51 protein-coding genes and 1 tRNA gene (1 of these 52 running past the window's edge) are annotated in these 57671 nt (G+C 71.4%); 34 read left to right on the top strand and 18 right to left on the bottom strand.

Translation table 11 applies throughout. The annotated features are described in order from the left end of the window. Nucleotides 1–493, bottom strand: partial view of a type VII secretion protein EccE gene (eccE, locus tag V6U90_RS04335; protein ID WP_334431236.1) — the 5' end (the start) only. It extends 1451 nt beyond the left edge of the window; only the first 493 of its 1944 coding nucleotides appear in the window; it begins with the start codon at nt 491–493; the stop codon falls past the left edge of the window. Between the two features lie 89 nt (nt 494–582). On the opposite strand from eccE, the gene eccB reads away from it, so the two are divergent. The 3 genes from eccB (at nt 583) to V6U90_RS04320 (ending at nt 2844) form a co-directional block, all read left to right on the top strand. Next, nucleotides 583–1974 (top strand): type VII secretion protein EccB, encoded by a 1392-nt coding sequence (gene eccB / locus V6U90_RS04330; protein WP_334431235.1) that lies wholly within the window; start codon nt 583–585, stop codon nt 1972–1974. Between the two features lie 228 nt (nt 1975–2202). Further along, nucleotides 2203–2523: a WXG100 family type VII secretion target gene (locus V6U90_RS04325; RefSeq protein ID WP_334431530.1), complete on the top strand. Its 321-nt coding sequence runs from the start codon at nt 2203–2205 to the stop codon at nt 2521–2523. Between the two features lie 27 nt (nt 2524–2550). Beyond that, entirely contained in the window at nt 2551–2844 is a 294-nt protein-coding gene (locus V6U90_RS04320; protein ID WP_334431234.1) for a WXG100 family type VII secretion target, read from the top strand. A 138-nt stretch (nt 2845–2982) separates the two neighbouring features. Here the strand turns inward: V6U90_RS04320 and mycP are convergent, their stop codons facing one another. Then, on the bottom strand, nt 2983–4224 hold the full coding sequence (gene mycP / locus V6U90_RS04315) for a type VII secretion-associated serine protease mycosin (RefSeq protein WP_334431233.1): 1242 nt from the start codon (nt 4222–4224) through the stop codon (nt 2983–2985). Between the two features lie 151 nt (nt 4225–4375). Between mycP and V6U90_RS04310 the strand changes: the two genes are divergently transcribed. Both V6U90_RS04310 and V6U90_RS04305 read left to right on the top strand, forming a co-directional pair. After that, complete coding sequence (locus V6U90_RS04310; protein WP_334431232.1) at nt 4376–6439, top strand: SseB family protein; 2064 nt, start codon at nt 4376–4378, stop codon at nt 6437–6439. Further along, nucleotides 6436–6801 (top strand): hypothetical protein, encoded by a 366-nt coding sequence (locus V6U90_RS04305; protein ID WP_334431231.1) that lies wholly within the window; start codon nt 6436–6438, stop codon nt 6799–6801. The genes V6U90_RS04310 and V6U90_RS04305 overlap by 4 nt, the downstream gene beginning before the upstream one ends. A gap of 42 nt (nt 6802–6843) precedes the next feature. On the opposite strand, the gene V6U90_RS04300 is transcribed toward V6U90_RS04305, so the two are convergent. The 5 genes from V6U90_RS04300 to acs all read right to left on the bottom strand — a co-directional run bounded on the left by V6U90_RS04300 (nt 6844) and on the right by acs (nt 16520). Continuing rightward, nucleotides 6844–7776, bottom strand: coding sequence for an alpha/beta fold hydrolase (locus V6U90_RS04300; RefSeq protein WP_334431230.1), 933 nt, complete (start codon nt 7774–7776; stop codon nt 6844–6846). Between the two features lie 96 nt (nt 7777–7872). Then, a complete protein-coding gene (locus V6U90_RS04295) occupies nt 7873–8355 on the bottom strand; it encodes a hypothetical protein (RefSeq protein WP_334431229.1) in 483 nt (160 codons plus the stop codon). Nucleotides 8356–8590: 235 nt separating this feature from the next. Beyond that, the gene (locus V6U90_RS04290) at nt 8591–10984 is read right to left on the bottom strand and encodes an immune inhibitor A domain-containing protein (protein WP_334431528.1); all 2394 of its coding nucleotides are present in this window, start codon (nt 10982–10984) and stop codon (nt 8591–8593) included. Between the two features lie 438 nt (nt 10985–11422). After that, the gene (locus V6U90_RS04285; protein WP_334431228.1) at nt 11423–14212 is read right to left on the bottom strand and encodes an immune inhibitor A domain-containing protein; all 2790 of its coding nucleotides are present in this window, start codon (nt 14210–14212) and stop codon (nt 11423–11425) included. 343 nt (nt 14213–14555) lie between these two features. Continuing rightward, nucleotides 14556–16520, bottom strand: coding sequence for an acetate--CoA ligase (acs, locus tag V6U90_RS04280; protein ID WP_334431227.1), 1965 nt, complete (start codon nt 16518–16520; stop codon nt 14556–14558). Between the two features lie 384 nt (nt 16521–16904). Here acs and V6U90_RS04275 point away from each other — a divergent pair, with 384 nt between their 5' ends. Further along, entirely contained in the window at nt 16905–17642 is a 738-nt protein-coding gene (locus tag V6U90_RS04275) for an oxidoreductase (RefSeq protein WP_334431226.1), read from the top strand. Nucleotides 17643–17706: 64 nt separating this feature from the next. Here V6U90_RS04275 and V6U90_RS04270 read toward each other — a convergent pair whose 3' ends face one another. The 3 genes from V6U90_RS04270 to V6U90_RS04260 all read right to left on the bottom strand — a co-directional run bounded on the left by V6U90_RS04270 (nt 17707) and on the right by V6U90_RS04260 (nt 19630). Next, entirely contained in the window at nt 17707–18507 is an 801-nt protein-coding gene (locus V6U90_RS04270) for an HAD family hydrolase (RefSeq protein ID WP_334431225.1), read from the bottom strand. 549 nt (nt 18508–19056) lie between these two features. Continuing rightward, nucleotides 19057–19302: a hypothetical protein gene (locus tag V6U90_RS04265; RefSeq protein WP_334431224.1), complete on the bottom strand. Its 246-nt coding sequence runs from the start codon at nt 19300–19302 to the stop codon at nt 19057–19059. After that, complete coding sequence (locus V6U90_RS04260; RefSeq protein ID WP_334431223.1) at nt 19292–19630, bottom strand: hypothetical protein; 339 nt, start codon at nt 19628–19630, stop codon at nt 19292–19294. The genes V6U90_RS04265 and V6U90_RS04260 overlap by 11 nt, the downstream gene beginning before the upstream one ends. A 416-nt stretch (nt 19631–20046) precedes the next feature. Between V6U90_RS04260 and V6U90_RS04255 the strand changes: the two genes are divergently transcribed. Together V6U90_RS04255 and V6U90_RS04250 are read left to right on the top strand one after the other, a co-directional pair. Then, a complete protein-coding gene (locus tag V6U90_RS04255; protein WP_334431222.1) occupies nt 20047–20820 on the top strand; it encodes a GntR family transcriptional regulator in 774 nt (257 codons plus the stop codon). A 34-nt stretch (nt 20821–20854) separates the two neighbouring features. Then, nucleotides 20855–21718 carry a DMT family transporter gene (locus V6U90_RS04250; protein ID WP_334431221.1) on the top strand — a complete coding sequence of 288 codons (864 nt, stop codon included), beginning with the start codon at nt 20855–20857 and terminating at the stop codon, nt 21716–21718. Nucleotides 21719–21760: 42 nt separating this feature from the next. Here V6U90_RS04250 and V6U90_RS04245 read toward each other — a convergent pair whose 3' ends face one another. Next, entirely contained in the window at nt 21761–21955 is a 195-nt protein-coding gene (locus V6U90_RS04245) for a hypothetical protein (RefSeq protein WP_334431220.1), read from the bottom strand. Nucleotides 21956–22121: 166 nt separating this feature from the next. Here V6U90_RS04245 and V6U90_RS04240 point away from each other — a divergent pair, with 166 nt between their 5' ends. After that, nucleotides 22122–22526: a hypothetical protein gene (locus V6U90_RS04240; protein WP_334431219.1), complete on the top strand. Its 405-nt coding sequence runs from the start codon at nt 22122–22124 to the stop codon at nt 22524–22526. Between the two features lie 282 nt (nt 22527–22808). Here V6U90_RS04240 and V6U90_RS04235 read toward each other — a convergent pair whose 3' ends face one another. Next, nucleotides 22809–25058 carry an Ig-like domain-containing protein gene (locus V6U90_RS04235; RefSeq protein WP_334431218.1) on the bottom strand — a complete coding sequence of 750 codons (2250 nt, stop codon included), beginning with the start codon at nt 25056–25058 and terminating at the stop codon, nt 22809–22811. A gap of 371 nt (nt 25059–25429) precedes the next feature. Here V6U90_RS04235 and ssd point away from each other — a divergent pair, with 371 nt between their 5' ends. The 8 genes from ssd (at nt 25430) to V6U90_RS04195 (ending at nt 31296) form a co-directional block, all read left to right on the top strand. Then, nucleotides 25430–26533: a septum site-determining protein Ssd gene (ssd, locus tag V6U90_RS04230; protein WP_334431217.1), complete on the top strand. Its 1104-nt coding sequence runs from the start codon at nt 25430–25432 to the stop codon at nt 26531–26533. Continuing rightward, on the top strand, nt 26530–27747 hold the full coding sequence (locus V6U90_RS04225; RefSeq protein ID WP_334431216.1) for a TadA family conjugal transfer-associated ATPase: 1218 nt from the start codon (nt 26530–26532) through the stop codon (nt 27745–27747). Before ssd ends, V6U90_RS04225 begins: the two co-directional genes overlap by 4 nt. Continuing rightward, entirely contained in the window at nt 27744–28520 is a 777-nt protein-coding gene (locus V6U90_RS04220) for a type II secretion system F family protein (RefSeq protein ID WP_442933523.1), read from the top strand. Before V6U90_RS04225 ends, V6U90_RS04220 begins: the two co-directional genes overlap by 4 nt. 170 nt (nt 28521–28690) lie before the next feature. Beyond that, a complete protein-coding gene (locus tag V6U90_RS04215) occupies nt 28691–29344 on the top strand; it encodes a type II secretion system F family protein (protein ID WP_442933526.1) in 654 nt (217 codons plus the stop codon). Between the two features lie 25 nt (nt 29345–29369). Further along, on the top strand, nt 29370–29537 hold the full coding sequence (locus tag V6U90_RS04210; protein WP_216931686.1) for a DUF4244 domain-containing protein: 168 nt from the start codon (nt 29370–29372) through the stop codon (nt 29535–29537). An 83-nt stretch (nt 29538–29620) separates the two neighbouring features. Continuing rightward, nucleotides 29621–30010 carry a TadE family type IV pilus minor pilin gene (locus tag V6U90_RS04205; RefSeq protein WP_334431524.1) on the top strand — a complete coding sequence of 130 codons (390 nt, stop codon included), beginning with the start codon at nt 29621–29623 and terminating at the stop codon, nt 30008–30010. A gap of 50 nt (nt 30011–30060) precedes the next feature. Then, nucleotides 30061–30456 (top strand): Rv3654c family TadE-like protein, encoded by a 396-nt coding sequence (locus tag V6U90_RS04200; protein ID WP_334431215.1) that lies wholly within the window; start codon nt 30061–30063, stop codon nt 30454–30456. Between the two features lie 264 nt (nt 30457–30720). Beyond that, nucleotides 30721–31296, top strand: coding sequence for an AAA family ATPase (locus V6U90_RS04195; protein ID WP_334431214.1), 576 nt, complete (start codon nt 30721–30723; stop codon nt 31294–31296). A 219-nt stretch (nt 31297–31515) separates the two neighbouring features. On the opposite strand, the gene V6U90_RS04190 is transcribed toward V6U90_RS04195, so the two are convergent. Both V6U90_RS04190 and V6U90_RS04185 read right to left on the bottom strand, forming a co-directional pair. Continuing rightward, nucleotides 31516–31680 (bottom strand): hypothetical protein, encoded by a 165-nt coding sequence (locus V6U90_RS04190; RefSeq protein ID WP_334431213.1) that lies wholly within the window; start codon nt 31678–31680, stop codon nt 31516–31518. Between the two features lie 75 nt (nt 31681–31755). After that, nucleotides 31756–34122, bottom strand: a complete 2367-nt coding sequence (locus V6U90_RS04185; protein WP_442933522.1) for a DEAD/DEAH box helicase — start codon at nt 34120–34122, stop codon at nt 31756–31758. Between the two features lie 137 nt (nt 34123–34259). Here V6U90_RS04185 and V6U90_RS04180 point away from each other — a divergent pair, with 137 nt between their 5' ends. The 6 genes from V6U90_RS04180 to topA all read left to right on the top strand — a co-directional run bounded on the left by V6U90_RS04180 (nt 34260) and on the right by topA (nt 42497). Further along, nucleotides 34260–34616 carry an STAS domain-containing protein gene (locus tag V6U90_RS04180; protein WP_334431212.1) on the top strand — a complete coding sequence of 119 codons (357 nt, stop codon included), beginning with the start codon at nt 34260–34262 and terminating at the stop codon, nt 34614–34616. After that, nucleotides 34613–35050 carry an ATP-binding protein gene (locus tag V6U90_RS04175; protein ID WP_334431211.1) on the top strand — a complete coding sequence of 146 codons (438 nt, stop codon included), beginning with the start codon at nt 34613–34615 and terminating at the stop codon, nt 35048–35050. Before V6U90_RS04180 ends, V6U90_RS04175 begins: the two co-directional genes overlap by 4 nt. Nucleotides 35051–35490: 440 nt before the next feature. Further along, nucleotides 35491–37860 (top strand): sodium-translocating pyrophosphatase, encoded by a 2370-nt coding sequence (locus V6U90_RS04170; RefSeq protein WP_334431210.1) that lies wholly within the window; start codon nt 35491–35493, stop codon nt 37858–37860. 166 nt (nt 37861–38026) lie between these two features. Then, nucleotides 38027–38569 carry a hypothetical protein gene (locus V6U90_RS04165; RefSeq protein WP_334431209.1) on the top strand — a complete coding sequence of 181 codons (543 nt, stop codon included), beginning with the start codon at nt 38027–38029 and terminating at the stop codon, nt 38567–38569. Then, nucleotides 38560–39195 carry a hypothetical protein gene (locus tag V6U90_RS04160; protein WP_334431208.1) on the top strand — a complete coding sequence of 212 codons (636 nt, stop codon included), beginning with the start codon at nt 38560–38562 and terminating at the stop codon, nt 39193–39195. The genes V6U90_RS04165 and V6U90_RS04160 overlap by 10 nt, the downstream gene beginning before the upstream one ends. A 467-nt stretch (nt 39196–39662) precedes the next feature. Then, nucleotides 39663–42497, top strand: a complete 2835-nt coding sequence (topA, locus tag V6U90_RS04155) for a type I DNA topoisomerase (protein WP_334431207.1) — start codon at nt 39663–39665, stop codon at nt 42495–42497. 69 nt (nt 42498–42566) lie between these two features. Here topA and V6U90_RS04150 read toward each other — a convergent pair whose 3' ends face one another. Both V6U90_RS04150 and V6U90_RS04145 read right to left on the bottom strand, forming a co-directional pair. After that, entirely contained in the window at nt 42567–43556 is a 990-nt protein-coding gene (locus tag V6U90_RS04150) for a DUF559 domain-containing protein (RefSeq protein ID WP_334431206.1), read from the bottom strand. A gap of 156 nt (nt 43557–43712) precedes the next feature. After that, a complete protein-coding gene (locus tag V6U90_RS04145; protein WP_334431205.1) occupies nt 43713–45032 on the bottom strand; it encodes a D-arabinono-1,4-lactone oxidase in 1320 nt (439 codons plus the stop codon). A 149-nt stretch (nt 45033–45181) separates the two neighbouring features. Here V6U90_RS04145 and V6U90_RS04140 point away from each other — a divergent pair, with 149 nt between their 5' ends. Further along, nucleotides 45182–45826, top strand: coding sequence for a TetR/AcrR family transcriptional regulator (locus V6U90_RS04140; RefSeq protein ID WP_334431204.1), 645 nt, complete (start codon nt 45182–45184; stop codon nt 45824–45826). Between the two features lie 182 nt (nt 45827–46008). Here V6U90_RS04140 and V6U90_RS04135 read toward each other — a convergent pair whose 3' ends face one another. Beyond that, nucleotides 46009–47220, bottom strand: coding sequence for an amino acid deaminase/aldolase (locus tag V6U90_RS04135; RefSeq protein ID WP_334431203.1), 1212 nt, complete (start codon nt 47218–47220; stop codon nt 46009–46011). A gap of 389 nt (nt 47221–47609) precedes the next feature. On the opposite strand from V6U90_RS04135, the gene tmk reads away from it, so the two are divergent. The 6 genes from tmk to V6U90_RS04105 all read left to right on the top strand — a co-directional run bounded on the left by tmk (nt 47610) and on the right by V6U90_RS04105 (nt 53349). Further along, nucleotides 47610–49688 (top strand): dTMP kinase, encoded by a 2079-nt coding sequence (gene tmk, locus V6U90_RS04130; RefSeq protein ID WP_442933525.1) that lies wholly within the window; start codon nt 47610–47612, stop codon nt 49686–49688. Nucleotides 49689–49748: 60 nt separating this feature from the next. Next, entirely contained in the window at nt 49749–50966 is a 1218-nt protein-coding gene (locus V6U90_RS04125; protein WP_334431202.1) for a DNA polymerase III subunit delta', read from the top strand. A gap of 178 nt (nt 50967–51144) precedes the next feature. After that, nucleotides 51145–51474, top strand: a complete 330-nt coding sequence (locus tag V6U90_RS04120; protein WP_334431201.1) for a YbaB/EbfC family nucleoid-associated protein — start codon at nt 51145–51147, stop codon at nt 51472–51474. Further along, on the top strand, nt 51475–51780 hold the full coding sequence (locus tag V6U90_RS04115; protein ID WP_334431200.1) for a hypothetical protein: 306 nt from the start codon (nt 51475–51477) through the stop codon (nt 51778–51780). Next, the gene (locus V6U90_RS04110) at nt 51780–52466 is read left to right on the top strand and encodes a hypothetical protein (protein WP_334431199.1); all 687 of its coding nucleotides are present in this window, start codon (nt 51780–51782) and stop codon (nt 52464–52466) included. The genes V6U90_RS04115 and V6U90_RS04110 overlap by 1 nt, the downstream gene beginning before the upstream one ends. 40 nt (nt 52467–52506) lie before the next feature. Beyond that, nucleotides 52507–53349, top strand: a complete 843-nt coding sequence (locus V6U90_RS04105) for a PSP1 domain-containing protein (protein WP_334431198.1) — start codon at nt 52507–52509, stop codon at nt 53347–53349. A 32-nt stretch (nt 53350–53381) separates the two neighbouring features. Here V6U90_RS04105 and V6U90_RS04100 read toward each other — a convergent pair whose 3' ends face one another. Next, nucleotides 53382–55106 (bottom strand): metallophosphoesterase family protein, encoded by a 1725-nt coding sequence (locus tag V6U90_RS04100; RefSeq protein ID WP_334431197.1) that lies wholly within the window; start codon nt 55104–55106, stop codon nt 53382–53384. A gap of 173 nt (nt 55107–55279) precedes the next feature. Between V6U90_RS04100 and V6U90_RS04095 the strand changes: the two genes are divergently transcribed. The 4 genes from V6U90_RS04095 (at nt 55280) to V6U90_RS04080 (ending at nt 57506) form a co-directional block, all read left to right on the top strand. Further along, nucleotides 55280–55353 (top strand) — tRNA-Thr (locus tag V6U90_RS04095). 255 nt (nt 55354–55608) lie between these two features. Continuing rightward, nucleotides 55609–56088 (top strand): GNAT family N-acetyltransferase, encoded by a 480-nt coding sequence (locus V6U90_RS04090; protein ID WP_334431196.1) that lies wholly within the window; start codon nt 55609–55611, stop codon nt 56086–56088. 349 nt (nt 56089–56437) lie between these two features. Further along, complete coding sequence (locus V6U90_RS04085; RefSeq protein WP_334431195.1) at nt 56438–57322, top strand: helix-turn-helix domain-containing protein; 885 nt, start codon at nt 56438–56440, stop codon at nt 57320–57322. Beyond that, nucleotides 57315–57506 (top strand): DUF397 domain-containing protein, encoded by a 192-nt coding sequence (locus tag V6U90_RS04080; RefSeq protein WP_334431194.1) that lies wholly within the window; start codon nt 57315–57317, stop codon nt 57504–57506. The genes V6U90_RS04085 and V6U90_RS04080 overlap by 8 nt, the downstream gene beginning before the upstream one ends. The last annotated feature ends 165 nt before the right edge of the window (nt 57507–57671 follow it).

The following is a 57671-nucleotide window of genomic DNA, read 5'->3' as shown; positions in this document are numbered from 1 at the left end:
GCAGTGTCCCGGAACCGATGATCCCGGCCGGGTCACCCAGCTCCAGGAGTGTGGTCAGTCCGTGGCCGTCGCCGATCACCGCAGCCGGTTCGCCGGCCAGCTCGGCGGGTGCCACCACGGCGCCGGGGGCGACCAGGTCGAGCAGCGCGGCGGGCGAGGCCGCCGGGGAGAGCGTCCGCTGTCGCCCGGCCCGGCGCAGCCAGATGCCCAGCCACTCGTACAACCACCGGCCGCCTACCGGTGCCCAGGTGACCACCAGGAGAACGGCGGCGGTGACCGCAGCGCCGGCCACCAGGAGAGCGCTGCGGCCCGCTGCGACTCCCGATCCGGCCACCGCCACCTGGGTCACCACGATCTGTCCGGCGTGGACCCGGAGCCGGGGGCCGGCGCGGCGGGCCGGGCGGACCGGCGCCGCGATCCGTGGCCCGTCATCCGGCGGCGCATCGAACCCGGGTCCGGTCCGGTCCGTCGGCCCGCCCACCGTCGCTGTCACCGTGCCGGCCCCCCTTCGCCGTCGGGTCCCCGTGGATCGTCACGCGCGGCCTATCGTATGTGGCCGGAACGTAACTCCGGAGGGGCCGAATGCCGTCGCGACAGGACCAGCTGCACTCGTACCAGTTCATGGTGCAGCGGGTGGTGGCGGCGCTGGTGCTGCGGGAAACCGACCCGGCGCAGTCGCCGTTCCGCCGGGCGGCGGGTACCGCCCTGGCCAGCGTGCTGATCGCGGCGATCGCGCTCGGCGCGGTGGTGGTCTACGGGGTCCTCGTCGGTGGCGGTGCCACCGGGTGGCGCGACGCGCAGGCGGTGATCGTCGAGAAGGAGTCGGGCGCCCGGTACGTCTACCGGGACGGTCGGCTGCACCCGGTGCTCAACTACGCCTCGGCGCTGCTCATCGTGGGTGGCTCGGAGCAGCGCAGCGTGCTGGTGTCCCGGGCGTCGCTGGCCGGGGTGGCCCGGGGCGCGCCGCTCGGTATCCCGGACGCCCCGGACTCGCTGCCCGCGCCGGACCGGCTCTCCCGGGCGCCGTGGACGGTCTGCTCGGTGACGCCTGACGGTGGACGGGCCGGGCCGCGTTCCGTGCTGCTGGTCGGCAGGCCGGTCCAGGACGGGCGGGTCCTGGCCGACGACGCGGTACTGGGCCGGCACCCGGACGGCAACCTGTACCTGGTCTGGCGCCAGCAGCGTCACCTGCTCCGGGATCCGGACCTGGTGCTGGCCGCACTGGCGTGGACCAGTGAGCGGCCGGTCCCGTTGGCCCCCGCGCTGCTCAACTCGTTGCCGGCCGGCGCGGATCTGGGTCCGGTACGCATTCCCGAGCAGGGTCGGCCCTCGGTGCGGGTACCGGGTGCCCGGATCGGTGAGGTGTTCGTCGTGACCGGGCAGGGCGGGGGCCGGCAGTACGCCGTGGCGTTGCGGAACGGACTCGCCGGAATCACGCAGGTGCAGGCCGATCTGCTGCTCACCGGGGGCGCCGGGCGGGACCGGCCGACACCGATGACCCAGCGCACCTTCGCCGCCCTGCCGAAGCTCCCCGATCTGGTGCCGGTCGATGCGGCGGCTCCGCCGGCGACCCGGCCGTCGCTGGTGGCGCCGGGTGCGGCGGTCTGCGCTTCGGTCGCCGACGACGGCGGGGTGCGCGAGGTGCGGGTGGCTGCGGTCGTGCCGGAGGCCGAGGGGGCGGGGCGGGTCGCGGTCGGATCCCCGGCCGGTCCGGTACGCGCCGACCAGGTGCTGGTCGAGCCCGGACGCGGAGCGGTGGTGGAGGCGGTGGCGGCACCGGGTGCGACCGGGGGCGCGGTTTTCGTGGTCACCGATCTGGGCCGGCGGTACGCGGTGACCGACCCGGCGGTGCTCGGCATGCTCGGCTACGGGGCGGTCCGCCCGATGCGGCTGCCGGCCGGGGTGGTGGCCCTGGTACCGGCCGGCGGGGCGCTCGACCCGGCGGTGGCGCGCGAACCGGTGCGACCCGCCTGAGCGGGGCGGGGCCGAGGTGCGGGCGGGCACCCCGACCCGTCCGGAGCCGGTGACGGTTATCCACAGGGGGACACGAGGGGGTAGCACCAGCGCGACAACCCGGCTACCGTCAGCGATCGAGTTGATCGTGTGTCGTGGTGTGCTGGCGGATCCGGTTCCGTCCCGGTTGGACGGTGCATGGTGGACGGCGGGGCCCGGCACGACCGAGGAGACGAGGTGACCTCCGGGGTGTCCCAGACGCAGGCAGAAGCTGCGGTGATGCAGCAGACCGCAGCGCGGTTCGAGCAGGTCGACGAGGCGTTGCAGAGCATGCTCAGCAGCCTCATGGCCGAGTTGGAGGTGCTCCAGCAGGCCTGGCGGGGCGCCGGTGGCCGGTCGTTCGAGCAGGTCAAGCAGCAGTGGTCGCAGGACCAGGCGGCGATCCAGCGGGCGCTGCGGGAGACGGGCGGTGCGATCCGGACCGCCGGCCAGCAGTACACGGCGTCCGACGCCGAGGCGGCCAGCCGGGTCGCGCACACCAACCGTGGCGGCATCCAACTGCCGCTCTGACTCGGGTACGGACAGGAGGAGGTTCGGATGCACGACGGGATGCTGGTCGTCAGTTTCTCCGCGTTGCAGCAGGCCAGCGCGGACATCCAGAAGGCGTTGAACAGCCTGCAGACCCAGCTCGGGCAGCTTGAGCGGGATGCCGCGCCGCTCGTGGCCAGTTGGGAGGGGGAGGCCCGGCAGGCGTACGAGCAGCGGCAGGCGAAGTGGCGGTCGGCCTCGCAGGACCTACAGGCCATGCTGCGCGACATCAAGCTCGCGGTCGACGAGTCGGCGGCCGACTACCTGCACACCGAGAAGCGGAACGTCAACCTGTTCCAGTGAGGGCTGCCCGGGCCCCGCGTGGCGGGTTGACCTGGCCGGGCGGGGCCCGGACATGGCGGGTTGACCTGGCCGGAACGGGCCCCGCGTGGCGGGTTGACCTGGCTGGGCGGGGCCCGGTGGGCGGTGGGTCGGTGGTGGTCAGACCGGGTCGGCCGGGCGCCAGCCACGGCGCGCTCCCCGGGGCAGCACCAGCGCCAGCAGCACGGCCAGCACAACCACGGCGGATGCCGTCCCGGCGACCAGCAGCGCCCGGTCCCGGGCCGCCAACCGGCGCAGGTCCCGGGCCACCAGTGCGGGATCGGCCGGGTCGTCTCGGTGTTCCGCCGCCGGGGTGACCGGCCGGACCGGTGGCGTCTCGGTGACCGCCCGGTACGGGTTCAGCACACCGGCGCCGTAACCGGATCCCCGCCCGGCACCACGGGCCGGATCGGCGGTGGCGACGATCCGGTCCGCCACCTGGCCGGCGGTCAGTTCCGGTCGGTACTGCCGGAGCAGGGCCGCCGTGGCGGCGACGAAGGGTGCGGCGTAACTGGTGCCGGCGGTGCGCCGATGGCCCCGGCCGGGCACTGCGGCGATCACGTCCGAGCCCGGGGCGACCACGTCGACATAGGGCCCGACCTGGGAGAAGTCGGCGAGACTGCCGTCGGCGGCGATCGCCCCGACCCCGATCACCCCGTCGTAGGCGGCGGGATACGGGCGGGGATCCCCTTCGCCGTGCAGGTTCCCGGCGGCGGCCACCACCACCACGTCCCGGTCGACGGCGTGGCGGATCGCGGCCCGGACGGCGGGTACGTCCGCGTAGAGCACCACCGAGAGGTTGAGCACATCCGCGTCATGGTCCACCGCCCACCGGATGGCCTGCGCGAACTCGTCCGGGTGGACCGTACGCCCGGACTCCCGCCCCTCGATCACCTGCTGCTCGCTGACCCGTACCGGCAGGATCCGGGCTTCCGGGGCGAGACCGGTGAAGGCGGTGCCGGACCGGCGGGCCGCAGCGATGATGCTCGCCACGGCGGTGCCGTGCCCGGCGCAGTCGTCGGTGCCGTCACCACCCCGGTCGAGCAGGTCCACCCCGTCGAGTACCCGCCCCCGCAACTGCGGGTGGCGCGGATCCACCCCGGAGTCGACCACCGCGACGGTCACCCCGGCGCCGGTGGCCAGGGCGCTGAGGCGGTCCGGGGCGTACCGGGTCTGCGCCCAGGGGACGCCGGCCACCGGCTCGGCGGTCACAGGTGCCGCAGGGCAGGCCGGGGCGCGGCCGGCGGCCGGTGTCACGAGTGGCCCGGGGGCGACGGTGCTGACGAACAGGACTCCTGCGGCCAGGGCGGTTGCGAGGCCGTTCCGGGGCGCCATGGGGCCGGTTCGGGTGCGGCGGGGCATCCATCGCCTCCGTATCGTGTCGGCTCCGGAACCGCATGTTATCGCCGGTCGTGCGTACCGGAGGCCCGGCGTCGGCCTCCCATTGTGATCTTGTTACAACCTTGTAGGTTGTACGCGACAGCTATGGCCTGTGCGCGGGAGGGGAGTGGCCGTGACCGAATGGGAGCCGGCCACCGAGGTCGAGGCGGCGATGCGGGACGCCCTGCGCGCCAGCGATCAGGAGCTCTACTTCCGCATCCTGTCCCGCATCGACCTGCTGCTGCCGGTCTCCGCGGAGGCGCTGGCCGGGCACGCCCCGATCGGCTGGGGGACCTGGACCACGGCGGGGCGTACCCATGTGCTCGCCTTCACCTCACCGGCGGCGGTGCAGGCCTGCCTCGCCCAGAACGCCGGCCCCACCCGCCGCGTGCCGTACACCGATCTCGCCCACGACTGGCCGAACCCGGAGTGGTGGCTGGCGGTCAACCCGAGTCTGCCGATCGAGGGCTACCTGCCCGCCTGGTTCGTCACCCAGCTCGCCAAGGGCGACGTGCGGCTGCCCGGCCGGACGATGGGGGCCCGGGCCCGACTGGAGCGGGTCGAGAACGCGGCCCGCGCCCGGGCCACCGCGGTCGTACCCGGACCGGCCGAATCCGCACCGCCGACCCCGCCGGGCGACCGGCAACCGGCCGGGTACCCGCCGGTCATGGCGCCCCGGCAGCCGGTCCCGCCGCCGGAGAGCCCGCCGCCGTCCCCGGGGCCGGCGGACCCGCTGACGTCGGGCCGGCAGGACGACAGCTCCGGCTCGGAAACCTCGGCCTGGCTCGCCGCCGCCTACCGCAGATCGGCTCCCCCGACGGAGAGCGCAGACCGGGACGCTCCGGCAGCGCCGGTCAATCTCTTCGACGGCTACGAACCCCCGGTACGCGCCACCCCGGCGGCCCCCGGCGGCCCGGTGCCGCCGGTGGACCCCGCCGGGGAGATGCCGTCGTACCGGTCGACCGAGCCGGTGGGCCAGGGCTTCCGCCCCATCGTCATCGAGGGAACCGTCGTCGAGTCCCGCAGTGCGGAGCCGGGGACCGACGTGCCACCGGCGCCCGAGCCGGACCGGTCGGGTGGGTTGTGGGCCGCCTCAACTCCGGTGGTCGACCCGCCGGAGCCGGCTGCGAGCGAACCCCTCAGTGAGGTGTTCCCGGGTGGACCGTCCCCGGCGGAACCGCTGCCCGATGAGCAGCCGGTGCCGCCCGGCACACCAGGAGCAGCGGATTTCCAACCGGCCAACGAGGTCGAGGAGAACCTGCTCGCGGCGGCCGGCGGGGGTAGCACCGACACGTTTCTCTCCACCCTCCTGCTGGCCCGGGTGCTGCTGCCGGTGGCAGTCGACTCGGCCCCGGGCACCCTGCCCGGTCAGGACGGTTTCGTCTGGGCCACCGAGCAGCTCGACGGTGAGCCGTACGTGGTGGTCTACACCTCGCCGGAACGGCTCGCCGACCGGGACTGTCCGCCGGTGGAGACGGTGCAGGTCAAGTTCGTCCAGTTGATCCGCCGGTGGCCGGACGAGAACTGGTCGTTCGCCGTCAACCCGGGCACGCCGGTCGGGGCGAAGCTGCCCGGCGGGCAGATCGTCGCGCTGGCCAACTGGGCCGCCGAGGTGGGCCTGGGTGACGACGTGGGCGAACCCGTCGAGACGCCGGCACCGGCGGAGGTACCGGCACCACGGACGCCGTACGCGCCAGCGGCCACCGATCCCGGCCGGCCGCCCATGATGCAGAAGACGGTCGCACCGAGCCAGCTCGCCTACTACCTGGAGCGGGGGTACGACCGGATCTCCGGTTTCGTGCACCGGGCCAACGAGGTGGCCCACCTGAACACCCCGGCCCGCCTGCACTCCGCGCTCGGCCTGGCCTATCCCGGGTCGCCGTTCTCACCGGACGACGGGGAGGTCTACGTCCTCCGCTGGCCGGCGCACCGGCCGAGCCTCTACCGGATCCCGTACGGCGGGCAGACCGAGGTCGCGATGCGGGCGATGGAGGGGTGGGTCATCGAGCGCCCGCCGTTCCGGGGCAACGGCTTCGCACCCGGGGAGAGCAGCGACGTGATCGCGGAGTTCAAGGTGGACAGTGCCCGGTTGCCGCACGGCGCCCAGCTGTGGCGGATCGGCGCGGACGGGTCCGAGCGGGTGGTGGCCACCCTGGACAGTGACTCCTCGACCTGGCGGCGGGTGGACGACAAGTGATCCGCGACGGTTACCTGGCCCGCTGGCGGGGGCGGGAGTACCCGGCCAGCCCGGATGTCAACGAGGTCCGGCTCTACCGGACCGACCCGGATGACGGCTTCACCGAGGTCCGGCCCGGCCGGTACGTCCGGGTCGTGCCGGTGGCCGAGGTCGAGGACCTGGTGTACGTCCGGACCACGTGCCTGTGGCAGGGGGAGCCGTTCATCGTGCTTGCCCAGCACGAGAACTGGCTGCGGGTGGAGTACACCGGCGGACGTTGGCCGGTCGCCCAGGCGATGGGGCTGGAGGTCTTCGAATTCGGCGTCTACCAGGGCTGGGCGCCGGCTGCCGAGGTCTCCGAGTTGCGCGAGCACCGGGTCTGACCGGCGGAACGGCCCACCGGTCCGGCGACGGCAATGCCGGCGCTAGGACTTCGCCCAGCGCAGGATCTCGCCGAGGACCAGGTCTGGTGCCTCGACATGCGGGAAGTGACCGACCGAGTCCAGCAACCGCCACTCGTACGGGGCGATCACGTAGCGGCCCGAGCCCTGCGCGGTGCGGGGCAGCGAAGCGGCGTCCTCCGCGCCGTGCAGTTGCAGGGTCGGCGTGACCAGTGGCTTCTGCATCAGCTTGACGAACCGGTAGCCGTGCAGGCGGAGCACCGAGCGGAACGCCCAGCGGTATCCCTCCAGCGCGCAGAACGCGGCCTGCGGGATGCGCATCGCCTCCCGGCACCGGGCCGCGTACGGCTCGAAGGCGTCGCTGGCCACCCACTGTTGGCCGCCCCACCGGCGTAGCACCTGACCGACCAGTGCGGCGTTGTCCCTGGTCAGGACGTGCTCGTAGCGGGGAAGCTGGAATTTCAGGGTGGGCGTGGCCGCAGCGAACTGGCCACGCGGGTCGGCGAAGATCGCCGCCCGCAGCCGCAGCGGGTGCGGCGCGCCGAGCACCACGAGCCGGCGTACCAGCGACGGATGGAACGAGGCCACCGTCCAGCCGATCAGGCCACCGGCCCCGGTGCCCACCACGGTCGCGGAGCGTTCACCCAGCCCTCGGATCAGGCCGGCGATGTCGGCGGCGAGGGTGTACCCGTCGTACCCCCGGGGTGGTTTGTCGCTGGCACCGTAGCCGCGCAGGTCGACCGCGACGGCGCGGAAACCGGCGTCGGCGACCGCCGGCAACATCTCGTGCCAGGCCCACCAGAACTCCGGAAAACCGTGCAGGAACAGCACCATCGGGCCGGTGCCCGCCTCGACGACGTGGAAGCGGCTGCCGTTCGCCCCGACGAACCGGTGGGTCCACGGCCCGTCCACGAGGACGCACGACTCGTCGACGGCACCACTGTGCTGCTCGGTCATGTGCCACAGCCTAGGGCCCGGGCGCCTCCCGGTCGCGCACGCGATGGCCGTGATCAGGGATCCGGCGTCGCCGTACGGGCCGAGGGCGCCGCCCGGTCAGCCGACCGGATCAATCTTCACGATGGCGGCGTGGGTACCGCTGCCGCAGCTGATCCGGACCAGCAGCGGTGCCGTGGTCACCCGGACCCGGGTACCGGTCGCGAACGTGCCGGCATTCGGCCCGTACAGGGCGTACTCCCGTCCCTCGTCGGTGACCACCCCGTAGCAGGGACCGGAGCCGCCCCGGGTGACGTGGCCGACGACGATTCCGGTCGGTTGGGCGTCGGTGGGGTTCTTCGGCGGCGCGGTCGGCGGGCGGCGGCCCGGCGGGTCGGTCGGGACCGACGGCGGGGTGACCCGCCCGGAGGGGGCGACCGGGGCGGCGGTCGGCATGTCCGCCGGGCCGGAGGCCACGGCCGACGGGGTCGGGTCGGGTTCGGGCATGCCGGTCGCCTCTCGGTCGGCGCAGCCGGTCGCCAGCATGGTCGCGACGACCAGGATGAGCAGGGGCGGGGCGGCCCGCCGGGGGGTCAGCTGCATACCGGTTGGACGTGTGTGGGGTGCCGTCCGTTCCGTCCGCGTCCCGCGCCCGATGGTCGCCGTCGGTTCCGGCGGTGGCCTGCCTGCGCTCGACGGCCGCAGTCCGGTCCCGGCCCGTCCGGTCCCCGCCTGTCCGGTCCCCGCCTGTCCGGTCCCCGCCCGTCCGGTGCCGGCCTGGAACGGGCGACGCCCGGGGAGCAACCGCTCCCCGGGCGTCGTGCGTGCGGGTTGTCGATCAGGAAACGCGGATCTTGATCGAGGTACCGTTCTGCTCCAGCACCTTGATCTTGGTGCCGGTCACCGGGACCTTCACGCCGTGGTTCGGCAGCTCCGGGTACCAGTACTGCTTGGTGTCGTCGAACACCGGAGCAGGACCCTGGCCACGGATGTACTGCGGCTGGCTGTTGACGTGCAGGGTGAACGAGTCGGCCTTGGTGAGGCTGAACGGTGCGTCGTACACCTGGACCCGGGACCGCCACGGGTTACCGGTCAGGTTGTACATCGGCTTCGGGCGCGAGTCGATGATCAGGTTCAGGCCCTCACCCGGGTGCACGTTCGTGTTGTTGTCGACCTGCGAGGTGTCCCAGTAGGAGATGAGCAGACCCTGCTGGTACGAGTAGTGGTCGACGTAGTCCGGCCGGCTGTTCTGGTAGCCGAAGAAGTACGGACCGGTCTTGAGGTACTTGTCGTACGAGACGTAGGTCCGGTTACCGGCGATGTAGAAGTGGTCGTACAGGTTGGTCTCGCTGGCACCCTTGACGGTGAAGCCGTCCAGGGTCCAGCCGCCGTCGGCCTCGGCACCGTCGCTGAGCACGGTGGCGCCGTCCGCCGTCACGGTGATCTCGTCGGCGAAGAAGCCGCCCTCGCTGACCCCACCGTCGGTGCGGTAGTGGAAGCGGAAGAGCACCTTCTGACCGGCGACCGCGTTCATCGGAACGTTGAGGTCGACCCACTCGCCGTTGGTGTAGCCCTCGATGGCCGGGGTGCCGCTGGCGTCCCGGCTGAACGGGGCGCCGTTGACGGTGCCGTCCAGGGCGGTCCAGCTCGTGCCACCGTTGGTGGACGCCTCCAGGTAGAGGTAGTCGTACCCCTCCTCGATGCCGTAGCGGACCTTGGCCGACAGCGACGCGGAGGTCTTGCCGGTGAAGTCCAGCTCACGGGTCATCGTGTTGTCGAGGTCGTCCGCGTTGCCGGAGAAGTACTGCTTCTCCCCGGCGAACGGCGCACCGAGTTCGCTGGTGACCTCCTTCTTCGGGAGCACCACCACCGCGGCCTGCGCCTTGTTGGAGTTGTACTCCTGCGGGCCGAGGTCCAGCGTGACCGGGTCCTGCTTGGCAGGCACGACGACCTCGTAGTCCAGCCAACCGAGCTGGAGCTTCTGCCAGGCGCCGATGTCACCCGGGCGGGTGCCGATGCCCTGGTCGTCCTTGGCGCTGAGCCGGCTCTGCGCCATCAGACTCCAGTGCTCGACGCTGTTGTCGCCGCCACCGGAGGTGTCGTAGTCGTCCGGCAGGCCCAGGTCGTGGCCGTACTCGTGGACGAAGACGCTGAGACCGCCGTTCTCCGGCTGGACGGTGTAGTCACCGATCCAGATGCCGGTGTTGCCGATCTGGGTACCACCCAGCGGGTTCCCCGCCGGGCCGGTGTGGCCGATGTCGGTGCCGAAGGCGTACCACCGGTGGCTCCAGATGGCGTCCTCACCCTGCCACGGGTCACCGTCGGCCTGGTCGCCGCCGGAGTGGACGATCTGGAAGTGGTCGATGTAGCCGTCCGACTCGTTGAAGTTGCCGTCGCCGTCGTGGTCGTACCGGTCCCACTGGTCGAACGACCTCATGTCGGCGGCGATCTGCTCGTCGGTCCGGCCCTGCGCCTGCTGGTCGGCGACCCACTGGTTCGCCGCGTCCCGGACCAGCTGCCAGACGTTGTTGCAGGTGCTGGAGCCGCACGGGTAGCCGTTGGAACGGCCGTAGCGCGCCTCGTTGTAACGGACCTTCACCCAGTCGGTGACCTTGCCGTCGACGCTGTACCGACCGGAGGACTGTGCCTCGTAGTAGGTCTTGACCGACTCGACGCCCGCCCCCTCGCCGAAGTACAGGTTCTGGAAGTACTCCGCCGAGTAGTCCGGCTGCCACACCGTCGAGTTGTCCACCGCGCGGTTGGGCTCGGGGATCTCGTTACGCAGCGGGCCGTCGAACCGGGCCGGACCCGGGGTGTTCGGGTCGGTGTCCTGGTCCGGGTAGCTCGCGTGCCGCTCGTTGCCGAACTCGGTCAGGATGACGAAGATCCGGTCGGTCGTCTCGCGGCCGAGCTCGACGTACTGGTCCTCGGTGGCGACGCCGGCCCGCTGTGTGGCCGAACGCTGGCCGTTCACCCCGGTACCGGTGGTTTCGCCGACCTTCGCCACGGTGCTGACGCCGCGCTTGGTCGGCTTGACCCGGCCGCTGACGACATCGCTGACCGCCTTCTGACGCAGCTCGCGCCGCTTGTCCTCAAGCGGGTTGGGCAGGTCGTCAGAGGGGACCGGCTTGCTGGCGGCGGCCGCCGGCGCGTCCGCCGGTGGTGCCGCGTTGACGGGGGAGGCGAGCGACACGCCCATTCCCGACGCCAGCGACACGGTGAGCAGGCCCACCATGAGTTTACGCACTAAGAACCTCCGGTTCGAGAGGCGCCGAAGCCACCACGATCAAGCGGTGGTCGGCCGTCCGGATAAGAGGCCCAGGTTGTTTCTGGGGCCAATGGTGAACCTAGACACTGCCGGGACCGGTGGGAAGACGGCTACGTCGATTTGTTGCAGAATTTTTTGGGAGACGCTTTCGCGCGTCACACCGGGGGGTCTACATAGGCGCCCTGACCAGGTCTGATACTGATCAACGCATACGCGATGTATCGGCTACGCAACGCCTGTCGCTGACATTCGTCGATCAGTTGTCAGGGCGTTGCCGATGACGGGCCCCGGGCCGCTATGACGCGGCAGGCCCGCCGGGAGGGGTACCCCCGGCGGGCCTGCGCGGTTTGTCACCCGGGTGACCGTGGACCGTACCGGTCCACGGTCACCCGGGCGTTCGGATCAGTTGGTGGCCGGCGTGACGTACACCAGGGCGTACGAGTTGTCCGAGGCCGTCCGCTTGATGGTGATGCTGACGCCGTAGCTCACGCCCTGGTCACCGGGGTTACCGGTGCCCAGGACGGTGAAGCCCAGGTTGGTGCCGTACACATTGGTGGCCGGGGAGCCGTCCGGGTTCACCGCCCGCGTGGTGTACGGCGTGCCGTCCTGGGACGGGACGACCACCGAGGCGTCGTTGTCCCGGGCGAAGAGCTGGCCATTGCGGATCTCGATACCCGGGTACCAGCCCTTGGCGTCGGTGAACACCGGGACCGCCGGCTGGGCAGCGAAGTCCGTGCAGTACTCGCTGTTCGGCTCACCGGCCGCCTCCAGGCACTCCCGGAAGGGGTAGGTGGGCTTCAGCGAGAACGCCGCGTTCGACGACTGCGGCCGGCTCGGCAGGTTGTCCAGCGTGGACGGGTCCTTGACCGCGGCGTCGCCGGTACGGCGCAGCGGGTCGAAGTGCGAGTCCACGATGAGCAGACCGCCCTTGGCGCCGTAGCTGGGCAGCGAGGTCAGACCGGCGGTGACGTGGTTGACGTCGCCGAGGGTGGTGTCCCGGTACCAGACCAGCATGCCCGGGGCGTTGTACGAGATCCGGTCGACCTTCCACGCCTCGTTCGAGTAGATGGTGTCGTAGGCGTACTTCAGGCCCTTGTCGAAGCCGTCGAAGTTACGCCACTCGGCGAGGTAGTAGTGCGCCTTGACCTGGCGTCCCGGGTCGATCCGCCAGCCCTGGCCGGTGGTGTCGGTCCAGGTGCCGCCGGTCTGGACCCAGCCGTTGGCACCGTTCTCGACGTCGTCGCTCCAGGTGGTGGCGCCGCCGCCGGTGACGGAGAAGTCGTCGGCGAACCAGCCCTTCTCCATGAACGCGGCGTCGGTCGCCTGGCGCAGCCGGATCTGCACGGTGCTGCCCGCGTACGCCGACAGGTCGACGTGGTCGTGCCGCCAGCCGTGGGTGTCACCGGTCAGGCCGTACTTCTTGTTGCCGAAGTCGGCCAGCCGGCCGTTCGGGTCGCCGTAGCCGTCGCTGGTGGTGACCAGGTTGCCGGCCGCGTCGTAGACCTTCTGCTCGGTCCAGGTGGTACCGCCGTCGGTCGAGACCTCGACGAAGCCGTAGTCCCAGTCCTCCTCGATGACGTAGTTGTTCCACATCCAGAACTTCGCGTCGGCGGCGGCCGGAACCGCGATCTCGCGGCTCAGCTTGACATCGGCCCAGTCCTGGTCCGCACCGCTGTACCACATGCCGGTGCCGCTGTGCGGATCGGCGAGGGTGATCACCTTGTCCGGCAGGTTGATCTTGATGCCGTCCCGGGTGCCCACCGGGGTACGCGAGGTCTGCCCCAGCGGGACGTCACGCGGGTCGGCGCCCGGCGCGAGGGTCAGCGGGTCGGCCCAACCGAGCACCCACTTGTCCCACAGACCCATGTGGGTCGGCAGGGCCTGGAAGACCTCACCGGAGTGCGAGCCCGAGGCCATCAGGTCCCAGAAGTCCACATCCGAGTCGGCGTTGCCGGAGGTGTCGTAGAGGTCCGGCAGGCCGAGGTCGTGGCCGTACTCGTGGGCGAACACACCGACGCCGGCGTCCTCCGGCTGCACGATGTAGTTCGAGATCCTCAGGTCGGTGCCGGGGATGGCGTAGCCGCCGGCCACCGCCGACGAGTGCGCCCAGATGGCGTAGGTGCCCTCGGCGCCGCCGCCCCGGGACTTGCCCTGACCGGCGTGCACCAGCACCAGGTGGTCGATCACGCCGTCCGGCTCGAAGAAGTTGCCGTCACCGTCGCGGTCGCCCTGGTCCTCGATGTCGTAGTCGGCCCAGGGGAAGTTCGGGTCCTTCGCGGCGAGCGCGTCGATTGCGTCGGTGGCCAGCCGGCCCGCGCCGAGCGGGTTGTCCGGGTGCCCGTTCATCGACTGCTGCCGACCGGCGACCCAGTTGTCGTTCTCGTCCTGGGTGCAGCGGGAGGCGGCGTACCAGCCCTCCGAGTGGGCCAGCTTGATCCACGGACTGGCCTGGCCCGCCACCGTGTAGGCGCCCTTGGACATTTCCAGGTACATGTTGTGCATGGTCCGGCCGGCCAGGCTGACGCCCGGCTTGCCGTCCGGCCCGGTCAGGTCCGGACGGACCCGCTCGGTGATGCCCTCCTTCGTGTAGAGCATCTTGTTGTAGTGCTCGGGCGAGAAGTCCGGCACCCACATCGAGTTGTTGTCCTCGTTGGCCAGGTTGGCCGGGTTCGGGATGTTGTTGTGCAGCGGACCGTTCTGCACGGTGCCCGGCACGCAGGTCCGGTCCCCGAAGACCGTCTGCGGCACCATGACGCCGGTGAAGTCGTCGTTGGCCGTGTCGTTGAACTCGACCAGCAGGGTCAGCAGCTTGGCGGTCTGGGTGCTCTTGGCCTGCTTGATCTGCCGCGGGTTCTGCCCGGTCTTGATGGCCTTCGCCTCAAGCTTGGCCAGCTCCCGCGCGGCCACCGGGTTACCCCCGGCGAACTTGCGGTCGTACGCCCGCGCATCGTCGAGCGCCGGGGCGTGGATCCCACCCTTGCCCTTGACCTCGCGACCCTGCGAGTCCGGTTGAACCGCAGGTTCGCTGTAGTTGATGTAGAACTCGTCCGCACCGATCGTCGCAGGGACGGGGCGGGCGGATACCGCAGCGGCGCCGGGCGTCACGGTGAGTGTCGTGGCCACGAGCGCGATCGCGGGCAGGGCGACGAGTAGGCGTCGCCGCTGCCCGTTACGGGCCTTGAGAGGTTGCATGCCGCTCCAATTCGTCGGGCATGGGGGAGAAAGGGCGGTCGGACATCACCCATGCCGGATCAGGGCAGGGTGTCGGGTCCAACTCGCGCGAACATAATCAGCAGATCGCTCTACATCAAGAGATCCGTCGATGGTTCAGCCGACCGGCTGGTCCGGGATCATCCGAGCGGAGTGCGGCACGCTCGCATCGTCGCCAACCGCGACTCGGACGACGGATGCCGTAGGACGCGGCGGCCGTCACCACGGAATCCGTCGCATGTAGCCGGTTACCCTGTCGATGGTGGAAACGACGGTGGGTGGCGGCCCGAGCGGACCACCACCCACCGTGACGCTGGTACGGGCGTCACTCGTCGTCGGACTTGCCGCCCTTCATCCCCGACGAGATCAGTTCCATCACCGAGGAGTCCTGGAGCGTCGTCACGTCGCCGAGTGAACGGTTCTCCGCGACATCCCGCAGCAACCGCCGCATGATCTTGCCGGACCGGGTCTTCGGCAACTCGGCAACCAGCATGATCTGCCGGGGCTTCGCGATCGGGCCGAGGGTCTTCGCCACGTGGTTGCGCAGGTCGGCGATGAGCGTCTCACCCGCCTCGCCGGAGATGTCGGCGTTGCCGCGCGGGATGGCGAACGCCACGATCGCCTGCCCGGTGGTCGGGTCGGTCGCACCCACCACCGCCGCCTCGGCCACCGCCGGGTGCGACACCAGTGCGGACTCGACCTCCGTGGTGGAGATGTTGTGCCCGGACACCAGCATCACGTCGTCGACCCGGCCCAGCAGCCAGAGATGCCCGTCGGCATCCTTCTTCGCCCCGTCGCCAGCGAAGTACATACCCTCGAAGCGCGACCAGTACGTCTCGACGAACCGGTTGTCGTCACCCCAGATGGTGCGCAGCATGGACGGCCACGGCTCACGCAGCACCAGGTAGCCACCACCACCGTTGGGCACCGACTGGCCCTGGTCGTCCACGACGTCCGCGCTGATCCCCGGCAGCGGCGTCATCGCGCTACCCGGCTTGGTCGCGGTGACCCCGGGCAACGGCGAGATCATGATGGCGCCGGTCTCGGTCTGCCACCAGGTGTCCACGATGGGCAGCTCGCCCCGACCGACGTGCTGCCGGTACCACATCCACGCCTCGGGGTTGATCGGCTCACCGACGCTGCCCAGCAGGCGCAGCGAGGAGAGGCCGAACCCGGCCGGGATGTCGTCGCCCCACTTCATCATCGTGCGGATCAGGGTCGGCGCGGTGTAGAGGATCGTCACCCCGTACCTGTCGACGATCTCCCAGAGCCGGCCCTTGTGCGGGGTGTCCGGGGTGCCCTCGTACATCACCTGGGTGGCACCGTTGGCCAGCGGGCCGTACACGATGTAGGAGTGCCCGGTCACCCAGCCGATGTCGGCGGTGCACCAGTAGACGTCCGTCTCCGGTTTGAGGTCGAAGACCGCGTGCGCGGTGTACGCCGCCTGGGTCAGGTAACCACCGGTGGTGTGCAGGATGCCCTTCGGCTTCGCGGTGGTACCGCTGGTGTAGAGAATGAACAGCGGGTGCTCGGCGTCGAACGGCTGCGCGGTGTGCTCCGGCGACGCCTGCTCCACCGTCTCGTGCCACCAGTGGTCCCGCTCCGACCAGGCCACCTCCTCGCCGGTACGGCGGACCACCAGGACGTGCTCCACCGACCCCGAGCGGGACACCGCCTCGTCGACCGTCGGCTTCAACGCCGACGGCTTGCCCCGCCGGAAACCACCGTCGGCGGTGATCACCACCTTGGCGCTGGCGTCGGCGATCCGGCTGCTCAACGCGTCGGCGGAGAACCCGCCGAAGACCACGCTGTGGGTCGCCCCGATCCGGGCACAGGCCAACATCGCGACCGCCGCCTCCGGGATCATCGGCAGGTAGATCGCCACCCGGTCCCCGGCGGTCACGCCCAGCCCGGTCAGCGCGTTCGCCGCCTGACAGGTCATCCGGTGCAGGTCGGCGTAGGTGATGGTGCGGGTGTCCCCGGGCTCACCCTCCCAGTGGATGGCCACCCGGTCCCCGAGACCCGCCTCGATGTGCCGGTCCAGGCAGTTGTAGGCCACGTTGAGCTGCCCGCCGACGAACCACTTCGCGAACGGCGGGTTCGACCAGTCCAGTACCTGCTCCCAGTCGCGGGCCCAGACCAGTCGCCGGGCCTGCCGCTCCCAGAAGGCGAGCCGGTCGGCGTCCGCCTCGGCGTACGCGTCGGCCTTGACGTTGGCCTCGGCGGCGAGCGCGGCCGGCGGCGGGAACTGACGGGTCTCCTTCAGCAGGTTCTCCAGCGTTTCGCTCATGCCGTCGCCCCCGGGGTCCTGATCATGCGCAACTCCTCGTGCCTCGCGTGACCTGCATCTCGTTCCTGGGGTGAGAGGTTACGGGGAGCATCACTTCACGGCGACCGGTGTACCCAAACCGGCGCGCCGAACGGGCGCCGTCGCGCGCCGGAAGGCGACCACGCGCAGGCCGGCTGCGCAACCCACTGCCGGCTGCGCAACCAGGGTGCGCGAACGTCCCGGACAGCGATCATGGCGGCGAGTGGCACAGCTCACGCCATCGAGCACGTACCAGTGGTCATGTCGGTGGTTGCGTTTCCGCCAGCAGAGTCGGCCGCCGTGTCAGTGGTTGCGTTTCCGCCCCGCCCGCCCCGTCGGCCGGTACCGGGTCGCTAGCGTGGCACCGTGACCACCGACCCACTCGCCCCGCTGCTCGCGCTCGCCGACATCGCACCCGCCGTGGAACACGCCCGGGATCAGGTCGACCAGGCCCTCCGGCACCGCGCGCTACGCCGACAGGGCGGCCAGGTCGCGGCCGAGCTGAGCCTGCGCTCCGCGGTGGCCAGCGCCGCGCTGGAGGGGTACCCCCACGACCGGGAAGCCGTCCGGGCCGGCACCGTCACCGACCCGGTGCTCCAGGGGGCGCTACGGGTCGCCGGTGCGCTACCCGGGCTGACCGACCTGTGGCCGAAGGCGCCCCGGCAGGCCCTCGCCAAGCTGCACGTGCTGGCCGCCCGGGATGTCGTACCCGCCGATGCGCTGGGTCGCCCGGTCGCCGACCCGGCGGTCGGTGCCCGCCTCGACGGCCTCGCGGGCCTGGTTGCCGGCGGCACCCGGGTCCCCCCGGTGGTACTGGCCGCCGTGGTACACGGTGAACTGCTGGCGCTGCGGCCGTTCGCCGGGCCGTCCGGGATCGTGGCCCGGGCCGCCGCCCGGCTCACCCTCATGTCCACCGGTCTGGACCCGCGCGGCCTGCTCGCCGTCGAGGTCGGCCACCGGGAACGGGAACCGGAGTACGTCGGCGCGGCAGGCGCCTTCGCCACCGGCACGCCCGACGGCATCCGGTCCTGGCTGCGGCACTACACCGCCGCCGTGGAGGTGGCCGCCGCCCAGATCACCGAAGTCGGCGACACTTTGGTGTAAGGAAGGGCCCCCGCTTAACGCATTCGGTATAGGAAGGGCCCCCTATTAACAGGTGGGCTCTGCGTCAGGCGGTGGCCGTGCGCGCCCGCCGGTGCCGGCCGTACCAGGCGATGCCGATCGCCACGCCCACGCCGACCCCGAGCGCGGCGGCCGCCACCGGCACCCCCGGCCGCTCCCGCAGCCGACGCCCCAGCGGCACCGGGTGCCGGAACTCCAGCACCGGCCAGGCGTTCTCCGTGGCGAGCCTGCGCAGCGCCCGGTCCGGGTTGACCACGCTCGGGTGCCCGACGCACTCCAGCAGCGGACGGTCGCTCACCGAGTCGGAGTACGCGTACGAGTCGGCCAGGTCGTACCCCCGCTCCTCGGCGAGGGCCGCCACCGCCTCGACCTTGCTCGGACCGGCGGCGTAGAACTCGACCTCGCCGCTGTACCGGCCGTCCCGCACCGCCATCCGGGTGGCGATCACGTCGGTCACGCCCAGCAGCTCACCGATCGGACGGACCATCTCCTCGCCGGAGGCGGAGACCAGCACCACGTCCCGACCGGCCGACTGGTGCTCCTCGATCAACGCGGCGGCTTCGGCGTACACGTAGGGGTTGATCAGCTCGTGGAGTGTCTCCGCGACGATCTGGCGGACCTGTTCCACCTGCCAGCCCTTGCACAGTTCGGCCAGGTAGTCCCGGGTCCGGGCCATGGTCTGCTCGTCCGTGCCGCCCAGCCGGAACATCAGCTGCGCGTACGCGGACTTCACCACGTCCCGCCGGGTGATCAGGCCGTCCCGGTAGAACGGCCGTCCGAACGCCAGAGCGCTCGACTTGGCGATGACGGTCTTGTCCAGATCGAAAAAAGCGGCACTTCGGCCCACGGCGCGAAAGTCTAGCCGCATGTTCTATGGTCGGCTGGTGCCCGGGGGTCCGCGCCGGACGACACCCTGATGGCGGGGCTCTCGGACGTGATGGCAGTCACACTCGGCCACCGGGATTTTGCACTGAGTGGAGAGAACGCCACTCGACGTGTACACATCGTCTCAGGCATGCTTGTCTTTACGACACAGTTTCATATGTCTCGTCGTAGACGACCCTCGGCGGTTGCACCCCCCGTGACCGCCGAGTGGGTTCGGCTCAACCCCCCCCGGAGCCGGACTCTCGACGACCCCCGTCAACCCCCCGACGGGGGTCGTCTCTTTGGGTCGGGAGCGCTTCCGTCCAGCTCAGTTCCGGGCGGGTCGTGCCCGGCCATCGACGCGGCAGGCGACCGTACCGGCCGAACACCCGCAACGCCGCCCTACGCCGCTCACACGGCCCCTCCACCCCGCAACTGTTGCACCGGCCGTCGGCGCTGGACGGGGTGTGGTCGTCAAGCTGCGCCTGCGCCACCCGCAACTGCTCCCGCACCGCGCTGGACAGGTAGAGGCTCACCGGAGCGGCCCCCACGGCGGCAGCAGATCAGCCCGTACCAGGATCTGGGTTTGCCTGCCCGGCCCGCCGTCCTCGGTCAGGCGGAAGCCTTCCAGCCACACCCGGCCGTAGTCCTGCCGCTGGTTCGCCACCAGCCGCACCCCGGTCACCCGCAATGTCACCGGCCCGTCAGCAGGGTTCACCCGATCCGCCGGTCGGATGTGCATCACCGCGCCGAGTCGTACCCGGATGTCAAACACCACGCCCCCTCACCGGCCGCACCGCCCGCACGGCCTGTGCCTCTGATCGACGGCTGATCACCCGGATCCCGGCGATCAACACGAACACCTCCCGCCGCGCGACGGCTGCCCCCGCCTGGTCCAGGACGTAGCCGGTCAGCCAGACCCAGTGGTCGTAGGTGGGCTTGTCACACACCGACACCACCCGCAACCGCAACGCCCGCTCCCCACCGAACTGCGGAGACGCCCGACCATCGAGGAACACCACATCCCCCGGAGCGGGTACGCCCGGCCGCGCACGGACCACCCGACCCGCCGAGGGTCGGGGCGCCGGGGTGGGCGGGCCATTCACGGGCCGTCGTTCGGGTCGCGGCACCACACCAGCACCCACCCCGGGCCAGCCTCAACACGACCCGAGACGACGGGATCTCGTACCGGGAGAGGGGGAGTGATCCTTGCTCAGCGTCCGGCAATCGCCCTGGCCGCGCTTGTCGACGTCCGTCGCCGGCTCTGCCCCCAGGCGCAGCGCCCCGTTCGGGAGCGCGTACTCGGACAGAGTCGGAACCTTGATCGTGTTCGGGGTCATGCCCACACCTCTGTCGTATCGCCGGTGTTTCACCGGCGCTGACAGGCGGTAGCCTGCCGGATCTTACTGGCGTGAGCCAGTACTGGCTTAAGCCAGCTTGTCTGATGGCGACTCGACTGTCAACCACTGGCTTGAGCCACCTGAGGTAGTCTCATGGGCAGGACAAGGAGACCGTGATCCCCATGACTGATCAGGTAGAACGTCGGCCACCGAGCCGACGCATCGCCGACGATCTGCGGGCCGCCATCGTGCGCGGCGACCTCGTAGACGGCGACCAACTTCCATCCGAACGAGAACTGGCATCCAGGTACGCCACCGCCCGGAACACCGCCAGGGAAGCACTGAGCATCCTGCAAGCCGAAGGGCTCGCCGTGGCCCAACACGGCCGGGGAGTGTTCGTCCGGCTACGTCAACCTCTGATGCGACTGGGCCGAAACCGCTACTCCCGGCGCGCCCGGAACGAGACCGGCCTGTCTCCGTTCCGGATCGAGGTCGAGCGCCAGGGACGGACACCGCACACCGAGTGCCGATCGGTGACGACGGTCCACCCGCCGGCCGACGTTGCCGAACGCCTGGGGCTCGGCGACGGCCAGGAAGTGGTATGCCGGGAGAACTGGTACTTCGCCGACGACGAGCCCGTTCAGGTCGGTGTGACCTACATCCCCGTCCCAGTGGTCGAAGGCTCGCCCTTGGCCACCGAGAAGAAACTCGGCCATGGCAGCATCTACCAACGGTTCGAGGAACTGGGTTACGTCATCACCCACATCCGCGAGGAGGTCAGCTCCCGGATGCCGACTCCCGAAGAGGCCAACGGGCTGGCCATGCCGCCCGGGGTGCCGGTGATCGAGGTACTCCACACCAGCATCGACGACCAGGGCCGTTCCTTCGAGGTGACCCGGTTCGTGATGCGCGCCGACCTGAACGGCTTGGACTACGAGATGCCCGTTGAAGACTGACCGCAGAGCCGTCACCCGGGCAGGACTCGTCCGGGTGGCTGCGCTGGCCCTGCTCTGGGGATCAGGCTTCCTCTGGATCAAACTCGCCCTCCGGGGATTCAACCCGGTACAGATCGTCTTCGCCCGTCTACTGCTCGGCTTTCTCGTCCTGACACCCATCGCGCTCTCGCGCGGCTTGCGCTTCCCGAAGGACCGGCGCATCTGGGCGCACCTGTTCGTCGCTGCCCTGGTCGCCAACGCGATCCCGTACGTTCTGTTCGGTATCGCCGAAGAGACGATCGGGTCGAACGTGGCGGGCGTACTCAACGCGACCACCCCGCTGTGGACCCTTTTCCTGGCGTTTCTTGTCGGCGCCGACCGATCCATCAACTCATGGAAAGTCGCCGGATTCGCACTCGGATTCCTCGGCGTGATCGTCATCTTCTCGCCCTGGGAAGCCGCGAACGAGATAGCGAGCTGGGGCGGTGTCGCATGCCTCGCCGCAGCCGCCAGCTACGCGGTCAGCTACGTCTACATGAGCCGCTTCCTGACCGGCCGGGGAATCAGCCCGATCATGCTCTCCGCCAGCCAGCTTGGCGCCGGATCAGTCCTGCTCGCCCTGGCGATGCCGTTCGCGGGTCTGGAAACGACCACCTGGCGGACCGACACGGTGGTGAGCCTGCTCGTGCTCGGCGCTCTGGGTACCGGTATCGCCTACGTCCTGAACTACCGGATCATCCAGGACGAGGGACCCACCGCCGCATCAGCGGTCACCTACCTGCTTCCGATCGTCGCCGTACTCCTGGGCTGGCTCGTTCTGCGTGAAGCCGTCACCGTGACGATCCTGCTCGGTGTCGCGTCGGTCCTCGTCGGCGTCGCCATAAGCCGTGCCGGCCGGGCTCGGCCTTCTGCGGCGTAAGCGCCGGCATCGGCCGACGCGCGGACCGAGGACCTGTGTACGTCAGGGAACGGTGACGGCCCAGACCGGGAACGGTTGACCGGTCCCGTCAGCCTCCCGGTCCAGGTCTGGTTCAAGGGCTTCGGCCAGCTCATTGCAGGGCACGATGCCGGGATGGATGTCCGAGGCTGCGAGCGTGACTACCTCAGCAGGGTCGCCGGTAGCGCGGTAGCTGCTGCTGAACGGCAGATTGCCCACGGATCAGCTAGAAGTCGGCCCGCGTCGGAAATGAGCTTCAGGAAGCCTTCTGCCGCCTGCTTGCGGTCGATGGGATCACCGGTGAATCTCACCCTCGTCGGGCCTTTGACAGCCGCGCTACTGACGACGCGGCCGGGTCACCCTACTCTCTGCAATGGAGTATGCAATGTCGATGTACGGCCGCGAAGACGAAACGTGGGAGCGCCTCACTGAAGTTAGCCTGACCTTCTTGATCGAGCGGGCCAGGCTTGGCAAGGTCACCTCGTACACCGAACTGAACACTACGTTGGAACGCCGGACCGGGCTTGCAGCGTTCGACTTTGAACGCGAGATCGACCGAAGGGCGATGGGACACCTCTTGGGCCTGGTCGTGATCCGCAACCGACCCGTCACCGGGCTCATGATCTCCGCATTGGTGCACTACTTGGACGCCAACGATGCGGGTCCAGGCTTCTACACCCTCGCTAAGCAGCTGCGACGCCTACCGCAGCGTGCAACGTCCGATGAGAAGCTGAGCTTCTGGATCAACCAGGTCAACGGGATCCATGCCTACTACTCACCAAGTCGGTGATCGCGGCCTCGATCCGCAGGCCGATCCCGGTGGCCACAAGGAGGCCCGCGAAGATGTGCGGCTCAGTTGCCCCGCCGTCGGTCAACATGGTGTTGGCCGAGGCCAGGAGGCCGGCGACGATGGCGACGTTCCCGGCCACACGAGTCGTCGAAACGCGCCGCAGAGGAGGGTTCACGCGCTAGACCGTATCGAAGTCCCTACGGTCGGTGCTGTCGGGACTTGTGTCCGGTCGATCAGCCAGAAGTATCGTGACGAGCGTGAGGGCGACTGGCCGCCGCCCGGTCAGCGCGCCGTGTCGACACCGGCAACGGGGCGGAGCAGGGTGATCCGTCGCGCGCCCAGTTCGGTGACGTACAGGTTGCCGGTGGCCACGTCCTGGGTCAGGTCGAGCGGCTGGTTGAACCCGGTGAACCCGGTGATGCCGGTTCTCCGGTTGGAGAGCCTGCCGTCGGCGGCCACGTCGAAGGCGACAATGTCCTGACCGGACGAGTAGCGCACATGGAGCAGCCGGCCGTCGAGTGCCCCACCGACGTACTCGATCGCCCCGTTGGCTGAGGCGTGCAGGCCGGCGTTGTAGATCCCGGCCAGGTCGAGGTTGCGGTCCGGCAGGGTACCGACGGGGTAGGCGGTCATCTGGTAGGCGTCGACGCCGCCGGTCGGGTTGCCGCCGGCCAGCACCCATTCGCAGCGGGTCGGGTTCGGGTGGCCGTAGTAGCGGCTCCGCTTGACGTCGAAGAGATAGTCCGTCTCGGCCTGCGGGTTGCTGGTGATCGCAGGTACCGCCGGCCCCGTGTACGGCCCATCGGGCCGGGTGGCGCAGGCCGCCGGCAGCGGGTTCGGGGTGGCGGGTGTGTTGCCGCCGGCCGCCGAGCCGTTGGTCGGCGCGTACAGGTGTCCGTTGCGGTGCCAGACCAGGTCGTAGGCGTTGCGGATGCCGGTGGCGTAGAGCGTCAACGGGGCACCGGACGCGTACGGGTCGTAGCTGCCCCCACCGTCGCGGGTCCTGGCGTCCAGCGGCAGGCTCGCCGGCAGCTTCGCCGGGTCCAGGCGCAGCACCGCCGCATTGAGCAGGTGTTCGGGGCGGTTGCCCCAGGTCGGGTCGGCCGCGCCCATGGCGTTGTTCGAGCCCTGGGAGATGTAGAGCGCGCGGTCGGGGCCGAACGCGATCGAGTTGGTCTCGTGGTCCTTGATCGAGCGCGGCAGGCCGGTGACCACGTCGGTGTACGTGTTCAGGTCCGGCCCGCTGAGCCGGGCGATGTGGCTGGACCAGTCGGGCACGTTGTAGACGCCGACGAACTGGTGGTTGTCGGTGATCCACAGGATCGGGTTGGTGGGGGTCGAGGCCGGGTCGAAGGCCAGCCCGATGATCGTACGGTTCGGCGCGCCGGAGAGCCCGGCCGCGCTCGCGTGGGTCCGCACCGTGGAGATCACCGTAGGCAAGCCGAGCGTGCCGTCGGCTTTGATGGGGTACCGGTACAGGTAGCCGTTGAGAGTGGCCGCGTAGAGCCGTCCGTCGGGGCCTTTCACCACGCTGGTGTACGACGCCGAGGCGGCACCGCTGGTCACCTTCTCGAACGCCACCCCGGGCGGGGGAGGGCTTCGGAGACCCGTGGTGAAGACGATCGAGTACGGCTGGAAGGCGTTGCCGGCGAGGTCCCGCACGCCGCTGGTGATGTCGAAGCGGTACAGCGTGCCGGTCGCCAACGGTGCGGTCGGCGACAGGTTGATCACGTCGCCGCCACCGCTGGTGATGACGTTCGCCGCCACCTGCCGCCCATCGGCGACCGATGTCAGCCGGACCGTGCCGGCGGTGAGTGTCGTCGGATTGACGCCCCCGGCCGGTAGCCGCAGGTCCGCCACGACGCTGGTGGTCGGGTCGACGTCGGTCGCCAGGTTCGCCGGTGTGCTGGTGCGTACCGACGGGGCGACCCCGGTCACGGCGGCGATCGTGACGTAGTTGAACTTGGTGTTCGTGCCGGCCTGCGGGCTCAGCGTGAGCCGTCCGTCGGTGACGTTCACGACCCGGGTGCCGGTCGCGTGCTTCGTCGTCGCGCTGGGCCGGAAGGCGGCCACCGCGTTCTGGTTCTCGATGTTCAGATAGTGGACGCTGTCGACGGCGGGACCCGCGTCACCGACGACGCCGGTGACCGCGTAGGCGCCGTTGGGTACCGCCACCTCCCAGGCGCCGGGGATCGGGGTCCCGGACGTGGTGGGGGGCAGTTGCGCGTGCATCAGCGTGGCCAGCCGTACGTCGGGGTTGCTGGCTGTTCCCCGGTTGCGCCCGTTGCCGACGAGAGCGACCGGGGTGGTGGTGCCGATCCGTACCCAGCCGTAGCTGACGCCACCTCCCCGGTCGCCGTAGGCGTCACCGCTGTCGCGCCGGTAGCCGGCCGGTGGTGCGGTCGCCGGGTCGGAGAAGTTGATGTTCAGCGCGAACGCTGCCCGCGTGCCGTGTCCGGGGGCGGCAGAGGCCGGGTGGGTGGCGGGCAGCGGTGCGACCAGAGGCCCGGTGACCACCATGCAGAGAGTCATCGAAAGTCGTGAACTGTGGCGCACCTTGCCAGCATTTGAATTCTATCGTCACGATTCTGTAACTCTGTGTTCACGCATCGCCTGTAGTGACTTCGGGCATGCCTTGGTGTGCTGCCACGGTGTGTGCTCCCTCGGGCATCGATCGACATCCTGGCGGCATTCCTGCGTCGACCACCCGACTGGGCGGTCGCCGCGGCTGCCGGATCTGCGCAGAAAAGAACCGATATCCATAGCAGATCCATCGGGCTTTCGGCAGTTGTCCACAGGGCACCTGGTTATCCACAGCCGGCGGTGCGGGGTCAGCGAGCAGAGCTGCGGCGGCGGCAGGGTGGGCCGGTACGACGAGCCCGTACCGGACCCAGGAGGCCGCGATGCCACCCCGTACCTCCGTGCCACCACTGCGGCGGTTACCGCTGATCGTCACCACCGACAATGCCCTCCTCGACGAACTGCTCCGGCTTGCCGCCGCTGCCGGCACCGAGGTGGAGGTGGCCGCCGACCCGGCCGCCGCCCGACCCCGGTGGTCACCGGCACCGCTGGTGCTGATCGGCACCGACCAGGCGCAGGCGTGCCTGCGGGCCCGGCTGCCGCGCCGACCGAGGGTGGTGCTGGTCGGGCACACCGGCACCGGCGACCCCGGCTGGGATCTCGCCGAGCTGATCGGCGCCGAGCACATGGCCATGCTGCCCGCCGCCGAACCGTGGCTGGTCGACCGGCTGGCCGAGAGCCACGACCGGCAGCAGCCGGACGGGACGGGCCGGATCGTCGCCGTCGTCGGCGGTCGGGGTGGTGCGGGGGCGAGCGTCCTGGCTGGCGGGCTCGCGGTCACCGCCGCCCGGGCCAGACTTCGTACCCTGCTGGTCGACGCCGATCCCCTTGGCGGAGGACTGGACCTGGTGCTCGGCTGGGAGCAGCTCGAAGGGCTGCGTTGGCCGGCACTGACCCGCACCGACGGGCGGCTGGACGTGCCGGCCCTGGTCCGGGCCCTACCCAGCCGGGGCGACCTGGTGATGCTCTCCTGGGACCGGGGCGACCTGCTCAGCCTGCCGGCCGAGGCGATGGCGGCGACCATGGATGCCGGCCGCCGGGGCCGGGACTTCGTCGTGGTGGACCTGCCCCGCCAACTCGACGACGCGGCCGTGATTGCGTTGCAGAGCGCCGACCAGGTGTTCGTGGTCGTACCCGCCGAACTGCGGGCCACCGCGGCGGCGGCCCGGGTGGTCGCCGGGGTCGCCCCGCACTGCACCCGCCTCGCGGCGATCGTGCGGGGGCCGGCGCCCGGTCGGCTCAAGGCCCGTGAGGTGGCCCGGGCCCTGGACCTGCCGTTGGCCGGTACGCTCCGGCCCGAGCCCGGCCTGGTGCGGGGCCTGGAACGCGGCGAGGCGCCAACCGCTGGCGGTCGTGGCCCGCTCGCCGAGCTGTGCCAGCGTATCGTCACCGACCTGGTCAGCCTGCCAGCCACGGGTGCGGCATGAACGCCCTCCCCGGTGAGCTGGCCGCCCGGGTGCGACACCGCTTCGCCGCCGACGGCGCCCCGGTCACCCCGGCGGCGATCGTCTCGGCGGTACGCGCCGAACCCGAGGTTGCGGTACTCGGTGACACCGCGCTGCTCCGTGTCGCGGACCGGGTGCACGACGACCTGACCGGGGCCGGTCCACTGGCCCCGCTGCTGGCCGACCCGGCGGTCACCGACATCCTCGTCAACGGCGTCCGGGTCTGGGTCGACCGGGGGCAGGGGCTCCGGCAGGTGCCCGTACCTCTGGGCACCGTCGACGACGTGCGCCGACTCGCCCAACGCCTGGCGGCGGCCTGCGGGCGCCGACTCGACGACGGTTCGCCGTACGCTGACGCGCGGCTGCCCGACGGGACCCGGCTGCACGCCGTACTGCCCCCGGTGGCAACCGACGGGCCCTACCTGTCGCTGCGGACCTTCCGGCAACGGCCGTTCACCCTCGACGAGCTGGTCGCCCACGGCACGGTGCCCCGGGCGGTGGCGCCCCTGCTGCACGCCATGGTGGCCGCCCGGCTCGCCTACCTGGTGGTCGGGGGTACCGGCTCCGGTAAGACCACCCTGCTCAACACCATGCTCGGGCTGGTGCCGCCGACCGAGCGGATCGTGCTGGTCGAGGACGCCGCCGAGCTGCGCCCCGCCCACCCGCACGTGGTCGGCCTCCAGGCCCGGACGTCCAACGTGGAGGGTGCCGGCACGATCGGGTTGAGTGACCTGGTCCGGCAGGCCCTGCGGATGCGCCCGGACCGGCTGGTCGTCGGCGAGTGCCGGGGAGCCGAGGTGGTGGATCTACTCGCTGCGCTGAACACCGGCCACGACGGCGGCGCGGGGACGCTGCACGCCAACGCACCGACCGACGTACCGGCCCGGCTGGAGGCCCTCGGCCTGCTCGGCGGGCTACCCCGGGCCGCCCTGCACGCCCAGGTCACGGCGGCGCTTCAGGTGCTCATCCAGGTCCGCCGGACCGGTCAGGGGCGGGTCCTGGAGTCGGTCTGCCTGCTGGTGCCGGACGGTCCGGAGCGGTTGGTGACGGTCGTACCGGCGTGGATCCGGGGACGCGGGCTGGGGCTTGCCGCCCGGGCACTGGCCACCCTGATCGCCGCCCGGGATGTGCCGGTACCACCGATCCTGACGCACACCTGGGCCGCCCCGGCTGCCGATCCGGAGCAGCACCCGTGACCGGGTCGTGGTGGCTGGCAGTCGCCTGCCTCGGCGGCGCCGCCCTGGCCGCCGGGTGGCCACAGCGCGGTCGACTGCACCGCTTACGGCAGGTGACCGCCAGGCGCCCCGAGCAGTCGTTCCCCGGCCGCCGTCCCGATCTGCGGATCCTGCTCGCCGGGTACCGGCGGCACGGTCGGCGGGGCGTCCTGCTGGTGGCGTTGCTGGCCGGCCTGACCGGCCTGCTCGTCGCGGGTCCGGTGGCCGGGTTCGCCCTCGCCGCGTACGGTGCACTGGCCGCCCGGGCCGGGCTGCGGCGGGTCACGATCCGTGAGACCGAGCAGGCCCGCCGGCGTCAACTCGACCAGCTCTGCGCACTCGCTGCGGATCTACGCGCCGGCCTGCCCGCGTCCGCTCTGCCGACCATGCCTGCGGGTGATCCTTCCGCTGCCGACCGGCTCACCGGGTTGACCCACGCGGCGGTACGCCTCGCCGAGCGGACCGGAGCACCCCTGGCGGACCTGATCGAGCGGATCGAAGCCGACGCGCGGTCGACCGCCCGAGGGCTGGCTGCCGCCGCCGCGCAGGCCGCCGGTGCCCGGGCCACCGCCTGGCTGCTGGCCGCCCTGCCGGCCGGTGGCATCGCGCTCGGGTACGGCATCGGCGTCGATCCCCTTCGGGTCCTGCTGCACACCCCGGTCGGAGCGGCCTGTGCGATCGGTGCCGTGGTGTTGCAGATCGCCGGCCTGGCCTGGGCCGAACGACTCAGCGGCGCTCCGGCACGGACCGTCTGATGCACCAGCTCAACGTTGTCGACGTCCGCGCCGGTGGACTGTCGGCGCAGGCCGACGCCGTTACGGCGTGGACCGGCGGGTTGGTCGTCGGCACCGGCCTCCTGGTGGCGGTGGCCGTCCTGCTGGCCGCTGTACCGCTCACCCCGTCGGGGCGGGCTGTCCGGTACCGGCTGCGCCGGGTTGCGCCCCGGGCCGCCACCCGGCCGGCCGGAGCACAGCCCGAACGCCGTCGACCCGACCGGGCCCGACTCGGTGCCGCGTTCGGCGGTCTCGCCGTTGTCGTCGTTGTCGGCGGCTGGTGGGGCCTGCTGGCAGGGATTGTCACGGCGGTTCTGCTCGATGGGGCCCTACGTCGGCTGGAACCGGCCGATGTCCGGCGCCGACGGGTACGGGAAACGGCCGACCTGCCGCTCGCCGCAGATCTGTTGGCGGCGGCGCTGCGGGCCGGTACGCCGGTCGCACAGGGGGTGGAGGCGGTCGCCGCCGCACTCGGTGGTCCGCTCGGCGAGCGTCTCGTCCGGGTGGGGCGCACCCTCAGGTTGGGTGGCGAGCCGGCCGAGGCATGGGCTCACCTGGCCCCGGTCGCCGGTGCCGACCGGCTCATCGCCGCTGCGGTCCGCTCGGCGGCGAGCGGCGCCGCCCTGGCCGGCGCCTTGAGCCGGCTCGCCGACGATCTGCGTGGTGACCGGAGCGTCGCCGCCGAGGCCGCCGCCCGGCGGGCCGGCGTACTCATCGTGCTGCCACTCGGACTCTGCTTCCTGCCCGCCTTCATTCTCGCCGGCCTGGTGCCGGTGATCGTCGCCGTCCTCGGCGACGTGCTCTAGAAACCGTCGAGAGAGGAGCACCACCATGCGCAAGCTGTTCACGCGACTGCGCGGCGATGCCGGGATGAACACCGCCGAGTACGCCGTCGGCACGCTCGCCGCCGTCGCCTTCGCCGGCATCCTGCTCAAGGTTCTGACCTCGGGCAACGTCCAGTCCGCGTTGACCGCGGTCATCGACCGGGCCCTGAAGTGACCGGGCGCCGACAGGCCGGCCGCGTCCAGGGGCGGCCCGTGACCGGGCAGGTGCGGAAGCGGTGCGTGACCGGGAACCGGCGGGTGCCCTGGGGAGCGGCGCGTCAGCGGGCATCGGCCCGAACCGGCCGTGACCGGGGTTCGTTCACCGCCGAGCTGGCGGCCGGCCTGCCGGCGCTCATGTTGCTGCTCCTGGCCGGGCTGACTGCGGTCAACGCGGTCACCACGAAGGCGCACTGTGTGGACGCGGCCCGGGAGGCGGCACTGGCTGCCGCGCGGGGTGAGGCCGGCGGGTCCGCCGGACGACGGGCCGCCCCGGACGGTGCGGTGGTGTCGGTCGACGTGACCGGGGACCTGGTCACCGCGACGGTGCGCGCCCCGGTGCGCCTGCTCAGCGCGCGGCTGCCCCGGTTCACGGTCAGCGCCACCTCGGTCGCTGCCGTCGAGCCCGGCCAGTCGGAGCCGGTCCGGTGAGTGGTGGACGTCGCCGGGCGGATCCTGCAAGCGGGCCCGACGTGCCCGACGTGCCCGGTGCGCCTGGTGAGTTCGTCAACTCGGGTGAGTCGGGCCGTGCCGGCCACGACCGGGGCAGTGCGACGATGTGGCTGCTCACCGTCGGTCTGGTACTCGCCGTCGCCGGCCTGTTCGGGGCGGCGGTGGGTGCGGCCCGGGTCGCCCGGCACGAGGCGCGGGCGGCAGTGGACCTCGGGGCGCTGGCCGGAGCCGGTCGGGCGCTGGACGGGCCGGTGGTCGCCTGCTCCCGGGCCACTGACATCGCGGCGCGCAACGGTGGCCGTGTCACCGGCTGCGAACTGGACGGTCTGGATCTGGTGCTGACCGTGGAGGTGACGGTCGAGCCGTTGCCGGGCTGGTCCCGACGAGCGGTCGCCACTGCCAGAGCCGGCCCGGTACGCGGCTGACCGGGGGCATCGGGGCGGGTGCGGGATGGCCTCCCGGTCGGCCGATGGTGCAACAGGAGTGTCGCGGCACTCCCTTGGCCGGTGGAACCTGGTTGCCGTCGTCGAACTGATCGGGTCTGCTGGCTGGGCTGTCACCGGCCGGGATCCGGGTCACCCGGGTCCAACCGGCCCGGTCTGTCACCCGGGTCCATCTGGCCCGGTCCGTCACCCGGGTCCATCGGGCCCGGTCCGGCACCCGGGTCCAACGTGTAGGGAGAGCCGCAGATGGCGGAATTAATCGTCACCCGGTCCACAGGTTGGTCCGGCGGCGAACCGGCGGTCGTCATGATCACCGGCATCCAGGCGGCCGGAAAGTCGACAGTCGCCCAGGCGCTGGCGGAGCGGCTACCCCGGTCGGTGCATGTACGTGGGGATCTCTTCCGGCGCATGGTGGTGGGCGGCCGGGCCGAGTTGACCCCCGATCCGTCGGATGAGGCGGTCCGTCAGCTTCATCTGCGCTACCGGCTCGCTGCTGACGTGGTGGACGGGTACGTCGCCGCCGGATTCACCGCGATTGTCCAGGACATCGTGCTCGGTGACGATCTCGCCCGCATGCTGAGGCTGATTCGCAGCCGTCCGCTGCTGGTCGTGGTACTCGCCCCGTCGCCGGAGGCCGTTGCCGCCCGAGAGGCGGGGCGCGGCAAGACCGGCTACGGCATCTGGGGGATCAGCCAGCTCGACGACGAGTTGCGGAAGGCCACCCCCCGGATCGGGCTCTGGCTGGACACCTCGGACCAGACGGTCGAGGAGACCGTGGCGGAGATCATGACGCGGGGTTGGTCCGAGGGCCGGGTCCCCTGACCGGTGGCTGCCCGGTTTCCAGGAAGTCGGGGTGTCCGCCGGGCGGGATACCCCGACTTCCTGGAAACCGTGAACTGTGAGCGGGACACCGGCCGGGGGGCCCGGGCGGGCCGGTCCCAATGGCAGGTGACCCGGGCGGGCCGGTCCCAATGGCAGGGGGTTCCGGGCGGGCCGGTCAGCGGGCGCCGCCGTCGGTGGTGGCCCGCAACTGCCAGGCGTTCAACACCTGGTGGATACTCCGCAACCGCTCGTTGATCTGCTCCAGCCGCTCGGCCTGGGCCAGGGTGGCAGCGCCTGGCCGAACGCGATCTGCTGGTCAGCCGTCAACTTCTCCTGGTTGATCATGTAGAGCAGGTCGACGGTCTCGGCGATGGTGTCAGCCACGGCATCCTTCCGGATTTCGGTGCATGGAAGCGCATGGAAGCGCTCCCATCCCCCAGTTTCCGGAATGAAGATCGTTTATTCCTGTCCTTCGGGCGGCAGATTGGCCAGCACCACGTCGAGTACCTTCACCGCATCCGCCTTGCTCAGCGGGTTGTTGCCGTTACCGCACTTGGGCGACTGCACGCAGGACGGGCAGCCGACCTCGCAGCCGCATCCGAGAATCGCCTCCCGGGTGGCCCGGAGCCAGGCCGACGCCACCGCGTACGCCCGCTCGGCGAAACCGGCCCCGCCCGGGTGACCGTCGTAGACGAAGACCGTGGGCGCCTCGGTGTCCGGGTGCACCGCCGTGGAGAGGCCGCCGATGTCCCACCGGTCGCAGGTGGCCACCAGGGGCAGCAGGCCGATCGCGGCGTGCTCGGCGGCGTGCAGTGCACCGGGGATGTCGGCCGCCTGCACCCCGGCCGCCGCCAGCGACTCCGGCGACAGGGTGAACCAGACCGCGATCGTCCGCAGCTCGCGGGCCGGCAGGTCGAGCGGCCGGGTGTCCAGTACCTCACCCGAGGCGATCCGGCGCCGTTGGTAGGAGACCACCTGGCTGGTCACGTCGACCTCGCCGAGGAACATCCCGACCGGTCCGGCGTCGGCGTACGACCGGACCGACACCACCGACAGCGAGGTGACATCCCGGGCGTGGGTGGACCAGTCCGGCTCCTCGGCGTGCACCAGCGCGCAGCCGTCGTCCAGATCCAGCTCGTCGACCACGTACGACACGCCCTGGTGCAGGTAGACCGCGCCGGGGTGCACCAGGAAGTGGGACGAACCGGCGTCCACCGTACCGAGCAGTCGCCCGGTGACCGACTCCACCACGCAGACCGGGCCGCCGCCCTCGCCGCGCAGATCGACCTCGGGCCGTTCCCGGTGCCGCCAGTACCAGCCGGTCGGGCGCTGCCGCAGCGCACCGACCTGCACCAGTTCCTCGACCGCCTCCTTGGCGCCCTCGCCGAACAGGGTCAGGTCGGCCGGGGTCAGCGGCGCTTCGGCAGCCGCGCAGGCCAACTGCGGACCGAGTACGTACGGGTTGGCCGGATCCAGCACGGTCGCCTCCACCGGCCGCCCGAACAGCGCCTCCGGGTGGTGCACCAGGTAGGTGTCGAGCGGGTCGTCCCGGGCGATGAGCACCGCCAGCGCCTCCTGTCCGGCCCGGCCGGCCCGCCCGGCCTGCTGGCGCAGTGACGCCCGGGTACCCGGGTAACCGCAGATCAGTACCGCGTCTAGGCCGACCAGGTCCACACCTAGCTCCAGCGCGTTGGTCGAGGCCAGCCCGAGCAGGTCACCGTCGAGCAGGGCCCGCTCCAGCCTGCGCCGCTCCTCCTTCAGGTAACCGGCGCGGTAGGCGGCCACCCGGTCACCGAGGCCGGGTACCGCCTCGTCGAGTGCGCGTCGGGCGGTGGTGGCGACCACCTCGGCACCCCGCCGGGACCGGACGAAGGCGAGGGTGCGTACCCCGGCGGCCACCGAGTCGGCGAGCAGGTCGGCGGTCTCCCGCAGCGCCGACCGGCGGACCGTGGCCAGTTCCTCCGGGGTGTCCGGGGCAGCCGGCAGCAGTGGCGGTTCCCAGAGTGCGAAGGTCAGTCCGCCCCGTGGCGAGGCGTCCTCGGTGACCGCCGTCACGGGCAGGCCGGTGAGCCGGCCGGCCGCCGTCGCCGGGTCCCCGGCGGTGGCCGAGGCCAGTACGAAGACCGGGCTGCTCCCCACCCGGGCACAGAGGCGGCGCAGTCGGCGCAGCACGTGGGCCACGTGCGAGCCGAAAACCCCGCGGTAGGTGTGGCACTCGTCGACGACCACAACGGTCAGTCGACGCAGGAACGTCGACCACTGGGCGTGCCCGGGCAGGATGCCGTGGTGCAGCATGTCCGGGTTGGTCAGCACGAACCGGGAGTACTTGCGGATCCACTCCCGTTCCGCGCGCGGGGTGTCGCCGTCGTAGCAGGCGGGGCGTACCCCGTCTAGCTCCAGGGCCGCGACGGCGCGCAACTGGTCGGCGGCGAGTGCCTTGGTCGGTGCCAGGTAGAGCACCGTGGCCCGGGGATCGGTGAGCAGCCGGGCCAGCGCGGGGAGCTGGTACGCCAGCGACTTGCCGGACGCGGTCCCGGTGGCCACCACCACGTGCCGGCCGGCGTACGCCAGCTCGGCAGCCTCGGCCTGGTGCCGCCACGGGGCCGTCACCCCGCGCCCGGCGAACGCGGTCCGTAGCTCGGCCGGCGCCCAGGGCGGCCAGTCGGCGGTGATCCCGGGCCGGGCCGCCACCTCCTCGACGTGGGTGACCGGGTCGACGGCGGCCCGGGCGCGCAGCCGGCGCAGCAGCTCGGCCGGGGGCACGACGGCCGGACCGGCGGGTCGTTCGGGGCCGGGGCCGGCAGCTACGGTGGCGGCGGAGGTCACCTCTCGACTTTCGCACCGATCCACGGAAATGAAAAAGCCGGTCCCTGGGTACTGGGGGGCTGCCGGCGCACCCCGGTGGGACGGTCGGTCGAAGATGGTTAGATGCCCAGGAGCGTTCTGGCAGAGGAGGGACACTGATGGAGCTGTCGCTGGCGACCCGCACGGTCGGGGCGTGCACGGTGCTCGAGGTCGGTGGCGAGGTGGACGTCTACACCGCTCCCCGCCTGCGGGAACGGCTCATCGAGCTGATCGACGCCGGCGCCCGGCGGGTCGTGGTGGACCTGGGTCGGGTCGACTTCCTCGACTCCACCGGTCTGGGTGTGCTGGTCGGCGCGCTCAAGCGGCTCCGCTCGGTCGGTGGCACCTTCGCCCTGGTCTGTGACAAGGAACCCCTGCTGAAGATCTTCCGGATCACCGCCCTGGATCAGGTGTTCCCGTTGCACCCGACAGTCGACGCGGCGGTGGCCGCCGACCCGGCCGGCAACGGCGCGTGATGTCGACCGTCCGGCTCTCCTTCTCGCCCGCGCCGGTGCACGTGCGCACCGCGCGGCTGGTCGGGGTCGCCGTCGCCCGCCGGGCCGGTGTCGCCGAGGAGCTGCTCGACGAGGTACGCCTGGCGATCGGCGAGGCGTGCACCCGGGCGGTCGCCCTGCACCGTCAGTACGGGCTCCACGATCTCGTCCAGGTCGAGATGTCGGACTCCGGGTCGTACACGGTCCGGGTGATCGACCGGGCCCCCATCGAGGCCGGCCTCGGCCTGGCCGCGCTGCCGCCCGACGAGCTGGCCGACGAGTCGCTCACCGACGAGGCGCTCACCACCGGCGTGGGTTTCGCCCTGCTCGCCGGCTTCGTCGAGGATCTCCAGGTGCGTCCGGTGGACGAGGGCATCGGCACCGAGGTCCGGATGGTCTGGCCGGTAAAGCGCTGACGGTAAAGCGCTGACCGTATAGCGCTGACCGGTCGACCGCTGACGGTCGACCGCTGACCGGTCGACTTCCGCCACCACCTTCTGCCGCCGATCAGGGATCGCTGTCACGGATGTCGATTTCCTGTGGCGACGGCTCCTTGATCAACTCTGGGTGCGGATCCGACTTCTTCCCGTAACCGGGTCGGCTTATATCAGATTCCTCGCGTTAACACAGTTACGAAGATCATCGCGACACGGCGTCCCCTAGGTGTGACCTCCGACACTGGCTAGGGCTAAAGTACGCGGGTTGTCAGCAAGTGTCCCGGCCCGCAGCCAGCGGGTATGGGTGATCATCGCTGGTCCGCACGCTTGGGTTGGCGCAGGCACTTGCGAGTCCGCATGGAGCAAGCCGGGTCGGTTCGAAGCTGCCCGGCGCGAGTGTTCGGTACAGGAGGACATTGATGTCCGGGACCTTGGCCGCCGAGAGCGGCGGCCTGTCCCTTGCCGGAGCGAACCTGTCGTACGTCATCATCGCCGCGGTCATCGCGTTGGTGGCGCTCGGCTTTGCCGCCGCCCTCACGAAGGCGGTCCTGGCAGCTGGCAAGGGCACCACAAACATGCAGGAGATCTCCGGGGCCGTCCAGGAGGGCGCCTCGGCCTACCTGCTCCGCCAATTCAGGACCCTCGCGATTTTCGTCGTGATCGCCGTGGTGCTGCTCTTCCTGCTCCCGGTGCACGACACCGACAGCAGCGAGACCCTGGTGAAGATCGGCCGCTCGGCCTTCTTCGTCGTGGGCGCCCTGTTCAGCGCGTTCATCGGCGGTGCGGGCATGGCCCTGGCGACCCGGGCGAACCTGCGGGTCGCCGCCGCCGCGCGCGAGGCGGTCGGCGGCCGGGAGGCCGCGATGAAGATCGCCTTCCGTACCGGCGGTGTGGTCGGTTTCCTCACCGTGGGCCTCGGCCTCTTCGGCGCCGCGCTGGTCGTTCTCCTGTTCAAGGGAGACGCGCCGACCGTGCTGGAGGGCTTCGGCTTCGGTGCCGCACTGCTCGCCATGTTCATGCGGGTGGGCGGCGGCATCTTCACCAAGGCCGCCGACGTCGGTGCCGACCTGGTCGGCAAGGTCGAGCAGGGCATCCCGGAGGACGACCCGCGTAACGCCGCGACCATCGCCGACAACGTGGGCGACAACGTCGGTGACTGCGCCGGCATGGCCGCCGACCTGTTCGAGTCGTACGCCGTGACGCTGGTCGCCGCGCTCATCCTGGGCCGGGCCGCCTTCGGCGCCGACGGGCTGGTCTTCCCGCTGATCGTCTCCACGATCGGCGTGCTCGTCGCGATCGTCGGCGTCTTCATCACCCGGCTGCGGGCCAGCGACCGGTCCGGCCTGACCGCCATCAACCGGGCGTTCTACCTGTCCGCGGTGCTCTCCGCGATCCTGGTCGCCATCGCCGCGTACGCGTACCTGCCGGACAACTTCGGTGGATTCACCGGTGGACTGGCCAACCCGGACGGCACCCCGATCGACGGCAACCCCCGGCTGGTCGCCATCGGCGCGGTCATCATCGGCATCGTGCTGGCCGCCGCCATCCAGGCGCTCACCGGCTACTTCACCGAGACCGAGAAGCGCCCGGTGCAGGACATCGGCAAGAGCTCGCAGACCGGTCCGGCCACCGTCATCCTCGCCGGCATCAGCGTCGGCCTGGAGTCGGCGGTCTACTCCGCGCTGCTCATCGGTGCCGGCGTGTTCGGGGCGTTCCTGCTCGGTGGCAGCTCCATCACCCTGTCGCTGTTCGCGGTGGCGCTGGCCGGTACCGGCCTGCTCACCACCGTCGGCGTGATCGTGGCGATGGACACCTTCGGCCCGATCTCCGACAACGCGCAGGGCGTCGCGGAGATGTCCGGTGACATCGACGAGAACGGTGCCCGGATCCTCACCGAGCTGGACGCGGTCGGCAACACCACCAAGGCGATCACCAAGGGCATCGCGATCGCCACGGCGGTCCTCGCCGCCACTGCGCTGTTCGGCTCGTACACCGACACGCTGAAGACCGCGTACGCGGACGCCGGGGTCGGTGACGTGGGCGCCGAGATCCTCAACTCGCTCAACGTGGCCAACCCGCGCAACCTGGTCGGCCTGATCATCGGTGCGGCGGTGGTCTTCCTCTTCTCCGGTCTGGCCATCAACGCGGTGTCCCGCTCGGCCGGTGCCGTGGTGATGGAGGTCCGCCGGCAGTTCCGTGAGCTGCCCGGCATCATGGACCGCACCCAGCGCCCCGAGTACGGCAAGGTCGTCGACATCTGCACCCGGGACGCGCAGCGCGAGCTGATGACCCCCGGTCTGCTCGCCATTCTCGCGCCGATCGCGGTCGGCTTCGGTCTCGGTCCCGGCGCGCTCGCGTCGTACCTGGCCGGGGCGATCGGGGCCGGCACGCTGATGGCGGTCTTCCTGGCCAACTCCGGTGGTGCCTGGGACAACGCCAAGAAGCTCGTCGAGGACGGCGCGTTCGGCGGCAAGGGCTCCGAGGCGCACGCCGCGACGGTCATCGGTGACACCGTCGGTGACCCGTTCAAGGACACCGCCGGCCCGGCGATCAACCCGCTGATCAAGGTGATGAACCTGGTCTCGCTGCTGATCGCGCCGGCCGTGGTGGCCTGGAGCGTGGGCGACGACCGGAACACCGGCCTGCGGGTGACGATCGCCGTGGTGGCCACGTTGATCATCGTGGCGGCGGTGGTGTTCAGCAAGCGCAAACCGGTCGCGATGTCCGACTCCGACACCGGCGCAGGCTCGGCCGCCCCCGACCAGCGGGCGGCGACCGTCCAGAGCTGAAACCGGGACGAACCGGGTCCCCGACGGTGCCGCCAGCACCGGCCGGGGACCCGTGCCGTCCGGGCCGCCCCTGCACGGCACGCCCCTGCACGACACGCCCCTGCACGGCACGACGCCGGACGACTGTCTGGTGGCGTATCCCGACGGAAGCCGTACGCTGCTTCGCATGCGTACGTGCCGGGCGGCAACCGCCGGAAAGCTCACGGTGGTCCTGGCTACGCTCGTCCTCGCGGTCAGTGGCTGCGGTGCCGGCCCCAGCCCCCGGGCCTGGGCCGCCTCGGTCTGCGAGGCGCTCGCCCCGTGGCGTGCCGAGATCAGCAAGCTGACCACCCACACCCAGCAGCAGATGACCGCGCAGACCACCCCGGCGCAGGCCAAGGAGAACCTGGTCCGCCTCTTCGCCGGGGCCGAGCAGGCCAGTGAGACCGCGCGGCAGCGCGTCGAGGACGCCGGTGTCCCCGACGTCGAGCAGGGCGAGGCGGTCTCCCAGGGCTTCCGGACGTCGCTGGGTGCGGTGCGGGACGCGTACGGCAGGGCCAGGCGGACCATCGAGGCGCTGACCACCGGCCCGGCCAGCGCGTTCTACGACGGGGTCAGGGCCGCCGTGGACACCCTCAACCAGGAGTACGACGCCAGCGCGCTGGACACCAGCAAGCTGCGCTCGACAGAACTTCAACAGGCCTTCGACGAGGTCCCGGAGTGTCGCTGACGCCCCCTGGCGAGCTACCACCCCCGGCACCGGAGCCCGAGCCGGTCCGGCAGCTCTCCCTGTTCGGCGTCGAGGCGGCCGATCCGTCCCCGGCCGACCTGGCCGGTCTGCTCGCCGGTCCCGGCGAGGTGGTCCGGATGGGGGGTACCGCCCGGGTGTCGATCACGGTCGCCGAGGCCTGGCGGGTGCACGTCCTGGTGGCCGAGCTGTCCCGGCGGGGACTCACCCCGACCTGGGAGGTGGCCGTCCCGGAGCGGGGGCACGAGGTCCGCACCGCGTACGCGACGACACTCGCCCCGCTCGGTACGGCCTGGCTGGCCGACGGGGTGAAGCACCCCCCGCCCGGGTTCCACCTGAACGGCCGGCGGCTGCGGCTCTGGACGGCCGCCGCCGGGGTGGCCGAGCCCGGCGGTTACCGGCTGCACCTCGGCGCCGCCGACGAACCGTGGTGGTCGACGGTGGGGCGGGCGCTGGCTGCCATCGGCCTGCCGGCGGTGCTCGTCGAGTCGGGCGCGGGCGGGCCGGCGTACCGGATGACCGGCCGACGCCGGACGGCCCGGCTGGCGGAGCTGGTCGGCGACCGGCCGGCAGCGGCCCCGCCCGCCGCGTGGCCGACGGCCGGCTGACGGCCGGCTTGGCGGCTGGCGGCCACCCGTGCGGCGGTGACCGGCGGCGGAGCACCCGGCGGTTGTCCGGGGTGCGGCGGTGACCGGCGGCGGAGCACCCGCCACCGGCGGTGTGACCGCTATCGACCGGCTGACGAAAACCTGTCCGATCCGGGACAGCCGGCTGCCGGTTTGGACAGGAAATGGGGCGGGTGACATCCTCCTGACGGGCATCGATCCGCGCAGTATCCCGCGTGAGTACCGTTCTCCGGTGTACGGTGTCGCCGTCCGGCAAGGTCGCCGAGCGCGACGGGTGGACAACCCGGGCGTACCGCCGCTACGGCGCGTGGTTTGCCGCCCGCGGAACCCGTGACGCGGGCGGCGCGTTACGTTGGACATCGCAGCGCCGGACGGTGGACCGGGTCGATGACGACCACGGCCCCGCCAAACACCGGGCCAGGAGCAACCGTTCGAAGTCGGGGAGAGACGTGCCGAGTAACGCCAGGAGCACCCGTCTGGTCATCGTCGAGTCACCGGCGAAGGCCAAGACGATCTCGGGCTATCTCGGCCCGGGGTACGTCGTCGAGGCCAGCTTCGGTCACGTCCGTGACCTGCCCCGCAACGCGGCCGACGTGCCCGCCAAGTACAAGAAGGAACCGTGGGCCAGGCTCGGCGTCGACGTGGACAACGGCTTCGCCGCCCTCTACGTGGTCTCCGCCGACCGGAGGCAGCAGATCTCCAAGTTGACCAAGCTGGCCAAGGAGGTCGACGAGATCTTCCTCGCCACCGACGAGGACCGCGAGGGCGAGGCGATCGCCTGGCACCTGGTGGAGACCCTGAAGCCCAAGGTGCCGGTCAGGCGGATGGTCTTCCACGAGATCACCAAGCCGGCCATCCAGGCGGCGGTGGCCAACCCGCGTGAGATCGACCGCGACCTGGTCGACGCCCAGGAGGCCCGGCGGATCCTGGACCGGCTCTACGGCTACGAGGTCTCGCCGGTGCTGTGGAAGAAGGTCATGCCGAAGCTCTCGGCGGGCCGGGTGCAGTCGGTGGCCACCCGGATCGTGGTGGAGCGGGAACGGCAGCGGATGGCCTTCCGCACCGCCGAGTACTGGGACATCCTGGCCACCCTGGCCGTGCAGAACCCGGGCGACGGGCCGCGTACCTTCCACGCCACCCTGGTGGCGCTCGGCGGGGACCGGATCGCCACCGGCAAGGACTTCGAGCCGACCACCGGCCGGGTCAAGCCGGGTGCCGGCGTGGTGCACCTGGACGGTGACGGAGCCCGGGGGCTGGCCGCCCGGCTTCAGGGGCAGCCGTTCAGCGTCACCCGGGTCGAGGAGAAGCCCTACCGGCGCCGGCCGTACGCGCCGTTCATCACCTCCACCCTCCAGCAGGAGGCGGCCCGCAAGCTGAGGTTCTCCTCGCAGCAGACGATGCGTACCGCGCAGCGGCTGTACGAGAACGGCTATATCACCTACATGCGTACCGACTCGGTGAACCTCTCCGAGACGGCCATCGCCGCCGCCCGTCGGCAGATCGTCGAGCTGTACGGCGAGCGCAGCGTCCCGCCGGAGCCGCGGCGCTACACCGGCAAGGTGAAGAACGCCCAGGAGGCGCACGAGGCGATCCGCCCGGCGGGGGACAACTTCCGCACCCCGGGTGACGTGGCCAAGGAGCTGTCCGGTGAGGAACTCAGGCTCTACGAGCTGATCTGGCGGCGGACCATCGCCTCGCAGATGACCGATGCGGTCGGCTCCAGCGTCTCGGTGCGGATCCGGGCGGTCTCCAGCGCCGGTGAGGAGGCCGACTTCGGGGCCACCGGCAAGACGATCACCGACCCGGGTTTCCTGCGGGCGTACGTCGAGTCCTCCGATGACGAGAACGCCGAGGCCGAGGATGCCGAGCGGCGCCTGCCCAACCTGACCAAGGGGCAGCCGCTGACCGCCAACGAGCTGGCCGCGCAGGGGCACCACACCCAGCCGCCGTCGCGTTACACCGAGGCGTCTCTGGTCAAGGCGCTGGAGGAACTGGGCATCGGCCGCCCGTCGACGTACGCGTCGATCATGCAGACCATCCAGGACCGGGGGTACGTGGCCAAGCGCGGCCAGGCGATGATCCCGACGTTCCTGGCGTTCGCGGTGATCGGCCTGATGGAGCGGCACTACCCGCGACTGGTCGACTACAACTTCACCGCCAGCATGGAGAACGAGCTGGACGAGATCGCCGGTGGTGACCACGCGGCGGTCGACTTCCTGACCGCGTTCTACTTCGGCACCACCAACGGCGCCGGTGACCAGGACATCGCCCGCTCCGGCGGGCTGAAGAAACTGGTCACCGAGAACCTCAGCGAGATCGACGCGCGCAGCGTCAACTCGATCCCGCTCTTCACCGACGACGAGGGCCGCGAGGTCGTGGTGCGGGTCGGCAAGTACGGGCCGTACCTGCAACGCAGCGTGCTGGGCGCGGAGCCGGCTCTGGTGGCCGAGGGTGAGGAGGGCGGTCCGGCCGGGGACCGGGCGCCGATCCCGGAGGGGCTGGCACCGGACGAGCTGACCCCGGAGAAGGTGCACGAGCTCTTCCTCGGTGGCGGGGGCGAACGCAAGCTCGGTGACGATCCGGCCACCGGCGAGCCGATCCTGCTCAAGTCCGGCCGCTACGGCCCGTACGTGGCCAGTGGCGAGCGCAAGTCGTCGCTGCTGCGTTCCCAGTCACCGGACGAGTTGACCCTGGGCGAGGCGCTGAAGCTGCTCAGCCTGCCCCGTCTGGTCGGGGTGGACTCCGACGGCGTCGAGGTGTTCGCCAACAACGGCCGGTACGGCCCGTACGTCAAGCGCGGTGAGGAGTTCCGGTCGCTGGACTCCGAGGACAAGATGTTCACCGTCACGCTGGACGAGGCGCTGGCCCTGCTGGCCGCGCCGAAGACCCGCCAGCGTCGGGCGGCGGCTCCGCCGCTGCGGGAGATGGGCGTCGACCCGCTGACCGAGAAGCCGCTGGTGATCAAGGACGGTCGGTTCGGGCCGTACGTCACCGACGGGGAGACGAATGCGTCACTGCGGCGTGGCCAGAGCCCGGAGGCGCTGACCATCGAGGAGGCCTCCGAGATGCTCGCCGAGAAGCGGGCGAAGGGGCCGGCGCCGAAGAAGAAGGCGACCAAGAAGGCGGCACCGGCGAAGAAGACGACCGCGGCCAAGGCGACGGGGACCAAGGCGACGGCGGCGAAGAAGACGACCACCGCGAAGACCCCGGCCGCCAAGAAGGCCACCCCGGCCAAGAAGGCTGCGCCGCGGAAGGCGGCGGCGGGTACCGCCACCGACGAGTAACCGCGTGGATCTTGGTGGCAAACGGCCCTTCCCGGGGTCTTTTGCCACCAAGATCGCAGAAGGCACCGGTCAGCCGGGCCAGCCGGCGGCCCGGAGCGCGGACCGGAGCTGCCGGATCACCGACCCGGGCTGGTGCCGTACCGCCCAGGCGGGGAAGCGGAGTACCCGGTCACCGGCGATCCAGAGTTCGTTCTGGCGTTGCATGTCGGCCCAGGCGGTACGCGGGTCGAGGTGCTGCCCGCCGTCGATCTCGACGTGTACCCGCCACCGGTCGAAGTAGACGTCCAGGTAACGGCGGCGCCCCGTGGGATCCCGGCGGATCTGCTGGCGGGACGGCTCGGGCAGGCCGGCGCGGCGGACCAGGGTGAGGAAGTCCAGTTCGGCCAGCGAGTGGGCCCCGCCCGCCGCGTCGGAGGCGGTCTGCATGATCAGTCTGCGGCGCCGGGCCCGGGGCATCCGGTCGAGTACCCGGTGAATGTCGTCACCGCCGACGAGGCGTTGCTGGAAGCCGGCCGCGATGACCGCCCGCGACTCCTCGTCGGTCCGTGCCCACTGGGCCGCATCGATGATCGACCGGGCCGGCATGGTCCGGGACGGCAGCCCGACCGGCAGCACATCCTCCTCCGGCAGCGACGTGGTCCGGTGCACGATGACGAAGGGCGGTAGCCGGTCGGCCCGCCGCGCGGCCGGCAGCAGCAGGTGGACGGCGCTGCTGTCGTACCGGCGCAGTCCCCACTCCCGGGCTGCGGTCAGGCCGGCCAGCACCGCCGACGGTCCGGCGGCGAGTACCGCGATCCAGCGGAGTTGGTCGGGGCCGACCGGGCCGTTGTGGGTGACGAAGACCGCGCGGTGGACCTGACGCCACCGGTCGGTGGCCACCCGGTGCCGGATGGCCCGACGGGACATGTGCCGCAACGCCTGGGCCAGGCTGATCACCTGGTCCTGGTGGAAGAGCAACCAGGTCAACTCGTCAGCGCCATCGCGGGGCAGCGGGCGGCCGAGGGTGGCGGGCGTGCGGTGGCGACGGGGATGCCGGGAGGGTGGGGTACGACGCCTCATGCCGGTCGAGTGTCGTCATCGCGTGCCGGCGCTGCTGTCCCGTGCCGGATACCTGTGGACAACCGGTGGATCTTGGTGGCAAATGGCCCCGGGAGGGGCCAATCGTCACCAAGATCTACCGGTGGCGCCTGACGCACCCGGGCGCGCCCGGGTGCGTCAGGCGCCGAGTACCCGGTCCAGGTAGTCGTTGGCGAAGACCCGGTGCGGGTCGAGCCGGTCACGGACGGCCAGGAAGTCGGCGAACCGGGGGTACACCGGCGCGAGCGACGCCGCGTCCCGCCAGTGCAGCTTCCCCCAGTGCGGCCGGCCGCCCAGTTCCCGGGCCACCTGCTCGAAGGCGGTGAAGTACGGCTGGTACGGCGCGCCGACGAACTGGTGGATGGCGAGGTATGCCGACTCGCGCCCGTGCGAGTGGGAGAGCCAGATGTCGTCGGCGGCGGTGAAGCGCACCTCGACGGGGAAGAGGATCCGGTCGGGCAGCCCGTCGACGATCCGGCGCAGGGCGGTGAGCGCCTCGCCGAGGGCGGCGCGCGGCAGGGAGTACTCCATCTCCGTGAAGCGGACCCGGCGCGGGGTGCAGAAGACCGTGTGGGACGGGCCGGTGTAGGTGCGGGCGGTGAGCGCCCGGGCGGAGACCGCGCTGATCGTCGGGGCGAGCGACGGCACCGCCCGGCCGAGCCGGCAGGCCCCGGCGAAGACGGTGTTCGACAGGAACTCGTCGTCGCGCCGGCGCCGCCAGGCCGGCAGCGGCCGGTCGTCGGCGGCCACCCGGTCGTTGGTCTTGACCTGCACCCGGTCGGTGTACGGGAACCAGTAGAACTCGACGTGGTCGTGCCCGGTGATCAGCTCGGGCAGCCCGGCGAGCACCGTCTCCAGCCGGGCCGGCCGCTCGTCGGCACGGAGCACGAAGGCGTCCACGCAGCGCAGGGTGACGTCGACGATGACGCCGAGCGCGCCGAGCGACACCCGGGCGGCGGCGAGCAGGTCCGGATCCCGGTCGGCGGCGCAGACCAGGGTCTCGCCGGTGCCGGTGACCAGGGTCAACGCCTCGACGAAGGTGGCCAGCCCGCCCAGTGCGGCGCCGGTGCCGTGGGTACCGGTGGAGATCGCCCCGCTGATGGTCTGCGCGTCGATGTCACCGAGGTTGGGCAGGGCGAGTCCCTCGGCGGCGAGCAGTGCGTTGAGGGCGCGTAGGGTCATCCCGGCCGGTACGGTGACCAACCGCTGTTCCCGGTCGATCCGGATGTCACCGCCCAGCGCGTCCAGTTCCATCCGGCACTGGTCGGTGCGGGCGATGTCGGTGAAGGAGTGCCCGCTGCCGACTGCTCTGATCCGTTGTCCCTGCGCCACGGCGGTGCGTACCGTCTCGACCACGTCTGCGACGTCGGTGGGGCGGTACACGGACCGGGCGGTGGCACGCTGGTTACCGGCCCAGTTGGACCAGCCGGAACGGACAGCCAGGTCAGAACGGGGCATGGGCGCTCCTCGATTTCAACGTGAGCAGTCTTCATATCAGGAACGTTGTCGCTGGTAAACACCGCATCGACGGTTGGTTCGTTAAGCCGGGTAGCGTCGCGGTTTCGCGGCGTACAGATATGTTCATCCGTCGAAGGGGGTGGCGACGAGTGTCCACATCTACCGCCACGACCGGGCCGTTGCGCCGGGTACCGGTGCAGGGTCGAAGCGTCGCGCGGGTCCAACGCATGTTGGACGCCTGCGCCGAACTTGTCGACGAGGTGGGTTACGAGGGACTAACGACGACCCTGCTCGCCGAGCGGGCCGAGGTCGCGATCGGATCGGTCTACCAGTTCTTCCCCGACAAACGGGCCATCGTGCAGGCGCTGACGCTGCGCACGATGGAGGCCTACCTGCAACGACTCAACGAGCGCTTCGCCCAGGACGACCTCACGCACTGGTGGGACGGTGTCGATGCGGGCATCGACGAGTACATCACCATGCACCGGACCGTGCCGGGCTTCCGTACCCTGCACTTCGGTGACGTCGTCGACCTGCACCTGCTCGCCGAGGACCGGGACAACAACGGGGTCATCGCCGAGCAGTTGGCCCGGGTGCTGGTCGACCGGTTCGGCATCGCCGACACGCCCCGGCTGCGCTTCACGCTGGAGATCGCGGTCGAGGCGGCCGACGCCCTGATCAAGTTGGCCTTCCGGCGTCAGCCGGACGGTGACGAGCAGGTGCTCGCCGAGGCCAAGGCGCTGATCCGGGAGTACCTGCACCGCCAGGTGGACACCAGCGCCACCGCGGAGTGACGGCGGGGCATCGCCGGGACGTCCCGGCGGTCCCCTGCCCTGCGTTGCCGGGCCGACGGTTCACCGCCCCCGCCACCCGATCCGGTCCCTGACGCGCCTCATCCCAGGCCCGACGGCACCGTCGGGCCTGTTGGCGTCGTACCGTCGCGCACGGCCACCACGGCCACGCCCCGCCGAGCTGGTCAGCCGAGGAAGGACATCCCCTCACCCCGGTAGGTGGGTGCCGCCCCGGCCAGCGCGTCGCCGTCGAGCAGGTGCACCTCGTTGACGTGTTCGCAGAGTTCGCCGGCCTTGGCGTGCCGGAACCAGACCCGGTCGCCGACCTTGAGCCGGTCCGCCGCCGGACCGGTCAGCGGGGTCTGCACCTCGCCGGCACCCTCGGCGCCGAGCAGGGCCAGCCCGGCGGGCAGCCAGGGGGTGGGCGACCGGTCGCGCCCGGCGGGACCGGAGGCGATCCAGCCGCCGCCGAGCACGGTGGCGATCCCGGGCGCCGGCCGGCGGACCACCGGGCAGGCGAAGAACGCGGCCGGCTCCGGCCGCCACGCCCGGTACCCGTCGAACAGGCGCGGGCCGTACAGCCCCGAGCCGGCGGTCACCTCGGTGACGGCGGGGTCGACGGTGGTCACCGCCACGCTGCCGGTCCCGCCGCCGTTGACGAATTCGAGGTCGGCGTGCTCGCGTGCCGCCGCGACCGCCGCGCCGCGCCGGGCCAGCAGTTCGGCGTACGACCGGCGCTGCACCACCCGGATGGCCGCGCCGCGCAGCGCCTGACCGGGCGGTGTGTCGGCCAGCCCGGCGATCTGCGCCTCGTACGCCATCAACCCGACCAGCCGGAACCCGGGCCGGGCGGCGACCAGGGCGGCGAACGCGCCGGTGGCGTCGGCCGAGTGGACCGGGGAGCGGCGGACCCCGAGGTGCAGCCGGCCGCCCAGCAGGCGCCACGACGCGTCGAGATCCAGGCAGACCCGCAGTTCGGGGCGCCGGCCGGGGGCGGCGACCGCGTCGACGAGGTCGAGTTGTGCCGGGTCGTCGATCATCAAAGTGACCGTGTCGGCCAGTTCGGCGTTTCCGGCCAGTTCGGCCAGGGCGCTGCGGTCCGCGGTCGGGTACGCCACCACGGCGTCCCGGGTCGCCCCGGTCCGGACCAGCCAGTTCGCCTCGGCCAGGGTGTACGCCAGCACGCCGTGCCAGCCGGGTTGGGTCAGCGCCCGGGTGATCAGCTCCCGGCACCGGACGGACTTGCTGGCCAGCCGGACCGGCTTGTCCGCTGCCCGACCCGCGAGCGCGGTGGCGTTGGCCGTGAAGGCGTGCAGGTCGACCACCGCGAGCGGCGGGTCGAGGTGCGCGGTCGCGGTGTCGAGACGTCGCCGCAGGCTGTCGCGTTCGGTGGGCATCCCTGCACGCTAACCCGCCCCGGAAAAATGCGAAATCCCCTCGCATCCGTCCGATTGTCCTGCGGCGGGGGCCCGGGGCTACCCTCGCCAGCAGCAGAATGTCGGGGGCGGCCGATCCCAACCCCCGGACTAGAGTGTCACCGGTGGAGCCCAGCGATGGGCCGGCACGTGGAGGTACGGCCATCGACGCCAACCAGCGGGATACGGCACCCGGGGACGGACCCGGTACGCCGGACCAGGACGCCCGCAGCGCTCCGGAGGGCGCCACCCCGCCAGGTACGGCGTCCACCCCACCGCCGGCCGCCACCCAGGCCGGCCCGACGGCGCAGAACGGGTACGCCGCGCTGCGCTCCGTGCTGCGGATCCGCCCGTTCCGCCGGCTCTGGCTCGTGCTCGGTGTGGCTGCCTACGGTGACTGGCTGGGCCTGCTCGCCACCTCCATCTTCGCCGCCACCCAGGTCGAGGGGAGCACCGCCAAGGGCGCCGCGTTCGGCGGGGTGATCGCGGTCCGTCTGCTGCCCGCCCTGGTGCTCGGGCCGGTCGCCGGGGTGCTGGCCGACCGGTTCGACCGGCGCTACACGATGGTCATCTGCGACCTGCTGCGGTTCGCCCTCTTCGCCTCGATCCCGCTGGTCGCGGTCGTCGGCGCGAGCGGCGGCACGGTGGTCGCCTGGGCGGCGCTGGCGACCTTCCTGATCGAGACGATCACCCTGCTCTGGATCCCGGCCAAGGAGGCCGCGGTCCCCAACCTGATCCCGCGTACCCGGCTGGAGATGGCCAACCAGCTCACGCTGATCACCACCTACGGCTTCACCCCGGTCCTCGCCGCGATCAGCCTCTCCGCGCTCGACGCGGCGGTCCGTGCCGTGGCCAGCGGTCCGACGCCGGGCGGGGTGGAGCCGGCAACGCTCGCCCTCTACTTCAACTCGTTCTCCCGGCTGGCCACCGCCGTGGTGGTCTTCTTCGGCATCAAGGAGATCAGCGGTCGGAGCGCCGAGCAGACCCGGTCCGACCAGGGGATGCTGCGGCAGTTCGTCGACGGCTGGCGGTTCATCGGCAAGAGTCCGCTGGTCCGGGGGCTGGTGCTGGGGATCTTCGGCGCCTTCGCCGGTGGCGGTGTGGTGATCGGCGCGGCACGCTTCTTCGCCGCCTCGCTCGGCGCCGGTGACGCCGCGTTCTACCTGCTCTTCGGCGCGATCTTCGTCGGTCTGGCGCTGGGCATCGGGCTCGGTCCGATGATCGTCCGGGAACTCTCCCGGCGACGCTGGTTCGGCATGAGCATCGTGCTGGCCAGCGCCTCGGTACTGGTGCTCGCCGCCGCCATCCACCTGTCGATGGCGATGCTCGGCGCGGTCCTGGTCGGCGCGGGCGCCGGCATGGCGTTCCTGGCCGGTACCACCCTGCTCGGTGGCGAGATCGCCGACGAGGTGCGGGGCCGGGTCTTCGCCGTGGTGCAGACCGGCACCCGGATCGTCCTGATGCTCGCCATCTCGCTGAGCAGCCTCCTCGTCGGTATCGGCGGTTCCCGTGAGCTGCGGATCGCCGACCTGGGCATCTCCGTCTCCTCGACCCGGCTGCTGCTGCTCGCCGCCGGTGTCGCCGGGATCTTCGCCGGGATCAGCGCGTTCCGGCAGATGGACGACAAGATCGGCGTACCGGTCCTGGCCGACCTGTGGGGGTCGGTCCGGGGTCGCCCGCTCTCGCCCGCCGAGCCGTTCACCTCCACCGGTCTCTTCCTGGTCTTCGAGGGCGGCGAGGGTGCCGGCAAGTCCACCCAGGTGGCGGCGCTTGCCGAGGCGCTGCGGGGGGAGGGGCACGAGGTGGTGGTCACCCGGGAGCCCGGGGCGACCCCGGTGGGCGAGCGGATCCGGGCGTTGCTGCTCGGTGCCCCCGGCAGCGACGTCCCCTCCCCCCGCGCCGAGGCACTGCTCTACGCCGCCGACCGGGCGCACCACGTCGCCACGGTGGTCCGCCCGGCGCTGGCCCGGGGCGCCGTCGTGATCAGCGACCGGTACGTCGACTCCTCGCTCGCCTACCAGGGCGCCGGCCGTACGCTCCCCGCCGACGAGGTCTCCTGGCTCTCCTCCTGGGCCACCGGTGGGCTCAAGCCCGACCTGGTCATCCTGCTCGACGTGGACCCGGCCACCGGGTTGGACCGGGTCGCCGCCCGACGGGGCGGGACCGACCACGTCGAGGCCGAGTCGATCCACTTCCACGAGCGGGTCCGGTACGCCTTCCTCGACCTCGCCGCCGCCGACCCGAAGCGCTACCTGGTGCTGGACGCCTCCCGGCCGGCCCCGGACATCAGCACAGCGGTGCTGGCCCGGCTGGACGGGATGCTCAGCGACCCGGCAGGTGTGGTGCACCCGGAACCGGCCAAGCGGCCGGACACCTCGGTGCAGCCGAAGTTATCCGAAGCCGAGCTGGCGCTCCTCGCCGACGGCGAGTTGGAACGGCGGTCCTGCTGACGGTGGCGTTCGATGGTGATGGGACGCCGGAGCGGTCGTGCCGGGGGTGAGGATTTCCTGATGGGCGACGTCTTCGCCGAACTGGTGGGACAGGAGGCGGCGGTCGAGACGCTGCGCCGGGCAGCCGCCGACGCGCTGGCCACCCTGTCCGCTGCCGGTGGTGACCCGGTGCCGAGCGACGGTGCCGCCACGGCGGGTGGCATGACCCACGCCTGGATCTTCACCGGTCCGCCCGGTTCGGGCCGGTCGGTGGCGGCCCGGGCGTTCGCGGCGGCGCTCCAGTGCGTACACGGCACCGGCTGCGCCGAGTGTGCCGGTTGCCGGACCACGCTCGCCGGTACCCACGCCGACGTGCGGCTGGTGGTACCCGAGGGGCTCTCCATCTCGGTCGGCGAGATGCGGGCCCTGGTGCTGCGGGCGGCGACCACCCCGGCCGGTGGGCGCTGGCAGGTCGTGGTCATCGCCGATGCCGACCGGCTCACCGAGGCGGCCGGGAACGCCCTGCTAAAAGCGATCGAGGAACCGCCGCCCCGGACGGTGTTCCTGCTCTGCACCCCGTCCACCCACCCGGACGACATCTCGGTGACCATCCGGTCCCGGTGCCGGGTGGTGTCGCTGCGGCAGCCGCCGGCCGAGGCGGTGGCCGCCGTGCTCGCCGGGCGGGACGGCGTACCGCCGGACGTGGCCGCCTGGGCCGCCGCCGCCGCGCAGGGGCACGTCGGGCGGGCCCGCCTGCTGGCGGCGGACCCGGAGGCCCGCCGGCGTCGAGACGCGGTGCTGGCTGTGCCGCGCCGGCTGACCGGGGTCGGCGCGGCCTTCGACGCCGCCTCGGCGCTGATCGAGGCGGCGGAGGCCGAGGCGGCGGCAGCGGTGGCGGAGACCGATGCGGCGGAGAAGGCCGCGTTGCAGACCGCCCTGGGTGCCGGCGGTACCGGCCGGGGCGCGGCGGGTGCCGCGCGGGGGATCGCCGGGCAGGTCAAGGACCTGGAGAAGCGGCAGAAGTCGCGGGCCACCCGGGCGCAACGGGACGCGTTGGACCGGGCCCTGGTGGACCTGGCCGGGTTCTACCGGGATGCGCTGGTGGCGGCGCTGCGGGCGCCGGTCGACCCGGTGCACTCCGACGCCGCACCGTTGTCGACCGCGGCGGCGGAGAAGTGGAACGCGGAGGGGGCGCTGCGCCGCCTGGAGGCGATCCTCGCCTGCCGGACGGCGATCGCCTCGAACGTCAAGCCCCGCATCGCCGTGGAGGCGATGATGCTTGCCCTCTGGCGCGGCTGAGGCGCCCGGCTGACCACACCGCGCCCGGCCCGGTGCGCCCGCCGCGGCCCGCTGCTCCATTGATCATGATGATCTTGTCGCAGGGGTTTTCCTCAGGCTGTCCGGGCCGGTAACGTTCCGGTGCCGCAGTGCAACGATCGCGGCACGATACGTGAATGGCCTGCGGGAGGAGCCTGCGATGACGCGGGGGGAGATCGACGAGGCCTGGATCGAGGAGGCGGTGCGTCGCTACCGCCGGATCGAGTCGCTCCAGGCGGAGTTCGACGAGGCCGTCGGTACCGTGGAGGTGACGGTGCGGTCCCCGGACGGCCTGGTCGAGGTCGTGGTCACCGCCGCCGGCACGATCGTCGACGTGCGGTTCCTCGGCCCGCTGCACGGCCGGTCCAGCCGGGAGGTCGCCGGTTCGGTGCAGGCTGCGGTGACCGCAGCGGCCGACGCCGCGCGCTGGGCCCGGGAGAAGCTGCACACCGAGACGTTCCGCGCCTACCGGCCGCTGGCGGGGGCCTGAATGGACAGCCTGCACCGGATCGCCGCCCGGCTGGACGACGCGGCGACCACCCTCTCCGCCGTGGCCTACGCGGTGACCGCCACCGATCCGCCGCAGGCGGCCTTCGGGACGGAAGCGGCCGGACGCCCCGGTGAGCTGGGCCGGGCGTTGCACGCGCAGTGGCGTGCGGCCACCGGTAACCGGGCGCGGGAGGCAGCCGGGGCCGCCGCACGGATCGCCGCCGCCGCCGAGGCGGTCCGGGCCGCCGCCAACGGCTACACCGACACCGACCACGGTGTCCGACGCCGGCAGCGCGGGGAGGGCTGATGGACGAGTTGGACCGCCTCACCGAGCCCGGCACCGACCTGCTCCGCCGGGTCGACAACCTGCTCTCCTCGGCCGGCGCCCCGGAGGCCCACCGGATCTGGCCGCTGCTGCGCCGGCTGCGGGCACTACCCGGCGAGGCGTTCGGCGCCTTCACCGAGCTGCGGCCGGAGCCGTTGACCACCGCCGGGCACGCGGTGCGCAAGCTCATCCGGGAGTACGACGACGCGGGTGCCCAACTCGCCGACCCCGGCGACTGGTCCGGGGCGGGTGCGTCCGCCTTCGCCGATGTCCGTTCCGCCCTCGTCACCCACCTCGACGAGGGGCCGGAGAGCCTGGTCGGCCGGCTGGAGGCGACCGCCGGGTACGCCGACGCGCTGGCCGACTGGATCGACCGCAGCCGGCTCGCGCTGGCCCGTACCCTGGCCGAGGCGCTCGGCAGTGCGGAGGCGGTGACGGTGGTCGCGGTCACCGCGACGGGGGACGACGGGTCGGGTGACGGTGCGGGGCGGGCTGCCGGGGCGGCCGCCGCCGAGATCGGCGCCCGGATCCTGGCCACCCTCTCGGTGGCGTACGACGGCGCGGAGCGGCTGCTGCGGGAATGGGGGCCGAGCCTGGCCGAGTCCGCCTACCGGCCGCCGGCACCGGCGCCGAACCGGTTCGGCCTGACCACCCGGATCGGCCGTTGACCGCTGGGTCCGGCTGCCGTCGCGTCGTAAGGTGAAGCCCATGGGCATGCTCTGCGCGGTCAGTTTCAACCGGTACGGGCGCCTCTACTACCTGGATCCGGGGGAGTTCAGCCCGCAGGTCGGCGACCGGGTGCTGGTCCCGACCGACGACGGCCCCCTGGTGGCGGAGTGCGTCTGGGCGGCCCAGTGGGTCACCGAGGACACCTCCGGGTTCCCCCGGCTGGTCGGGCTCGCCGGTGACGAGGACCTGCGCCAGGACGAGCTGCTGCGGCAGCGCAAGGCGGAGGCGAAGGTCGCGGCGAAGCGGCTGATCCGCGAGCACGGGTTGCCGATGAAGGTGGTCGCGGTCGACCACGTCGCCGAGTCGGCCCAGGAAGGCACGGGCGCCCGGACGACGATCTACTTCACCGCACCGCACCGGGTGGATTTCCGGGCCCTGGTCCGGGATCTCGGCGCCACGCTGCACTGCCGGGTCGAGCTGCGCCAACTTTCCGCCCGGGATTCGGCCCGGGTGCAGGGCGGGATCGGTTCCTGTGGGCGGGATCTGTGCTGTGCCACCTTCCTGACCGATTTCGAACCGGTCACCATCCGGATGGCCAAGGACCAGGACCTGCCGCTCAACCCGTTGCGCATCTCCGGGGCGTGCGGCCGGCTGATGTGCTGCCTGAAATATGAACATCCGCTGTACCAGAAATTCCACGAGTCGGCCCCGCCGCTCGGGTCCCGGGTGTCCACCCCGGACGGTGACGGGCGGGTGGTCGGGCACAGCGTGCCCCGGGACTCGGTCACCGTACGGTTGGACGCCGACGGCTCCCGCTGCTCGTGCAGCCGGGCCTCGGTCTGCGGTCCCCGCCAGGCCCACGACCAGCGCTATCCCGGCTGACCCATCCGGGCGGCGGGCGCGGCGCGGGTGGATCAGGGGACGGTGAAGGGTGGCTCGGCGAGGCGTACCGGGAGTGGCTGATCGGGTAGCAGCCAGGAGGCGTCCGGCGCGGTGTCCGGGTTGATCCGCCAGCGCCGGCAGACCCGGTCCACCGCGACCGGATAGACCGTCAGCGTGCCGTCCGGGTCGATCCGCAGACGCAGGAAGCCCTTGCCGTCCTCGATGCCCTGGCCGGCGAAGAGCTCGTTCAGGTTCACCCCGAAGGACCCTGCCACCAGCAGGTACGTCGCCGCGAGCTGGGTGGCCAGCAGGCCGATGACCGGCCCGTAGACCACCGCCGCAGCGGCGACCGGCAACGCCCACGGCCAGTGGTAGAACGGCAGGTGCAGCCAGGCCCAGGTGCCGGCGGCGGCCAGTGCGATGTGGGCCAGCCCGTGCGTCACCCCGAGGATCCAGTGCCGGGCGTGCCGTTTTCCGCTGGCGCCGGGTGGCTTGGCGAAGAACGCGGCGGCGAGCAGCGTCACCCCCAGCATCGCCACCAGTGGGACGCTGAACAGCCGCTGCTCCGGGGTGCCGTTGTCGTTGGACGCCACCCCGGCCATGGCGAGCATCAGCAGGGTGTGCAGCGTGCCCAGCAGCGCCGAGAAGCCGGGGTTGCGCAGCGGCAGGCGCCCGAAGACCCCCCAGCCGTACCGGCGGGAGCGGGTTGCGTCGGGGAAGCGGCCGGCCAGGTCGTACGTCTCGGTGGGGCTGGACCGCCGCATCAGGGTGTCCCGGGGCGGCACCTCGATCCGGGGCGGCAGCTTGTGCGTCGGGTAGAGGTACGCACCGCCACCGCCGCAGGTGATCATCTGCCGGTCCGGGTTGGCGTACCGGGCGTAGTGGTGCAGGTCCCCGGAGAGCAGCAGCCGCACCTGTGCGCCGCTGGGCGCGATGATCCTCCGGATGAAGTAGTCGATCGAGTCGTACGCCGACGGGTGGTCCACGGTTTTCACCCAGGACGGCTCCGGGACGGCCAGGATGACCCGGGAGTCCGGGCCGAGCCGCCGGGCGACCTCCTCGAAGTAGGCGAGCTGCGGATCGTCGATGTACGAGCCGGACTGGTTGTCCAGCCCGAAGAGCCACCAGCCGGCCGGCAGTTCGGTGGCGAAGTACGACCGGGACTGGCCGGTACGCCAGCCGCCCAGGTTGTCGTCCCGGGAGCGGACGAACAGCCGCAGGAAGGCGGTGAGCCCGTCGTACCAGTCGTGGTTGCCGGGAATGGCGAAGAGGGTGGGGCGTGGACCCTCGGCCGGGGGCAGGGGCAGCGCCGCCTGGTACGGCCCCTTGCAGCGGTCCTCGTACTCGGCCGGGCCGGCCGACGGGTAGACCTGGTCGCCGCCCATCACCACGGTCTGCGCCCGGGGCAGCCGGTGGCCGCCGGCGGTCAGTTCCCGTTGGGCCAGCAGGTACGCCACCGAGTAGGTGGCATTGAAGCCGTCCCCGAGGTCCGCGACGTAGTCCAGCCAGAGCCCACCGTCCGGGCCGACCTGTTTCGGCACGTTCGTGGCGAAGGTGTGCTGGAGTTCCCGCTTGTCCAGGTATGCTCCGAAGAGCATGGCGAGCACGGTACGGATGCCGGTGCTGATCAGCAGGAACGGTGCCAGCCACGGCACCGGGCGGCGCGGGGTGAAGCCGAGTTCGCGGGGGTCGAGACTGCGGGGACGCGCTGACGACACGGCGACCGGGGTGGCCGGGCGTACCTGATCATCCGTCACCGATCGGAGCCTAGTGCGCACTACGTGAAAGTGCTGTCCGCTGCCGGACGGTGGGACCGGGCCGCTGCCGCCCGCTGCCGGACGGTGGGCGAGGAGCCGGCCGGCGCCGCCAGGGGTGCAACGGCAACCGGTTGGGTCCCGCGCCGGGGCGTGCCGTACACTTGACGATCGTTGCCGCCTTAGCTCAGTCGGCTAGAGCGACGCACTCGTAATGCGTAGGTCGACGGTTCGATTCCGTCAGGCGGCTCGGTACCGAAGCCCAGGTCAGATGACCTGGGCTTCGCCCTTTCCCCGGTCCTGTACGCCCCGCCCACGCGCCCCGCCCGCCCACGCGCCCCGCCGGCACGCCCGCCTACCGCCGAGTCGATCATGAAGTTGTTGTCGCGACACGCCGGCCAGAGTGACATCAACTTCATGATCAACCGTGGGGTTGGTGGGGTTAATGGGGTTGGTGGGGTGGAAGTCCTTCGCTTCCGCGAACGGTTCCTGCCAGCATGTCCGGGTGAATCCACCCGTGGTAACCCTGCGCGCGATGCGCCAAGACGAGTACGAGGACTACAGGGCGGGACGGGACTTGGAGTACGTCCAGTCCCTTGCCAAGACAATGCCGGCCGATGCCGCGATGGAGAAGGCTCGACAGGATCGCGCCCGGTTTCTGCCCCGGGGACTGGCGACGGAACATCAACGTCTCCTGGTAGCCGAGAGCGCCACGGGCCAGGTTGTCGGCTTCGCGTGGGTCGGGCTGGAGGAGCCTCGAAGCGGGACGACCGACACCGCCTGGCTCCACGATCTCAAAGTGGAAGAGCCCTTCCGGCGATCCGGCTACGGGAGAGCGATCCTGGCGGCCGTGGAGGCGGTGGCCCGGGAGGCGGGTGCTGCTCGGCTCGGGCTCAACGTGTTCGGTGCCAACGCGCCCGCCATCAAGCTGTACCAGACATGCGGCTACGAGGTCACGGCCCAGCAGATGGCGAAACGACTGTAACGGGTGAGGCGGCACAGCCAAACCAGCGCGGACGGGGTGGCTCCGCCAGGCAGGTTCTGGACCGCCAGGTGCCGAGTCGGTCGTGATCGGGGGAGTCTTGATCGTTTGTCGTCGAGCGGTGTGACACGCCGACCGAAGTACAGTTGAGCTGCAAACGATCAAGAGTGACACCATTTCAGATAACTGCGGGGAACTGCGCGCCGCAATTCCACCGCCACGCCCCGTTCTTGTAGCGTCGAAACCATCCTGCCGGGATTCGACCGGCATTCCGCAATTCTTTCTGCGCAACATTTGAGTGTTGCAGAGGAGGCGTCAGGATGTTTCAAAATTGGACGGGGGCGTGATCCGGATGGCCGAGGACATGGGCTCGACGGTCCCCCGCCGGCAGCTCGGCCGGGTGCTGCGGCAGCTACGCACCGAGGCCCGGATGACCCTCGACGGTGTCGCCGAGGAGTTGGAGTGCAGCCGGCAGAAACTCTGGCGGATCGAGACCGGCATCGGCCCGGTACGCGCCGTCGACGTCAAGGGCCTCTGCGACCTGTACGGCGTACGCCCCGAACTGCGGGAAGCGCTGATCGGCCTGGCCGGCGAAACCAGGGCCAGAGGATGGTGGCACGCCTACGGCGACACCATCCCCGAGTGGTTCCAGCTCTACGTCGGCCTGGAGAACGCCGCCTCGCGCCTGCGGTTCTTCAAGAACACGTTGGTGCCGGGAATTTTGCAGAGCAGGGACTACGCGCACGGCGTCTACCAGGTCGACCAGCCGAACATGAGCGAGGAGGACCGGCAACGGGCGGTGGAGATCCGTCTCCGTCGCCAGTCACTGCTCAGCCGACGACTCCCCAAGGCGCCGGAGACGCAGGTGATCCTCTGCGAATCCGTGCTCCTACGGCCGGTCGGAACGAACGCCGCGATGGCCGAGCAACTGCATCACCTACTGGCGACCTCCGAACTGCCGAACGTGTCAGTCCGGGTAGTACCACTTGCCGCTGGCCCCCACCACGGCGCGGTCGGCGGAGAGTTCGTCCTGCTGGACTTCCCACCCGGCAGTCGAGCAACCCCGGAGCCGCCCATCGTCTACTGCGAGTCCTGGACCGGCGCACTGTATCTCGACCGTCCAGAGGAATACGCCGCATATGAAAAGGTTTGGTCGAGCCTGACTGCGCTCGCCCTTGACGAGGGACAATCAAGGCAACTGATCCATAAGATCATCGGGGAGGTTCATCGTGGTTGACCTGACCGGCGCCCAATGGCGCAAAAGCACCCGCAGCGGCGGCAACGGTGGCGAGTGCATCGAGGTGGCCGACAATCTGGCCGACGTGGTCGCCGTACGCGACAGCAAGGACCCGGCCGGGCCGGTCCTCACCTTCACCCCCGCCGCCTGGGCCACCTTCATCCGCTCCACCACGCGCGACTGACGACGCACCCGACCGCAGAGGTGCTCCGGCATTTTGCCGGGGCACCTCTGTCGGTTCGAGCCACGTACGGCAGCAGAGGATGGGCCACCGGCAGTTGCGTCCGGCAGAGTGGTGTACGGCAGACCTGCAGCTCAGAGCCGGTTTGGCGTAGACGTGAGGCGGCCA

Source organism: Micromonospora sp. CPCC 206060, from assembly GCF_036906895.1.
GTDB lineage: Bacteria > Actinomycetota > Actinomycetes > Mycobacteriales > Micromonosporaceae > Micromonospora.
The sequence above is the reverse complement of the archived record's forward strand: the minus strand, read 5'-3'. Positions and strand labels throughout refer to the sequence as shown.

Excerpts from the sequence above, each read along its gene's own strand:
- V6U90_RS04170 (WP_334431210.1), top strand. The coding sequence starts at position 35,491 with ATGTCCGGGACCTTGGCCGCCGAGAGCGGCGGCCTGTCCCTTGCCGGA.
- V6U90_RS04285 (WP_334431228.1), bottom strand. The coding sequence starts at position 14,212 with ATGCAACCTCTCAAGGCCCGTAACGGGCAGCGGCGACGCCTACTCGTC.
- V6U90_RS04180 (WP_334431212.1), top strand. The coding sequence starts at position 34,260 with ATGGAGCTGTCGCTGGCGACCCGCACGGTCGGGGCGTGCACGGTGCTC.
- V6U90_RS04210 (WP_216931686.1), top strand. The coding sequence starts at position 29,370 with ATGCGCAAGCTGTTCACGCGACTGCGCGGCGATGCCGGGATGAACACC.
- V6U90_RS04255 (WP_334431222.1), top strand. The coding sequence starts at position 20,047 with ATGACTGATCAGGTAGAACGTCGGCCACCGAGCCGACGCATCGCCGAC.
- V6U90_RS04300 (WP_334431230.1), bottom strand. The coding sequence starts at position 7,776 with ATGACCGAGCAGCACAGTGGTGCCGTCGACGAGTCGTGCGTCCTCGTG.
- V6U90_RS04195 (WP_334431214.1), top strand. The coding sequence starts at position 30,721 with ATGGCGGAATTAATCGTCACCCGGTCCACAGGTTGGTCCGGCGGCGAA.
- V6U90_RS04320 (WP_334431234.1), top strand. The coding sequence starts at position 2,551 with ATGCACGACGGGATGCTGGTCGTCAGTTTCTCCGCGTTGCAGCAGGCC.
- acs (WP_334431227.1), bottom strand. The coding sequence starts at position 16,520 with ATGAGCGAAACGCTGGAGAACCTGCTGAAGGAGACCCGTCAGTTCCCG.
- V6U90_RS04150 (WP_334431206.1), bottom strand. The coding sequence starts at position 43,556 with ATGAGGCGTCGTACCCCACCCTCCCGGCATCCCCGTCGCCACCGCACG.
- eccB (WP_334431235.1), top strand. The coding sequence starts at position 583 with ATGCCGTCGCGACAGGACCAGCTGCACTCGTACCAGTTCATGGTGCAG.
- V6U90_RS04120 (WP_334431201.1), top strand. The coding sequence starts at position 51,145 with ATGACGCGGGGGGAGATCGACGAGGCCTGGATCGAGGAGGCGGTGCGT.
- V6U90_RS04235 (WP_334431218.1), bottom strand. The coding sequence starts at position 25,058 with ATGACTCTCTGCATGGTGGTCACCGGGCCTCTGGTCGCACCGCTGCCC.
- V6U90_RS04110 (WP_334431199.1), top strand. The coding sequence starts at position 51,780 with ATGGACGAGTTGGACCGCCTCACCGAGCCCGGCACCGACCTGCTCCGC.
- V6U90_RS04225 (WP_334431216.1), top strand. The coding sequence starts at position 26,530 with ATGAACGCCCTCCCCGGTGAGCTGGCCGCCCGGGTGCGACACCGCTTC.
- V6U90_RS04295 (WP_334431229.1), bottom strand. The coding sequence starts at position 8,355 with ATGCAGCTGACCCCCCGGCGGGCCGCCCCGCCCCTGCTCATCCTGGTC.
- V6U90_RS04125 (WP_334431202.1), top strand. The coding sequence starts at position 49,749 with ATGGGCGACGTCTTCGCCGAACTGGTGGGACAGGAGGCGGCGGTCGAG.
- V6U90_RS04105 (WP_334431198.1), top strand. The coding sequence starts at position 52,507 with ATGGGCATGCTCTGCGCGGTCAGTTTCAACCGGTACGGGCGCCTCTAC.
- V6U90_RS04085 (WP_334431195.1), top strand. The coding sequence starts at position 56,438 with ATGGCCGAGGACATGGGCTCGACGGTCCCCCGCCGGCAGCTCGGCCGG.
- V6U90_RS04115 (WP_334431200.1), top strand. The coding sequence starts at position 51,475 with ATGGACAGCCTGCACCGGATCGCCGCCCGGCTGGACGACGCGGCGACC.
- V6U90_RS04240 (WP_334431219.1), top strand. The coding sequence starts at position 22,122 with ATGTCGATGTACGGCCGCGAAGACGAAACGTGGGAGCGCCTCACTGAA.
- V6U90_RS04135 (WP_334431203.1), bottom strand. The coding sequence starts at position 47,220 with ATGCCCACCGAACGCGACAGCCTGCGGCGACGTCTCGACACCGCGACC.
- ssd (WP_334431217.1), top strand. The coding sequence starts at position 25,430 with ATGCCACCCCGTACCTCCGTGCCACCACTGCGGCGGTTACCGCTGATC.
- V6U90_RS04165 (WP_334431209.1), top strand. The coding sequence starts at position 38,027 with ATGCGTACGTGCCGGGCGGCAACCGCCGGAAAGCTCACGGTGGTCCTG.
- V6U90_RS04145 (WP_334431205.1), bottom strand. The coding sequence starts at position 45,032 with ATGCCCCGTTCTGACCTGGCTGTCCGTTCCGGCTGGTCCAACTGGGCC.
- mycP (WP_334431233.1), bottom strand. The coding sequence starts at position 4,224 with ATGCCCCGCCGCACCCGAACCGGCCCCATGGCGCCCCGGAACGGCCTC.